General features: G+C 70.5%; 57 protein-coding genes (2 of these 57 cut by a window edge). 24 read left to right on the top strand and 33 right to left on the bottom strand.

All coding sequences use genetic code 11. The features are described 5' to 3' along the window. The 3 genes in view from AB0436_RS26930 to AB0436_RS26920 are tightly spaced (at most 23 nt apart) and all read right to left on the bottom strand, a layout consistent with a single transcriptional unit that may run on beyond the window. Positions 1–621: the 5' portion of a TetR family transcriptional regulator gene (locus AB0436_RS26930; protein WP_366470523.1), read on the bottom strand. Its footprint begins 6 nt before the window's first position; the window shows 621 of its 627 coding nt (coding positions 1–621); it begins with the start codon at positions 619–621; its stop codon lies beyond the left edge, outside the window. Further along, positions 618–1436: a sugar phosphate isomerase/epimerase gene (locus tag AB0436_RS26925; protein WP_366470522.1), complete on the bottom strand. Its 819-nt coding sequence runs from the start codon at positions 1434–1436 to the stop codon at positions 618–620. The genes AB0436_RS26930 and AB0436_RS26925 overlap by 4 nt, the downstream gene beginning before the upstream one ends. Before the next feature lie 23 nt (positions 1437–1459). Then, the gene (locus AB0436_RS26920; protein ID WP_366470521.1) at positions 1460–2392 is read right to left on the bottom strand and encodes a Ppx/GppA phosphatase family protein; all 933 of its coding nucleotides are present in this window, start codon (positions 2390–2392) and stop codon (positions 1460–1462) included. Between the two features lie 77 nt (positions 2393–2469). Between AB0436_RS26920 and AB0436_RS26915 the strand changes: the two genes are divergently transcribed. Beyond that, positions 2470–3270, top strand: a complete 801-nt coding sequence (locus AB0436_RS26915) for a hypothetical protein (RefSeq protein WP_366470520.1) — start codon at positions 2470–2472, stop codon at positions 3268–3270. A 28-nt stretch (positions 3271–3298) separates the two neighbouring features. On the opposite strand, the gene AB0436_RS26910 is transcribed toward AB0436_RS26915, so the two are convergent. Next, positions 3299–5080 (bottom strand): hypothetical protein, encoded by a 1782-nt coding sequence (locus tag AB0436_RS26910; protein ID WP_366470519.1) that lies wholly within the window; start codon positions 5078–5080, stop codon positions 3299–3301. A 171-nt stretch (positions 5081–5251) separates the two neighbouring features. Here AB0436_RS26910 and radA point away from each other — a divergent pair, with 171 nt between their 5' ends. Next, the gene (radA, locus tag AB0436_RS26905; protein ID WP_366470518.1) at positions 5252–6652 is read left to right on the top strand and encodes a DNA repair protein RadA; all 1401 of its coding nucleotides are present in this window, start codon (positions 5252–5254) and stop codon (positions 6650–6652) included. 58 nt (positions 6653–6710) lie between these two features. Then, positions 6711–7835: a DNA integrity scanning diadenylate cyclase DisA gene (disA, locus tag AB0436_RS26900; RefSeq protein WP_366470517.1), complete on the top strand. Its 1125-nt coding sequence runs from the start codon at positions 6711–6713 to the stop codon at positions 7833–7835. A gap of 104 nt (positions 7836–7939) precedes the next feature. Here disA and AB0436_RS26895 read toward each other — a convergent pair whose 3' ends face one another. Further along, a complete protein-coding gene (locus AB0436_RS26895) occupies positions 7940–8785 on the bottom strand; it encodes a hypothetical protein (protein WP_366470542.1) in 846 nt (281 codons plus the stop codon). Between the two features lie 174 nt (positions 8786–8959). Here AB0436_RS26895 and AB0436_RS26890 point away from each other — a divergent pair, with 174 nt between their 5' ends. The 6 genes from AB0436_RS26890 to cseC all read left to right on the top strand — a co-directional run bounded on the left by AB0436_RS26890 (position 8960) and on the right by cseC (position 13967). Continuing rightward, positions 8960–9568 (top strand): phosphatase PAP2 family protein, encoded by a 609-nt coding sequence (locus AB0436_RS26890; RefSeq protein ID WP_366470516.1) that lies wholly within the window; start codon positions 8960–8962, stop codon positions 9566–9568. Positions 9569–9584: 16 nt separating this feature from the next. Then, positions 9585–10499 carry an A/G-specific adenine glycosylase gene (locus tag AB0436_RS26885; protein ID WP_366470515.1) on the top strand — a complete coding sequence of 305 codons (915 nt, stop codon included), beginning with the start codon at positions 9585–9587 and terminating at the stop codon, positions 10497–10499. A 189-nt stretch (positions 10500–10688) separates the two neighbouring features. Continuing rightward, positions 10689–11243, top strand: a complete 555-nt coding sequence (locus AB0436_RS26880) for a SigE family RNA polymerase sigma factor (protein WP_366470514.1) — start codon at positions 10689–10691, stop codon at positions 11241–11243. After that, a complete protein-coding gene (locus AB0436_RS26875) occupies positions 11231–11944 on the top strand; it encodes a hypothetical protein (RefSeq protein WP_366470513.1) in 714 nt (237 codons plus the stop codon). Before AB0436_RS26880 ends, AB0436_RS26875 begins: the two co-directional genes overlap by 13 nt. A gap of 26 nt (positions 11945–11970) precedes the next feature. Continuing rightward, on the top strand, positions 11971–12666 hold the full coding sequence (gene cseB / locus AB0436_RS26870) for a two-component system response regulator CseB (RefSeq protein WP_366470512.1): 696 nt from the start codon (positions 11971–11973) through the stop codon (positions 12664–12666). Next, entirely contained in the window at positions 12663–13967 is a 1305-nt protein-coding gene (cseC, locus tag AB0436_RS26865) for a two-component system sensor histidine kinase CseC (RefSeq protein ID WP_366470511.1), read from the top strand. The genes cseB and cseC overlap by 4 nt, the downstream gene beginning before the upstream one ends. A gap of 102 nt (positions 13968–14069) precedes the next feature. On the opposite strand, the gene AB0436_RS26860 is transcribed toward cseC, so the two are convergent. Then, positions 14070–15641 carry an MDR family MFS transporter gene (locus tag AB0436_RS26860; RefSeq protein ID WP_366470510.1) on the bottom strand — a complete coding sequence of 524 codons (1572 nt, stop codon included), beginning with the start codon at positions 15639–15641 and terminating at the stop codon, positions 14070–14072. Between the two features lie 132 nt (positions 15642–15773). Between AB0436_RS26860 and AB0436_RS26855 the strand changes: the two genes are divergently transcribed. Next, complete coding sequence (locus tag AB0436_RS26855) at positions 15774–16355, top strand: helix-turn-helix domain-containing protein (protein WP_366470509.1); 582 nt, start codon at positions 15774–15776, stop codon at positions 16353–16355. Here the strand turns inward: AB0436_RS26855 and AB0436_RS26850 are convergent. From AB0436_RS26850 to AB0436_RS26840, 3 genes are all read right to left on the bottom strand, one after another. Continuing rightward, complete coding sequence (locus tag AB0436_RS26850; protein WP_366470508.1) at positions 16345–17025, bottom strand: M23 family metallopeptidase; 681 nt, start codon at positions 17023–17025, stop codon at positions 16345–16347. The two genes, AB0436_RS26855 and AB0436_RS26850, sit on opposite strands and share 11 nt — an antisense overlap. Before the next feature lie 296 nt (positions 17026–17321). Beyond that, positions 17322–17732: a hypothetical protein gene (locus AB0436_RS26845; protein WP_366470507.1), complete on the bottom strand. Its 411-nt coding sequence runs from the start codon at positions 17730–17732 to the stop codon at positions 17322–17324. Positions 17733–17899: 167 nt separating this feature from the next. Then, a complete protein-coding gene (locus tag AB0436_RS26840) occupies positions 17900–20425 on the bottom strand; it encodes an ATP-dependent Clp protease ATP-binding subunit (RefSeq protein WP_366470506.1) in 2526 nt (841 codons plus the stop codon). 451 nt (positions 20426–20876) lie between these two features. On the opposite strand from AB0436_RS26840, the gene AB0436_RS26835 reads away from it, so the two are divergent. Continuing rightward, positions 20877–21458 carry an SCO3374 family protein gene (locus AB0436_RS26835; protein ID WP_366470505.1) on the top strand — a complete coding sequence of 194 codons (582 nt, stop codon included), beginning with the start codon at positions 20877–20879 and terminating at the stop codon, positions 21456–21458. Here the strand turns inward: AB0436_RS26835 and AB0436_RS26830 are convergent. The 10 genes from AB0436_RS26830 to AB0436_RS26785 form a co-directional block, all read right to left on the bottom strand. Continuing rightward, on the bottom strand, positions 21437–21772 hold the full coding sequence (locus tag AB0436_RS26830; RefSeq protein ID WP_365858407.1) for an Lsr2 family protein: 336 nt from the start codon (positions 21770–21772) through the stop codon (positions 21437–21439). The two genes, AB0436_RS26835 and AB0436_RS26830, sit on opposite strands and share 22 nt — an antisense overlap. A 144-nt stretch (positions 21773–21916) precedes the next feature. After that, positions 21917–22429 (bottom strand): amino-acid N-acetyltransferase, encoded by a 513-nt coding sequence (locus AB0436_RS26825; RefSeq protein ID WP_366470504.1) that lies wholly within the window; start codon positions 22427–22429, stop codon positions 21917–21919. Between the two features lie 10 nt (positions 22430–22439). Continuing rightward, the gene (locus AB0436_RS26820) at positions 22440–22838 is read right to left on the bottom strand and encodes a BlaI/MecI/CopY family transcriptional regulator (RefSeq protein ID WP_366470503.1); all 399 of its coding nucleotides are present in this window, start codon (positions 22836–22838) and stop codon (positions 22440–22442) included. 127 nt (positions 22839–22965) lie between these two features. Continuing rightward, a complete protein-coding gene (locus tag AB0436_RS26815) occupies positions 22966–23145 on the bottom strand; it encodes a hypothetical protein (RefSeq protein ID WP_366470502.1) in 180 nt (59 codons plus the stop codon). Positions 23146–23158: 13 nt separating this feature from the next. Further along, the gene (locus AB0436_RS26810; RefSeq protein WP_366470541.1) at positions 23159–23725 is read right to left on the bottom strand and encodes a hypothetical protein; all 567 of its coding nucleotides are present in this window, start codon (positions 23723–23725) and stop codon (positions 23159–23161) included. A 123-nt stretch (positions 23726–23848) separates the two neighbouring features. After that, positions 23849–24646, bottom strand: a complete 798-nt coding sequence (locus AB0436_RS26805) for a type III pantothenate kinase (protein WP_366470501.1) — start codon at positions 24644–24646, stop codon at positions 23849–23851. 3 nt (positions 24647–24649) lie between these two features. Continuing rightward, positions 24650–25678 (bottom strand): carboxylating nicotinate-nucleotide diphosphorylase, encoded by a 1029-nt coding sequence (gene nadC, locus AB0436_RS26800; protein ID WP_366470500.1) that lies wholly within the window; start codon positions 25676–25678, stop codon positions 24650–24652. A gap of 2 nt (positions 25679–25680) precedes the next feature. Then, complete coding sequence (locus AB0436_RS26795; RefSeq protein ID WP_366470499.1) at positions 25681–27444, bottom strand: L-aspartate oxidase; 1764 nt, start codon at positions 27442–27444, stop codon at positions 25681–25683. Continuing rightward, positions 27441–28316 (bottom strand): pantoate--beta-alanine ligase, encoded by an 876-nt coding sequence (panC, locus tag AB0436_RS26790; RefSeq protein ID WP_366470498.1) that lies wholly within the window; start codon positions 28314–28316, stop codon positions 27441–27443. Before panC ends, AB0436_RS26795 begins: the two co-directional genes overlap by 4 nt. Next, on the bottom strand, positions 28313–29212 hold the full coding sequence (locus AB0436_RS26785; protein WP_366470497.1) for a DUF2520 domain-containing protein: 900 nt from the start codon (positions 29210–29212) through the stop codon (positions 28313–28315). The genes panC and AB0436_RS26785 overlap by 4 nt, the downstream gene beginning before the upstream one ends. A 117-nt stretch (positions 29213–29329) precedes the next feature. Between AB0436_RS26785 and AB0436_RS26780 the strand changes: the two genes are divergently transcribed. Then, the gene (locus AB0436_RS26780) at positions 29330–30538 is read left to right on the top strand and encodes a beta-eliminating lyase-related protein (RefSeq protein ID WP_366470496.1); all 1209 of its coding nucleotides are present in this window, start codon (positions 29330–29332) and stop codon (positions 30536–30538) included. A gap of 106 nt (positions 30539–30644) precedes the next feature. On the opposite strand, the gene AB0436_RS26775 is transcribed toward AB0436_RS26780, so the two are convergent. Then, positions 30645–31760 carry a DUF5937 family protein gene (locus AB0436_RS26775; RefSeq protein ID WP_366470540.1) on the bottom strand — a complete coding sequence of 372 codons (1116 nt, stop codon included), beginning with the start codon at positions 31758–31760 and terminating at the stop codon, positions 30645–30647. 105 nt (positions 31761–31865) lie between these two features. Here AB0436_RS26775 and AB0436_RS26770 point away from each other — a divergent pair, with 105 nt between their 5' ends. After that, positions 31866–32084, top strand: a complete 219-nt coding sequence (locus tag AB0436_RS26770; protein ID WP_366470495.1) for a hypothetical protein — start codon at positions 31866–31868, stop codon at positions 32082–32084. Positions 32085–32130: 46 nt separating this feature from the next. On the opposite strand, the gene AB0436_RS26765 is transcribed toward AB0436_RS26770, so the two are convergent. Both AB0436_RS26765 and AB0436_RS26760 read right to left on the bottom strand, forming a co-directional pair. After that, positions 32131–32808 (bottom strand): response regulator transcription factor, encoded by a 678-nt coding sequence (locus AB0436_RS26765; protein WP_366470494.1) that lies wholly within the window; start codon positions 32806–32808, stop codon positions 32131–32133. A gap of 55 nt (positions 32809–32863) precedes the next feature. Further along, positions 32864–34063 (bottom strand): sensor histidine kinase, encoded by a 1200-nt coding sequence (locus AB0436_RS26760; protein ID WP_366470493.1) that lies wholly within the window; start codon positions 34061–34063, stop codon positions 32864–32866. Positions 34064–34159: 96 nt separating this feature from the next. Here AB0436_RS26760 and AB0436_RS26755 point away from each other — a divergent pair, with 96 nt between their 5' ends. Continuing rightward, entirely contained in the window at positions 34160–35137 is a 978-nt protein-coding gene (locus AB0436_RS26755) for an SAM-dependent methyltransferase (RefSeq protein WP_366470492.1), read from the top strand. Then, entirely contained in the window at positions 35134–36276 is a 1143-nt protein-coding gene (locus AB0436_RS26750) for an NADH-quinone oxidoreductase subunit D (RefSeq protein WP_366470491.1), read from the top strand. Before AB0436_RS26755 ends, AB0436_RS26750 begins: the two co-directional genes overlap by 4 nt. 17 nt (positions 36277–36293) lie before the next feature. On the opposite strand, the gene AB0436_RS26745 is transcribed toward AB0436_RS26750, so the two are convergent. After that, entirely contained in the window at positions 36294–37430 is a 1137-nt protein-coding gene (locus AB0436_RS26745; RefSeq protein WP_366470490.1) for a hypothetical protein, read from the bottom strand. A 163-nt stretch (positions 37431–37593) separates the two neighbouring features. Beyond that, positions 37594–38706: an alpha/beta hydrolase-fold protein gene (locus AB0436_RS26740; RefSeq protein WP_366470489.1), complete on the bottom strand. Its 1113-nt coding sequence runs from the start codon at positions 38704–38706 to the stop codon at positions 37594–37596. A gap of 194 nt (positions 38707–38900) precedes the next feature. Here AB0436_RS26740 and AB0436_RS26735 point away from each other — a divergent pair, with 194 nt between their 5' ends. The 6 genes from AB0436_RS26735 to AB0436_RS26710 all read left to right on the top strand — a co-directional run bounded on the left by AB0436_RS26735 (position 38901) and on the right by AB0436_RS26710 (position 43824). Further along, complete coding sequence (locus AB0436_RS26735) at positions 38901–40733, top strand: phosphatidylglycerol lysyltransferase domain-containing protein (RefSeq protein ID WP_366470488.1); 1833 nt, start codon at positions 38901–38903, stop codon at positions 40731–40733. A gap of 71 nt (positions 40734–40804) precedes the next feature. After that, on the top strand, positions 40805–41665 hold the full coding sequence (gene folP / locus AB0436_RS26730) for a dihydropteroate synthase (protein ID WP_366470487.1): 861 nt from the start codon (positions 40805–40807) through the stop codon (positions 41663–41665). Next, entirely contained in the window at positions 41662–42117 is a 456-nt protein-coding gene (locus AB0436_RS26725) for a nuclear transport factor 2 family protein (protein ID WP_366470486.1), read from the top strand. Before folP ends, AB0436_RS26725 begins: the two co-directional genes overlap by 4 nt. A gap of 191 nt (positions 42118–42308) precedes the next feature. Beyond that, positions 42309–42668 carry a dihydroneopterin aldolase gene (folB, locus tag AB0436_RS26720; protein WP_366470485.1) on the top strand — a complete coding sequence of 120 codons (360 nt, stop codon included), beginning with the start codon at positions 42309–42311 and terminating at the stop codon, positions 42666–42668. Then, positions 42665–43276 (top strand): 2-amino-4-hydroxy-6-hydroxymethyldihydropteridine diphosphokinase, encoded by a 612-nt coding sequence (gene folK / locus AB0436_RS26715; protein ID WP_366470484.1) that lies wholly within the window; start codon positions 42665–42667, stop codon positions 43274–43276. Before folB ends, folK begins: the two co-directional genes overlap by 4 nt. Before the next feature lie 62 nt (positions 43277–43338). Beyond that, positions 43339–43824 (top strand): DUF3180 domain-containing protein, encoded by a 486-nt coding sequence (locus AB0436_RS26710; RefSeq protein WP_366470483.1) that lies wholly within the window; start codon positions 43339–43341, stop codon positions 43822–43824. Here AB0436_RS26710 and AB0436_RS26705 read toward each other — a convergent pair whose 3' ends face one another. Genes AB0436_RS26705 through AB0436_RS26695 form a run of 3 tightly spaced genes read right to left on the bottom strand, consistent with a single transcriptional unit; the run spans position 43825 to position 46633 of the window. Further along, positions 43825–44436, bottom strand: a complete 612-nt coding sequence (locus tag AB0436_RS26705) for a hypothetical protein (RefSeq protein ID WP_366470482.1) — start codon at positions 44434–44436, stop codon at positions 43825–43827. Next, positions 44433–45947, bottom strand: a complete 1515-nt coding sequence (locus AB0436_RS26700) for a HAMP domain-containing sensor histidine kinase (RefSeq protein ID WP_366470481.1) — start codon at positions 45945–45947, stop codon at positions 44433–44435. The genes AB0436_RS26705 and AB0436_RS26700 overlap by 4 nt, the downstream gene beginning before the upstream one ends. Beyond that, positions 45944–46633 carry a response regulator transcription factor gene (locus AB0436_RS26695; protein ID WP_366470480.1) on the bottom strand — a complete coding sequence of 230 codons (690 nt, stop codon included), beginning with the start codon at positions 46631–46633 and terminating at the stop codon, positions 45944–45946. Before AB0436_RS26695 ends, AB0436_RS26700 begins: the two co-directional genes overlap by 4 nt. A 157-nt stretch (positions 46634–46790) precedes the next feature. On the opposite strand from AB0436_RS26695, the gene AB0436_RS26690 reads away from it, so the two are divergent. After that, a complete protein-coding gene (locus tag AB0436_RS26690; RefSeq protein ID WP_366470479.1) occupies positions 46791–47654 on the top strand; it encodes a DUF3152 domain-containing protein in 864 nt (287 codons plus the stop codon). 50 nt (positions 47655–47704) lie between these two features. On the opposite strand, the gene folE is transcribed toward AB0436_RS26690, so the two are convergent. From folE to dacB, 6 genes are all read right to left on the bottom strand, one after another. Continuing rightward, positions 47705–48310 carry a GTP cyclohydrolase I FolE gene (gene folE / locus AB0436_RS26685; protein ID WP_366470478.1) on the bottom strand — a complete coding sequence of 202 codons (606 nt, stop codon included), beginning with the start codon at positions 48308–48310 and terminating at the stop codon, positions 47705–47707. A 183-nt stretch (positions 48311–48493) separates the two neighbouring features. Further along, positions 48494–50530, bottom strand: a complete 2037-nt coding sequence (gene ftsH, locus AB0436_RS26680) for an ATP-dependent zinc metalloprotease FtsH (RefSeq protein ID WP_366470477.1) — start codon at positions 50528–50530, stop codon at positions 48494–48496. 219 nt (positions 50531–50749) lie between these two features. Beyond that, a complete protein-coding gene (gene hpt, locus AB0436_RS26675) occupies positions 50750–51289 on the bottom strand; it encodes a hypoxanthine phosphoribosyltransferase (protein ID WP_366470539.1) in 540 nt (179 codons plus the stop codon). 82 nt (positions 51290–51371) lie between these two features. Further along, positions 51372–52454 (bottom strand): tRNA lysidine(34) synthetase TilS, encoded by a 1083-nt coding sequence (gene tilS, locus AB0436_RS26670; protein WP_366470476.1) that lies wholly within the window; start codon positions 52452–52454, stop codon positions 51372–51374. A 171-nt stretch (positions 52455–52625) separates the two neighbouring features. Next, positions 52626–53762, bottom strand: coding sequence for a zinc-dependent metalloprotease (locus AB0436_RS26665; RefSeq protein ID WP_366470475.1), 1137 nt, complete (start codon positions 53760–53762; stop codon positions 52626–52628). A gap of 50 nt (positions 53763–53812) precedes the next feature. Next, complete coding sequence (dacB, locus tag AB0436_RS26660) at positions 53813–55213, bottom strand: D-alanyl-D-alanine carboxypeptidase/D-alanyl-D-alanine-endopeptidase (protein ID WP_366470474.1); 1401 nt, start codon at positions 55211–55213, stop codon at positions 53813–53815. A 144-nt stretch (positions 55214–55357) separates the two neighbouring features. Here dacB and AB0436_RS26655 point away from each other — a divergent pair, with 144 nt between their 5' ends. Further along, positions 55358–55852: an inorganic diphosphatase gene (locus AB0436_RS26655; protein WP_365858465.1), complete on the top strand. Its 495-nt coding sequence runs from the start codon at positions 55358–55360 to the stop codon at positions 55850–55852. 177 nt (positions 55853–56029) lie between these two features. Beyond that, positions 56030–56108, top strand: partial view of a threonine/serine exporter family protein gene (locus AB0436_RS26650; protein WP_366470473.1) — the 5' end (the start) only. It continues 1586 nt past the right edge of the window; the window shows 79 of its 1665 coding nt (coding positions 1–79); its start codon is at positions 56030–56032; the stop codon falls past the right edge of the window.

Here is a 56108-nt window from a genome sequence, read left to right as displayed (position 1 = left end):
CGGTTCCGTCAGGTAGCGCTGCAACGTGGGCGCCACCATCGCCACGATCTCCTCCACCTCCGCCGTGGCCAACGGCTCCATCTCGAGCACATACCTCAGCATCGCGATCCCGATCATGTGCGAAGCCGCCAGCTCCGCCCGGAGCCGCGGGTTCGGGACATCCAGGTCCGCCGCGACGCGTTCCAGCACCCGCTGCAGCACGAAGCCACGCAGCACCTTGGCCGCCGCATCGTGCGTCAGCGCCGAGCGGACGATCGCAAGCAGCGGGGATCGGGACTCCGGGTTCTCCCAGACGCCGAGGAAGTAGCGGGCCAGGCGTTCGCCGATGCCGTCGGGGCCGGGGCCGAGCAGGGCGGGGACCAGCTGGGCGGGCTCCATGGTCACGTCGATGGCGGCCTCGAACACCTCGTCCTTGGTGCCGAAGTAGTGATGCACGAGTGCCGCGTCCACCCCGGCGGCCTTGGCGATACCGCGGACGGAGGTCTTGTCGTAGCCGCGTTCCGAGAACTCCGTACGGGCCGACTCCAGGATGCGTTCGCGTGCCCCGGGGCCCTCGGCGGCCGGGTCGCGGGGCGGGCGGCCTCTGCGACGGCGGGGCGGGGCCGGGGCGGGGTCGGTCATGGGCGGTGGACCCGGGTGGCGAGGTGGAGGCGGGCGAAGGCGAGCGCCTCCGCGAGGTCGGCTTCGCGTTCGGCGGCGGACATCGCGCGGCGGGTGTTGACCTCGATGACGACATGGCCGTCGAAGCCGCCGGCCGCGAGCCCCTCGAGCAGTTCGGCGCAGGGCTGGGTGCCGCGGCCGGGCACCAGGTGTTCGTCCTTGCCGGAGCCGCGGCCGTCGGCGAGGTGGACATGGGCCAGCCGGGATCCCATCCGGTCGATCATCGCCAGCGCGTCGGTGCGGGCGGTCGCGGTGTGCGAGAGGTCGACCGTGAAGTGGCGGTAGTCGTCGTCGGTGACGTCCCAGCTGGGGGCGTACGCCAGCATCTCGCGGTCGCGGTAGCGCCAGGGGTACATATTCTCGACCGCGAAACGCACGTCGGTCTCTTCGGCCATCCGCCAGATCCCGTGCACGAAGTCACCGGCGTAGTTCCGTTGCCAACGGAAGGGCGGGTGCACGACCACCGTGGAGGCGCCGAGTTTCTCCGCGGCGGCGCGGGCCCGCTGGAGTTTGACCCACGGGTCGGTCGACCACACCCGCTGGGTGATCAGCAGACAGGGGGCGTGCACCGCGAGGATCGGCACCTGGTGGTAATCGGACAGTCCGCGCAGGGCTTCGATGTCCTGGCTGACGGGATCCGTCCACACCATCACCTCGACCCCGTCATAGCCGAGGCGCGCGGCGATCTCGAAGGCCGTCGCCGTCGACTCCGGGTACACGGACGCCGTGGACAGTGCGACCTTCGCATCCGGGATGCGCACCACTGGTTCTGCCACGGGAGACAGCGTACGGGGCACGGCTACCGGGCAGGGAGATGGTCGAGGCGGCGCAGGATGACGCCCTCGCGCAGTGCCCAGGGGCAGACTTCCAGCTCCTCGACGCCGAAGAGATCCATCGCACCCTCCGCGACCAGCGCTCCTGCCAGCAGTTGCGGTGCGCGTTCCTCGGAGACCCCGGGCAGTCCGGCCCGCTCGGCCGCCGTCATCGCACCGAGCTTCGGGACCCACTCCTCCAGTGACCTACGACTCAGTCCGCGGGGCACATACGGGCCTTCGCCGGAGCGTGCCGCGCCCGCGATCCTGCAGAGCTGCTTGAAGGTCTTCGAGGTGGCCACCACGTGATCGGGTTTGCCGAACCGGGTGAACTCCCCGACGGTACGGGCGATCTCCGCGCGGACATGGCGGCGCAGCGCCCTGATGTCCTGCGGATCGGGCGGGTCGCCGGGCAGCCAGGCGTTGGTGAGCCGGCCCGCGCCGAGCGGCAGCGACACCGCGGCGTCCGGCTGCTCGTCGATGCCGTACGCGATTTCCAGTGAGCCGCCGCCGATGTCGAGCAGCAGGACCCTTCCCGCCGACCAGCCGAACCAGCGGCGGGCCGCCAGGAAGGTCAGCCGGGCCTCGTCCTCGCCGGAGAGCACCTGGAGGTCGACGCCGGTCTCGTCGCGGACCCGGGTCAGCACCTGGTCGGCATTGCTGGCCTCGCGCACGGCGGAGGTCGCGAAGGGCAGGACGTTCTCGGCGCCCTTGTCCTCGGCGGCCTGCAGTGCTTCGTTGATGGTGGCGACCAGCCGGTCGATGCCCTCGGCGCCGATCGCGCCCTGATCGTCGAGCAGTTCGGCGAGGCGCAGTGCGGCCTTGTGCGAGTGGGCGGGCAGCGGGCGGGCGCCGGGGTGGGCGTCGACCACCAGCAGGTGCACCGTGTTCGAACCCACGTCGAGGACTCCGAGTCTCATACGCGGAACGCTACTGCGAATGGGCGCGTGGGTGGTCGTCCGGCCGATCCGGGGGTCCACGCCCGTACGCTGGAGCTGTGCCAAAGACGAAAAAGGCGAAGCCGGGCAAACCCGCGAAGCAGCCGAAGCCGCAGAGCGACGAGCAGGCTCTGGACTTCGCCCGTGCCTGGGTCGAGTTCCCGGACCCGGCCGACGACGAACAGATCTTCCGCTGCGACCTGACCTGGCTCACCTCCCGGTGGAGCTGCATCTTCGGCAGCGGCTGCCAGGGGATCCAGGCGGGGCGAGCCGACGACGGCTGCTGCACGCTGGGGGCGCACTTCTCCGACGAGGACGACGAGCAGCGGGTGGCCGGTCAGGTGGCGCGTCTCACGCCGGACCTCTGGCAGTTCCACGATGTCGGCACGGACTCGGGCTGGGTGCAGGTCGACGAGGACGACGAGCGGCAGACCCGGCGCTGGGACGGTTCGTGCATCTTCCAGAACCGACCCGGGTTCGCCGGTGGCGCCGGGTGCGCGCTGCACATCCTGGCCCTCAAGGAGGGCAAGGAACCGCTGGAGACCAAGCCCGATGTCTGCTGGCAGCTGCCGGTGCGCCGGACGTACGACTGGATCGAGCGGCCGGACGACTCGCGGGTGCTGCAGATCTCGATCGGCGAGTACGACCGGCGTGGCTGGGGCCCCGGCGGACACGACTTGCACTGGTGGTGCACCTCGGCGACGTCCGCGCACGGGGCCGGGGAGCCGGTCTATGTGTCGTACCGGCCGGAGTTGACCGAGCTGATGGGCAAGGCGGCCTACGACCGTCTGGTCGAGCTGTGCGAGGCGCGGCTCGCCTCGCTGCTGCCGATGGCTCCGCATCCGGCGGATCCGGCCTGACCGTACGACCCGGTGCACGTCGTGGCAGTCATCCGGTGGGCAAGGGGGTCGTCTCCGAGGAGGGCGGCGATGTCGGCTGATCCGACGGCGGTGTCGGCGGGGGCGTGGGGTCCGACGGGGGCGGTGTCGTCGGGTCGCTCGGGGTCGGGTCACCCGGCGTCGGGTCACCGGGGGGCGATGTCGGGCCGTTGGTCGGCGGCTGATCCGTCGGCGTCGGAGGGTGGTGGTGGCCGTGGCCCCCGTGGCCGCCCTTTCTGTCGTGGTGGCCGTATCCCTGCAGCGAGACGACGGCGCCCGCGGGGTTGATGCCGATCCGGGCCGACCAGGCGCCCTCCGGTTCGTTGCGGTGGTCGACATAGACGTGGAGGGTCACCGACCGGCCGGGCTGCAGGGTTCCGGTCGTACTGCTGAGGTGCACCCAGGGGGCGGTCCGCCAGGCGGACCAGGTGACCGGCCGGTCTCCCCCCGACGTCAGGGTGATCGTGGTCCGCCCGCCGGACGAACGGGCTTCGACGGTGAGCGAACCCGCGGCGATCGGTTCGCCCGCGGGTGACTTCTTCGCGCCGGTGCTCGGGCTGATGACCTCGACGGACACGTCGGGTGACGAACTGCTGCCGCCGGTGAAGGGCGTGCGGTCGGTGCGGGCGTTGCCCGCGTTCTCGTAGTGGTCGTACGCGCCGGTGTGCCCGCTGCCCGGTCCTTCGGCCTCGTTGGTGGTGACCGAGCCGCCGTGTCCCTCGCCGGTGGCGGGGGCGTGACGGTAGGCGGCCCAGAGGGCAAGCACCGGCGCCGCGACGACCGTGGCCACCACCGTCGTCGTCACCGCCCGGGCCCGCAGCCGGTCGCGGCGCGCGGCGCGGTCCTTGGGGTCCAGCGGAAAGCCGTCGCGGCCGAAGCGGGGGGCGCTGCCGCGCGGGGCGTGCAGCATCGCGGTGTACGTGGCGGATCGTTCCGCCGCGACCAGCGGCAGCGCCGCGGGGGTGGCGGGGGTGACGTGGGATCCCGGCCAGGGAGCTGCCGCGCCGGCGCGTTCGGCGACCTTGCGGCAGCGCGGGCAGTCGTCGACATGCCGGACCAGTTCACGGCGGAGCGCGCTGGAGAGCAGCATCCGGCGGTCACCGGTGAGGCGGGCGGCGCCGGGGCAGTTCCCGGTCTCCACTACGGCGAGCGCGGCCCTGGTCCGCTCCACCTCGCAGGCTGCCGCGGCCAGCAGGGTGCGGGCCGCCGCGAGCTCCATGCCGAGCACCGCGGCGACTTCACGCGGGCTGAGCTGATGCCGTACCGCCAGCTCCAGCGCTTCGCGCTGCTCGGGGGTGGTGCCTGCGGCCTCCGGCCAGGCCAGGGTGGCGAGGTCCCGGCGCTGTCGCTCGGTGGCCGCGCCGGGTGGGGGCTGGGCGGGCGAGCCGGGCTGGGGTGAGGAGCCGGGCTGGGCCGGGGCGGGTTCTGCGGGGGCGGGTTTTGCGGGGGCGCGGCCGGTGTGGGCGCCCGGGCGCAGCCGCTTCTGCTCGGCGAGCTTGCGCAGACAGGCCCAGCGGGCGAGTGCGTACAGCCAGGCCCGGCGTCCCGATGCGTCGGAGGGACAACGGCTGAACTGCCGCTCGGAGACAGCCAGCACATTGCCGAGGACCGCGGTCGCCGCCTCGTGGTCGCAGAGGACCGAAAGACAGTAGGTGAACAGTCCGTCCAGATATGCCTCATACCGGGCCGGTGGCCGCTGCTCCGCCGGACGGGACAGGTGCCGCTGTGCCCGGTGCGCGCCGGTGGTGTGCGTGGGGGTGTGCGTGGGGTTCTCCAGCCTGCTGCTCGTCACCTGGCGACGGTAGGCCGGGAGCAGCCACCTCCTAGCACGTCTCCAAGGCATTTAATCCTTACGGGTGAACGTATCCCTCGAAAGGGGACAGGAATCCGAAATTCCGCGGATGGCGCAGCAGATGCCGCAGCAGTCGGCCGGGCTGTCGGACCCGGCCGTTACGGTGGCGTCATGGCCACCCGTGCGAAGACCGTCAAAGACCGGCCGTCCTACCGCTGCACCGAGTGCGGCTGGACGACCGCCAAGTGGCTGGGCCGCTGCCCCGAGTGCCAGACCTGGGGCACCGTCGAGGAGTTCGGTGGTGCACCCGCGGTGCGGACGACCGCGGCAGGCCGGGTCAGCGCCGCGGCCCTGCCCATCGGCCAGGTCGACAGCCGGACGGCGACCGCCCGCCCGACCGGCGTCGACGAGCTGGACCGGGTGCTCGGCGGTGGTCTGGTGCCCGGCGCGGTGGTGCTGCTGGCCGGCGAGCCCGGGGTCGGCAAGTCGACCCTGCTGCTCGATGTCGCGGCCAAGGCCGCGGGCGATAGCCACCGCACCCTCTATGTGACGGCCGAGGAGTCCGCCAGCCAGGTCAGACTCCGCGCCGACCGGATCCACGCGATCAACGACCATCTGTTCCTGGCCGCCGAGACCGACCTCTCCGCGGTGCTCGGCCACCTCGACGCCGTCAAGCCCTCCCTGCTGGTCCTGGACTCCGTACAGACCGTCGCGTCGCCCGAACTCGACGGTGCGCCGGGTGGCATGGCGCAGGTGCGCGAGGTGGCCGGTGCGCTGATCCGGGCCTCCAAGGAGCGCGGGATGTCCACCCTGCTGGTCGGCCATGTGACCAAGGACGGGGCCATCGCGGGCCCCCGGCTGCTGGAACACCTGGTGGATGTCGTGCTGTCCTTCGAGGGCGACCGGCACGCCCGGCTGAGACTCGTCCGCGGCGTCAAGAACCGGTACGGCGCGACCGACGAGGTCGGCTGCTTCGAGCTGCACGACGAGGGCATCACCGGCCTCGCCGACCCGAGCGGACTGTTCCTGACCCGCCGTGACGAACCGGTTCCGGGCACCTGCCTCACGGTCACCCTGGAGGGCAAGCGCCCGCTGGTCGCCGAGGTCCAGGCGCTCACCGTCGACTCGCAGATCCCCTCCCCCCGGCGCACCACATCCGGTCTGGAGACCTCGCGGGTCTCGATGATGCTCGCCGTGCTGGAACAGCGCGGCCGGATCAGCGCGCTCGGCAAGCGCGACATCTACACCGCGACCGTGGGCGGGGTGAAGCTCACCGAACCGGCCGCCGACCTGGCCGTCGCGCTGGCACTGGCGTCCGCGGCGAGCGATGTGCCGCTGCCGAAGAATCTGGTCGCGATCGGCGAAGTGGGGCTGGCCGGCGAGGTCCGGCGGGTCACCGGAGTGCAGCGCAGACTGGCCGAGGCGCACCGGCTGGGCTTCACGCATGCCCTCGTCCCGACCGATCCGGGGAAGGTCCCGGCCGGTATGAACGTCATCGAGGTCGGCGACATGGGAGACGCGCTACGGGTCCTTCCGCGCCGGTCGAGGACCCAGGCACCTCGGGAGGAGTAACGGCGCCGGTAGACTTTTGCCCTGGTCTCGCCTGTCCGTACCAAGCCCGAGGAGTGCAGTGGCAGCCAATGACCGAGCGGCACCCGGGAAGTCCGGCGGGAGCTCCTCCGGAAATGAAGCGCTGATGCGCGCCACGCTGAGCGCCGTCGCGCCCGGCACGGCGCTGCGCGACGGCCTCGAGCGCGTCCTGCGGGGCAACACCGGCGGGCTGATCGTGCTCGGCATGGACAAGACCGTCGAGTCGATGTGCACCGGCGGTTTCGTGATGGATGTGGAGTTCGCCGCCACCCGCCTGCGGGAGCTGTGCAAGCTCGACGGCGCACTCATCCTGGACAAGGACATCGGCAAGATCCTGCGGGCCGGAGTCCAGCTGGTCCCCGATGCGTCCATCCCCACGGAGGAGACGGGCACCCGGCACCGCACCGCGGACCGGGTCTCCAAGCAGTGCGGTTTCCCGGTGGTCTCCGTCTCGCAGTCGATGCATCTGATCGCGCTCTATGTCGACGGGGAGCGCCGGGTCCTCGAGGAGTCGGCGGCGATCCTGTCCCGTGCGAACCAGGCCCTCGCCACCCTGGAGCGCTACAAGCTCCGCCTCGACGAGGTGGCCGGCACGCTCTCCGCGCTCGAGATCGAGGACCTGGTGACGGTCCGCGATGTCACCGCGGTGGCGCAGCGCCTGGAAATGGTGCGGCGGATCGCCACGGAGATCGCCGAGTACGTGGTGGAGCTGGGAACCGACGGTCGTCTTCTCTCCCTCCAGCTCGACGAGTTGATCGCCGGGGTCGAGCCCGAGCGGGAGCTGGTGGTCCGTGACTACGTACCGGAACCGACGGCGAAGCGGTCACGCACGGTTGCCGAGGCGCTGGTCGACCTCAACACGCTGAGCCACACCGAACTTCTCGAACTGCCAGTGGTGGCCCGGGCGTTGGGTTACAGCGGCTCTCCCGAGACTCTTGATTCGGCGGTGTCGCCGCGGGGGTACCGGCTGCTGGCGAAGGTGCCGCGACTGCCCGGGGCGATCATCGAGCGGCTCGTCGAGCACTTCGGGGGGCTGCAGAAGTTGCTCGCTGCGAGCGTGGATGATCTGCAGACGGTGGATGGGGTGGGGGAGGCCAGGGCCCGGAGCGTGCGGGAGGGGCTTTCGCGGTTGGCGGAGTCATCGATTCTGGAACGGTACGTCTAGGGGCTGGGGGTTCGCGTACCTGCCGGGGCTCCGCCTCGGGCCCCTCGGTTCGGGAAGGGGCGGGGGGGAGGGGAAAAGGCCCGCCGCAGGCGCTACCGCAGGCGTCAGTCCTTGGCCAGGACGATGGACGTCTGCTTCACGGGCAGACCCGGCACCTTGACCTCCACCAGATACGTCCCGGCCCCCGCCGCCTTCGTGGCGGCCCCGCACGTGGGCGATGACGTCCTCCGGTCCCACACCACCGGATGCGTGACGGACGTGTTCGCCGGGATCTGGAAGAGCTGGGCCGACCCGTCCTTGGGGCAGTCCTTCGATGACCAGACCGCCTTGTCGCTGTCGGCGGAGGTGATGGTCACCACGGTCCCCTTCGGGCCGAAGTCCACCTTGCAGCCGGTCGCAGCGGTGTTCTTGACGATCAGGTCGAACTTGGGCTTCTCGCCCGGCGCGTAACTGTTCTTGGTGTTGCGCAGGGTCAACTGGAGGGACCCGGCGGTGCAGTCGGGAAGAGCGGACCCGGCACTGACCCGCTGCCCGGCATCCGCGCCCGTGCCCCCGGCGCCCGAACCGGCGGTGCCACCGGCCGCGTTGCCCGCGGTGGACGTACCACCGGTGTCCGTACCGGTGTCGCTGCCCGAGCCGTCCCCGGTGCCGTCCGATCCGCCGGCACCGTCCGAACCGCCGGAGTCAGCGGATCCGCCCGAGCCGCCGGACGCGCTCGATGTGTCGCGGCCGCCGGGGGCCTGGCTGATCGCGGGGCCCGAGCCGGAGGGACCCGGAGTGATCGACGACGCGGGGCCGGAGCCCTTGGATCCGGAACTGCCGTGTTTTCCGCCACCACCCGAGGTGACGATCCACACCACCAGCAGGGCGAGCAGCGCAACCAGGCTCGCCGCTACTGCCCTCCGACGCCAGTAGATGGAGGAGGGAAGCGGCCCGACCGGATTGCGCATAGATCCCACGGCGCAAACTGTACGAGAGATCAGAGCCAACTCAGGCCCCACCCGCCGCCGTCCGTACAACTTTTACGGATCATCATTCCGGAACGGGGCTCACCGTCGCGTGGCGAGCGTCATCGGTGACCGCCCGTGGCGCCTGTAGCGGGATGACTCATACTGACCGTCACCATGGACAGTTCTTCCGCGCTCTACCGAAACATCGTCGAATTCGCCCACTCCACCCCCGGCTGGCTGCAACAGCTGATGGAGCTCTGGACGGAAGTGGGGCTGCTGCTCTTCGGCGTCCTGTTCGTCGTGGTGTGGTGGCGGGCACGTACGGCCTCGTCCCAGGCAATGGCGCTGGCGCTGATCGCCCCGCTGGGGACGGCCGTCGCGTACGTCATCAGTGAAGTGCTGAAGTCGGTGATCCACGAGGAACGTCCCTGCCGGGCGGTGTCCGGCGCGATGCCGCCGCTCATCGACTGTCCGGCGCACGGCGACTGGTCGTTCCCCAGTAACCACTCGATCATCGCGGCGGCGGCCGCCGTCGGTCTGGCGATCGCGGTGATGCGGCTGGTCTGGCTCACCGTGCCGGTAGCGCTGCTGATGGCGTTCTCCCGGGTGTTCGTGGGGGTGCACTATCCGCATGACGTGCTCGTGGGCCTGATTCTGGGCGCGCTGATCGCGCTGCTGGTCATCGAGGCGCTGACCCGGCCGATGCGGGGGCTGGTGGAAAAGGTCCGGGCCGGTGACGTGCGCGTGGCGGCCTGGTTCGCCGGGCCTGGGACCGCGAGCTGAGAGTATCGGTGGTGCCATGACTTCAACGACTGAGAACTCATACATCGACTCCGCCACCGCGACCGCACTGCACTCCCCCGTCATCAGCTGGTTCGCCGACCACGCCCGCGATCTGCCCTGGCGCCGCCCGGAGGCGGGTGCCTGGGGGGTGATGGTCAGCGAGTTCATGCTGCAGCAGACCCCGGTCACCCGGGTACTCCCGGTGTACGAACAGTGGCTGGCCCGCTGGCCCCGCCCCGCCGACCTGGCCGCCGAGGCCCCCGGGGAGGCCGTCCGTGCCTGGGGCCGGCTCGGTTATCCGCGCCGTGCACTACGGCTGCACGGCGCGGCGCAGGCCATAACGGAGCGGCACGGCGGTGATGTGCCGACCGACCACGCGCAGCTGATCTCGCTGCCCGGGATCGGTGAGTACACGGCGGCCGCCGTCGCCTCCTTCGCGCACGGGCAGCGGTATGCCGTTCTGGACACCAACGTCCGGCGGGTCTTCGCCCGTACGATCAGCGGCGTCGAGTACCCGCCGAACGCCACCACCGCCGCCGAGCGCAGGCTCGCCCGTGCGCTGCTGCCCGACGACGCCGCCACGGCGGCCCGCTGGGCCGCCGCCTCGATGGAGCTGGGCGCGCTGGTCTGCACGGCGAAGAGCCCGGACTGCGCGCGCTGTCCCGTCGCCGGGCAGTGCGCCTGGCGGCTCGCCGGCAAGCCCGCCCATGCGGGGCCGGTGCGGCGCGGCCAGACCTACGCCGGCACGGACCGTCAGGTGCGCGGCAAGCTGCTCGCCGTGCTGCGGGAGGCGGTGGAGCCGGTGCCCCAGGGCGATCTCGACGCGGTGTGGCACGAGCCGGTGCAGCGGGCCAGGGCGCTGGACGGTCTGGTGGCCGACGGTCTCGTCGAGCCGTTGGCGGACGGGATGTACCGGCTTCCGCTCGGCTGACCCCCGGATCAGCGACCACCCTGTCCGATATACCCCGTTCATACGCCTCCGTCGCCGTCGTTACACAACCGATGGACAGCCGTGCATCGGCCGACGGCTGGCGCGCACAGCTCCGTGACAACGCCTCCGTAGCTTCATGGACAGACCACGGAACAGCGTGAACAACGGGGATGACGGAGGCGGTTGGGTATGGCGCACGGTGAGGTGCTCGAATTCGAGGAGTACGTACGCACCAGGCAGGACGCTCTGCTGCGCAGTGCGCGCCGGCTGGTACCCGACCCCGTCGACGCACAGGACCTGCTGCAGACCGCCCTGGCCCGCACCTACCGCCGCTGGGAGGGCATCGCCGACAAGAGCCTGGCCGACGCCTACCTTCGCCGGGTCATGATCAACACGCGTACCGAGTGGTGGCGCGCCCGCAAGCTGGAGGAGGTGCCCACCGAGCAGCTCCCCGACGCGTCCGTCGAGGACGGTACCGAGCAGCACGCCGACCGGGCGCTGCTGATGGACATCCTCAAGGTTCTCGCGCCCAAGCAGCGCAGTGTGGTCGTACTGCGACACTGGGAGCAGATGAGCACCGAGGAGACCGCCGCGGCGCTCGGGATGTCGGCCGGTACGGTGAAGAGCACGCTGCACCGGGCGCTGGCACGGCTCCGGCAGGAGCTGGAGAGCCGCGAGATCGACGCCGGGGCGTTGATCCGTGGGGAACGTGAAGAGATGGGGCGGGAGCGGTGCGCGGCCTGAAGAACAGCGCGGGCAGGGATACGAACAGCGGTCGGCGCCGCTTCGGCGGCGGCACACTGGCGGCGGGTACCACGGCGATGGCCGGGCTCGCCGCCATCGGGCTGTTCGTCGCCGGCTGCGACACCGGCGGCACGGGACCGCGGGACGAGGGCGCGGCCCGCTCACTGCCCGCCGTCGGTACGAACGTCCCCAGCCCGGACTCCGGCACCTCCCCGGTCACCGAGCCGGGCGGTCGGGTGAACGCTCCGCAACTGCTCAAGCGGGACCCGAAGGTCAGCGCGACGGTCAAGCGCGATCTGAAGCCGTGTTCCGGACACGATTACCCGGTCGACGTCTCGTACGGGCATCTCACCGGCAACGACGCCCCCGACGTCGTGGTGAACGTGATGACCTGCCAGGACGCGGTGGGCGTGGCGACGTATGTCTACCGCGAGCAGAACAACACGTACAAGAACGTCTTCACCGCCGAGGCGGCCCCGGTCTATTCCGAGATCGACCGGGGCGATCTCGTCGTCACCAAGCAGCAGTACGAGAAGGGCGACTCGGTGTCCTACGCCTCCAGTGAGGACGTGATCACGTACCACTGGTCGAACAACAAGTTCACCGAGAGCGACTCCGTGCACACCGACTTCAGCAAGGCGGTCGGGGACAGCGACGGCGCCTCGGACGTCGCCCCGACGGCCGCACCCCCGAGCAACTGAGCCCGAGCAACCGAGAGAGCAGCCGGATGGCCGAGACACATGTCCTCTTCGTCGAGGACGACGACGTGATCCGCGAGGCGACCCAGCTCGCACTGGAGCGGGACGGTTTCCGCGTCACCGCGGTGCCCGACGGGCTGTCCGGTCTGGAGGCGTTCCGTACGAACCAGCCGGACATCGCGCTGCTCGACGTGATGCTGCCGGGCCTGGACGGGGTTTCCCTGTGCCGCCGGATCCGGGACGAGTCGACCGTCCCGGTGATCATGCTCTCGGCGCGGGCCGATTCGATCGACGTCGTGCTGGGTCTGGAGGCCGGGGCCGACGACTACGTGACCAAGCCGTTCGACGGTGCGGTGCTGGTGGCCCGGATCCGTGCGGTGCTGCGCCGCTTCGGGCACGCGGGCGGCGCCTCCGCCGGCGGCGGCGAGCCGACGGAGCGCGGGATACTCGCCTTCGGCGACATCGAGGTCGACACGGAGGGCATGGAGGTGCACCGCGGCGGCGAGCACGTGGCGCTGACTCCGACGGAGATGCGGCTGCTGCTGGAGTTCTCGACGGCGCCGGGCACGGTGCTCTCCCGTGACAAGCTCCTCGAACGGGTCTGGGACTACGGCTGGGGCGGTGACACCCGGGTGGTGGACGTCCATGTGCAGCGGCTGCGCGCCAAGATCGGCCAGGACAGGATCGAAACGGTCCGCGGCTTCGGTTACAAGCTCAAGGCATGAAACGTCTCGCCCTGCGCACCGGGGTCCGCTGGAAGATCAGCATCGCGATCGCCGCGGTCGGCGCGCTGATCGCGCTCGCGCTGAGCCTGGTCGTGCACAACTCGGCGCGCGTCTCGATGCTGGACAACGCCCGGGACACCCAGGTCACGCGACTGGGCTACGCGCTCCGGTTCTTCGACGCGAAGAAGCAGCAGCCACAGTTCGGCTCCAAGATCAACGACCCGGCGCTGCCCAGGGAGCTGCGCCGCCGGGCCGCGCGGAACCGGATCTCCACCCTGGTCGTCGAGCACGGCAGTGAGGTGCCCGACGTCTGGGCGGCCGCTCCGCTGCCCAACGGCGACGTGTTGTCCCTGCACAGCCGTTACACCAGCAGCGCCTCCGTGATGGAGGACCTTGACCGGGCGCTGATCATCGGCTCGGTCTCGGTGGTGCTCGGCGGCAGCGCGCTGGGGGTGCTGATCGGCGGCCAGCTCTCACGGCGGCTGCGCAAGGCTGCGGCGGCCGCCACCAAGGTCGCCCAGGGAGAAACCGATGTCCGGGTCAGGGAGGCCATCGGGGGTGTGGTGCGCGACGAGACCGACGAGCTGGCCCGTGCGGTCGACGCGATGACCGACACCCTGCAGGAACGCGTCGAGGCCGAGCGGCGGGTCACCGCGGACATCGCGCACGAGCTGCGCACGCCGGTGACCGGCCTGCTCACGGCGGCCGAACTGCTGCCCCCCGGCCGTCCCACCGAGCTGGTACGCAACCGGGCACAGGCACTGCGGACTCTGGTCGAGGACGTACTGGAGGTGGCCCGGCTGGACAGTGCGTCGGAGCGGGCCGAGCTGCAGGAGATCGCGCTGGGCGAGTTCGTCGCCCGGCGGGTGACGATCATGGCCCCGGACGCGCAGGTGCGGGTGGTGCACGAGTCCTGGGTCAACACCGACCCGCGGCGCCTGGAGCGAATCATCGGGAATCTGCTGGGCAATGCCGCGAAGCACGGTGGCGCCCCGGTGGAGGTCACCGTCGAGGGCCGGGTGGTACGGGTACGCGACCACGGTCCCGGCTTCCCCGACGCACTGCTCCGTGAGGGCCCCAGCCGTTTCCGTACCGGCAGCAGCGACCGGGCGGGCGTCGGCCACGGCCTGGGTCTGACCATCGCCACCGGTCAGGCACGGGTTCTCGGCGCCCGGCTGACCTTCCGCAACGCGGCTCCCGAGGGGGCCAGGGAGACCGGCGGGGCCATCGCGGTCCTCTGGCTCCCGGAGCACGCCCCCACCAACACGGGCAGCTACCCGGCGCTGACCCGGCCGTCGTAGGCGGGCAGCCGGTACCCACGGGACGAGCCCCCCGGCAACCTGATGCCGGGGGGCTCGTACGCGTCCAGGGCCTTGATGCGCCCGGAAGGAGGGACCGACGGATCAGACGGTCTCGACCGTCTTCACCTCGTCCTGCGCCGAGGAGGTCGGTGCGCTCCCGCCCCGCAGCGCCACCTCCTTGACGAAGACCGCGGCCACGATGACGGCGAGTCCGGCCACCGCTCCCAGCAGGAACCCGCCGTGCGTGCCGGCGGCCACCGCGTACTGGTAGGCGTCCCTGACCTTCTCCGGCAGCCTGGCCAGGCTCGCCGCGTCCAGCTGCGCCGAGGGCAGCGAGACGCCCTTGCCCATCCGCTGGGCCATCTCGTCCTGCACCTTGCTGGTGAAGAGCGCACCCATGATCGAAACACCGAAGGAGGAGCCGAGGGTACGGAAGAGGGTCGTGGACGAGGAGGCGACGCCCATGTCCTTCATCTCGACGCTGTTCTGGGCGACCAGCATGGTGATCTGCATCAGGAAGCCCATACCGGCGCCGACCACGGCCATGTACACGCCGGTCATCAGCCGCGACGTGTCGACGTCCATCGTCGAGAGCAGGTAGAGGCCGACGGACATCAGTACGCCGCCCATGATCGGGAAGATCTTGTACTTGCCGGTGGTGGTGGTGACCCGGCCGGCGACCAGCGAGACGGCCATCATCGCCAGCAGCATGGGCATGAGCAGCAGACCGGAGTTGGTCGCGGAAGCGCCCTGCACCGACTGCTGGAACAGCGGCAGGAAGAGCATCGCGCCGAACATCACGAAGCCGGTCAGGAAGCCGATGATCGACATCAGCGTGAAGTTCCGGCTGCGGAAGATGTGCAGCGGCACGATGGGCTCGGCCGCCTTGGTCTCCCAGAAGACGAAACCGATCAGCGCGGCGACGCCGACGAAGATCAGCTCCATGACGATCGCCGATGTCCAGTCGTACTGCGTGCCGCCCCAGGTGGTGACCAGGACGATCGAGATGATGCCCACGGTGAGCAGCGCGGCGCCCAGATAGTCGATCCGGCCACGCGCCCGCTTCTTCGGCAGGTGCAGCACGGTGGTGACCATGGCGAGCGCGACCGCGCCCAGCGGCAGGTTGATGTAGAAGGTCCAGCGCCAGCCGAGGTGGTCGGTGATGGCGCCGCCGACCAGCGGCCCGCCGATCATCGCGACCGCCATGACGCCGGCCATCATGCCCTGGTACTTGCCGCGCTCACGCGGCGGGATCAGGTCGCCGATGATCGCCATGACACCGACCATCAGACCGCCCGCGCCCAGACCCTGGATGGCGCGGAAGCCGATCAGCTGGCCCATGTCCTGCGCCATACCGCTCAGCGCCGAGCCGATCAGGAAGATCACGATGGAGGCGAGGAAGGCGCCCTTGCGCCCGTACATGTCCCCCACCTTGCCCCAGATCGGGGTCGAGGCCGCGGTCGCCAGCGTGTACGCGGTCACCACCCAGGACAGATGTTCCAGTCCGCCGAGCTCGCCGACGATGGTCGGCATCGCGGTATTGACGATCATGTTGTCGAGCATCGCGAGCAGCATCGCGATCATCAGCGCGAACAGCACCACCCGGACACTGCGTGGCTGTGGCTCGGCTTTCGCCCCCGCCGTGGCCTGCGCCACTTCTCCGGTCTCCGACACGTTCCCCACACTCCCCTTGCACTTACCCGGCGCCCACCCTGTACTTACTTGACGCCCGGCTAGTTGACTACACTGAAGAAAGGTAGGCTGTAACTAGCCGGGCGTCAAGTAAGTTTCTCTCGGGAGAGCACCATGGGCACCAGAGGCAACACCCGTCAGCGCATCCAGGATGTGGCGCTGGAGCTCTTCGTCGAGCAGGGATACGAGAAGACGTCCCTGCGCGAGATCGCGGAACGGCTCGAGGTCACGAAGGCGGCGCTGTACTACCACTTCAAGACCAAGGAAGACATCCTGATCAGCCTCTTCCATGACCTCTCGGCGCCGATCGACGAGGTGATCGCCTGGGGGCAGACGCAGCCCCGCACCCTGGAGACGAAGAAGGAAGTCCTGCGCCGCTACAGCGACGCGCTCACCGGCTCCGAGCCGCTCTTCCGCTTCATGCAGGAGAACCAGGGGACGGTGCGCGAGCTGAGCGTCGGGGAGAATTTCAAGGACCGGATGCTGCTCCTGCTCGACCTGGTCAGGGCCCCCGACGCGTCGATGGCCGACCAGGTCCGCTGCTTCTCCGCGCTGTTCACCATGCATGCGGGGAACTTCGCCCTGAGAGACGTCGAAGGCGACCCCGGAGAGAAGCGCAAGGCTGTTCTCGAGGTCGCCACCGAGCTGATGACTCAGGCCCATCTGGACGCGGTCAGGGATTCCGTCACAGGGTGACGTGGTGCGCCTTCAGGAAGGGCATCGGGTTGTAGCCGGAACCGTAGTTCGGCGTGGTGCGGATCTCGAAGTGCAGGTGCGGCCCGGTCACGTTCCCGGTGGCGCCCGACTTCGCGATGACCTGACCGGTCTTCACCGTCTGGCCGATGTGCACGTCGATCTCCGAGAGGTGCGCGTACTGCGAGTACGTGTGGCCGTTGTGCTCGATCACGATCGCGTTGCCGTACGCGGGACCGTCACCGCCGCCGTTGGGACCGGCCTTCACGACGGTGCCCTTGTGCACGGCCTTCACCGCGGTACCGGTGCCGCAGATGAAGTCCTGGCCCGAGTGCTTGTGGGACCACATGTGGCCGGCCTCGCCGAACGGCTCGCCGATCACTATGTGGTCGAGCGGCGCGACCCAGGCGTTGGCGGCCTTCGCGGCCTTCGCCTTGGCTGCCGCGGCGGCCTTCGCCGCGTGGTCGGCGGCCTTGCCCTGGGCGCTGGCCTGCTTGCTCACTGCGCTTGCGACGGACGAGGTCCCCGCTACAACGGAGGCCTGGTGTGCGTCGGCAGCAACCGCAACCCCGGCGCCCATCGCGACCGAGACTCCGAACCCGGCGGTCAGAACCGCGGCGCGAGTACGAAGCGGGAAGCGGCGGGACAGGCGGGACGTGGTGTGCTTCTGCATACGTGCAACAACTCCGGACATAAGAGGACCCAGCCGCACAGGCCGGGCTGACCACACATTGGTAACCCGGTCGGCACCTAACCCCCAAAACGCCCATCTACGACATTGCGTCGTAGGAATGCCTGGGGAAATACGCCTCTTGGCAGAGTTCGAAACCATCCGAACCGATCTGTCCGGATGTGTTTAGCCGCAGTTGAAAGCTATGAAGCAGCGGCAAACGGGGGGATTACCCCCATAGGGCCCAAAGTCCCGGGCATCCCCGTGCGGAAGGCCCTGCGCAGGGCGGAGCCGGAACCCTATGCCCGGTAGTAGGCCGCAAAACGCATGTGGGCCTTGTCACCGGCGAGGGTCCTTCGCCTGTCCGTTTCGGGACGTACGGCCCCCGGGTGCGGCACGGCCGGAGCAGGCACGCGCAGCGCCATTCCCGCGGAGCCGGCGCCCCCTTTCCCCGAGCGGATGCTCGGTCGGCACGGCAGCGGACGGGGGGCGCGCATCGCACTGTCTTCGCCGACGGCGCCGAGGCGTTCTTCGCTCTCCAGCGGCCGGGCGACGCGCTCTCCGCGGCCTATGTGCGGCACATGGCCGACCGCTGCGCCGGTGCCACCGCCCGCGCCGCCACCGCCATGGGAGACCTGCTGGTCACCCTGAACCTCGCCCCCGAGCCGGCGAAGATCGACATCCCCGCCGTGGTCGTGCACGGCACGCACGACGTCTCGGCCCCGCTGCACCTCATCGGGCGCCGCACCGCCGCTCTGCTACCGGAAACTCTTCGCCACCCCGGTAAAGGCCGCGGGCACGCAGAAGGGCGGCCCCGGACCGGTGAGAACCGGTTCCGGGGCCGCCCTTCTGATCAGTGCTGCTCAGCCTTCGGCTGTCAGGCTTCCTTCGACAGGTTCGGGCCTGCGCCGCCCGCGGCCTGCTCGATCGGCGGGAGGTCCGGCAGTGCCGACTTCTCCTCACCGCGGAAGGTGAAGGCCTTGGCCTCGCCCTCGCCCTCGGTGCCGACGACCACGATGTGACCGGGGCGCAGCTCACCGAAGAGGATCTTCTCGGAGAGGATGTCCTCGATCTCGCGCTGGATCGTCCGGCGCAGCGGCCGGGCGCCCATGACCGGGTCGTAGCCCTTCTTGGCGAGCAGCGACTTGGCATCCGCGCTGAGCTCGATGCCCATGTCACGGTCCTTGAGCCGCTCGTCCACCTTGTTGAGCATGAGGTCGACGATCTGGATGATGTCTTCCTCGGTCAGCTGGTGGAAGACCACCGTGTCGTCGACACGGTTCAGGAACTCCGGGCGGAAGTGCTGCTTCAGCTCGTCGTTGACCTTGGCCTTCATCCGGTCGTAACCGGTCTTGACGTCGCCCTGGGCGGCGAAGCCCAGGTTGAAGCCCTTGGAGATGTCCCGGGTCCCGAGGTTGGTCGTCATGATGATGACCGTGTTCTTGAAGTCCACCACCCGGCCCTGGGAGTCGGTCAGCCGACCGTCCTCCAGAATCTGCAGCAGGGAATTGAAGATATCGGGGTGGGCCTTCTCCACCTCGTCGAAGAGAACGACGGAGAACGGCTTCCGGCGCACCTTCTCGGTGAGCTGGCCGCCCTCTTCGTAACCCACGTAACCGGGGGGAGAACCGAAGAGACGGGAAACCGTGTGCTTCTCGCTGAACTCCGACATGTCGAGAGCGATCAGCGCGTCCTCGTCGCCGAAGAGGAATTCGGCGAGCGTCTTGGAGAGCTCGGTCTTACCGACACCGGACGGGCCGGCGAAGATGAACGAGCCACCGGGGCGCTTCGGGTCCTTGAGGCCGGCCCGCGTACGGCGGATGGCCTGCGAGAGGGCCTTGATGGCGTCCTTCTGGCCGATGACGCGCTTGTGCAGCTCGTCCTCCATGCGGAGCAGCCGGGAGGACTCCTCCTCGGTGAGCTTGAAGACCGGGATGCCCGTGGCCGTGGCCAGCACCTCGGCGATCAGCTCGCCGTCGACCTCGGCGACGACATCCATGTCACCGGCCTTCCACTCCTTCTCCCGCTTGGCCTTCGCCGCCAGCAGCTGCTTCTCCTTGTCGCGGAGCGAAGCTGCCTTCTCGAAGTCCTGGGAGTCGATGGCCGACTCCTTGTCGCGGCGGACGTTCGCGATCTTCTCGTCGAACTCGCGGAGGTCCGGCGGCGCGGTCATCCGGCGGATGCGCATCCGGGAACCGGCCTCGTCGATCAGGTCGATCGCCTTGTCCGGCAGGAAGCGGTCCGAGATGTACCGGTCCGCCAGGGTGGCGGCCTGCACCAGGGCCTCGTCCGTGATGGAGACACGGTGGTGGGCCTCGTAGCGGTCCCGCAGGCCCTTGAGGATCTCGATGGTGTGCGGGAGCGAAGGCTCCGCCACCTGGATCGGCTGGAAGCGGCGCTCGAGGGCCGCGTCCTTCTCGAGGTGCTTGCGGTACTCGTCGAGCGTGGTGGCGCCGATGGTCTGGAGCTCACCCCGGGCGAGCATCGGCTTCAGGATGGAAGCCGCATCAATCGCGCCCTCGGCGGCGCCCGCACCCACCAGGGTGTGGAGCTCGTCGATGAACAGGATGATGTCGCCGCGGGTGCGGATCTCCTTGAGCACCTTCTTCAGCCGCTCCTCGAAGTCACCGCGGTAGCGGGAACCTGCGACGAGCGCGCCGAGGTCGAGGGTGTAGAGGTGCTTGTCCTTGAGGGTCTCGGGCACCTCGCCCTTGACGATGGCCTGCGCCAGTCCTTCGACGACCGCCGTCTTTCCGACGCCGGGCTCGCCGATGAGGACCGGGTTGTTCTTGGTACGGCGCGACAGCACCTGCATGACCCGCTCGATCTCCTTCTCGCGCCCGATGACCGGGTCGAGTTTGGATTCGCGGGCCGCCTGGGTGAGGTTGCGGCCGAACTGGTCCAGGACGAGCGAGGTCGAGGGGGTGCCCTCGGCCGGGCCGCCGGCGGCGGCCGTCTCCTTGCCCTGGTAACCGGAGAGCAGCTGGATGACCTGCTGCCGCACCCGGTTCAGATCGGCGCCCAGCTTCACCAGGACCTGGGCTGCGACGCCCTCGCCCTCGCGGATCAGGCCGAGCAGGATGTGCTCCGTACCGATGTAGTTGTGGCCGAGCTGAAGAGCCTCGCGGAGCGACAGCTCCAGGACCTTCTTGGCACGAGGGGTGAAGGGGATGTGGCCTGACGGGGCCTGCTGCCCCTGGCCGATGATCTCCTCCACCTGCTGGCGGACCGCCTCGAGCGAAATCCCGAGGCTCTCCAGGGCCTTAGCGGCGACACCCTCACCCTCGTGGATAAGGCCCAGGAGGATGTGCTCGGTGCCGATGTAGTTGTGGTTGAGCATCCGGGCTTCTTCCTGAGCCAGGACGACAACCCGCCGCGCGCGGTCGGTGAACCTCTCGAACATCGTTAATCGCTCCTCAGAGCGGTCGGGCAGTAAAGGGTCGGTCCCCTCACTATCCTTCCGCATGCTAGTCCCGCAGGACGGGACAGCTCATTCCAACTGCCGACATCCGTCCGGATCACCCCCGCGTCGACGGGGAGGCCTTCGGCCCGAACAGCCGACAACTGCTCCAACCCGATGGTGCGAGACGATGTTCCCGCAGGCCAAGCAGATACCCCTCTCTCCAGTACGCCGATGGCGAACGTGAGACCGCTCGGGCCGCGTCTCGCCCCTCCCCACTAGGTATGTCTTACCCGCAAGCACCGACAATCCATGCGGCGCGCGCGGTTTCCCTCAGCTACGGGCGAACACCATCGCGCCTCTGAACGCATCCGTGCGCCCCTTGTGCATCAACGGAACGCAATCATACGGAGACGGTACGTAACCAACCGGGGAACGGGGAGTTGCTCAGGTCATGGCCTTCACCGTTCCGTCCCCACGGCTGCCGCTCGACGGCACCGTCCAGTGGTACGAGACCGGGCTCGGCTGGGCCACGGCGATCGGGCCGCCGCTGCAGTTGCTGACCGGATCCCGGTTCGACGTCCTCGAGCTGCCCGCCGATGCCGGTCTCGCGCTGCTGCGGCGGGTGCCCCGCACCGGTCCCGTGGCGCTCACCGGGCGCCGGATGCAGCTGCTGGTGGCGGCGGGCGGCGCGGAGGAGCTGCCCGGGCTGCTCGACTGGTTGGAGTGGGGCGGGATCGCACTCGATCTGACCGCCATCGGTGCGCACGGCAGGATCGACGCCCCGGCGCCTCCCGGTCCGGGCGGCGCGCAGGGGGCCGCCTGCTGGCTGCGGCCCCCTGAACCGGGACGAGAGGTGGAGCCCGACCTGCCCGTGTTCAGCGGGGTCGGGCAGCGCGGTGGCGCTCCCGATCTGGTGCGGCTGGTGGACGTGGCGGCGACGGAATGCCACCGGGCCCGGATGGTGCGGAGGGCAGCGGCTTTCCGGGGGGCGCCCCCCGGAAGGCAACGAAATCAGCCGTTGGCCTTCTCGTAAGCCTCACGAATGTCCGCCGGCACCCGGCCTCGGTCATTCACGTTGTAGCCGTTCTCCTTGGCCCACTTGCGGATCTCGGCAGTGTCCTTGTTGCCGCCGACCGCGATACGGGCCTTGCCGCGGCCGCCCGCCGCCCGGCCACCGGTGCGCCGGCCGTTCTTGGCGTACGGCTCCAGCAGACCGCGGAGCTTGTCCGCGTTCGCGGTGGTGAGGTCGATCTCGTAAGTCTTGCCGTCCAGAGCGAACGTCACGGTCTCGTCCGCCTCGCCGCCGTCGAGGTCATCGACAAGAAGGACCTGAACCTTCTGTGCCACCGGATTTCCTTTCATCGAAAATGCAGTACGCCGAAAGGAAACCGCTTTTCCCCGGAAAACACAAACCCCCGACAGAGGTTCAGGGACGCAAGAACGCGGGAAACATGCGCGATTCGGACATAGGGTTCCGGTCGCTTGCCACGATCACAGGTGCAGAAGCATCCGGCTGTTGCCCAAGGTGTTCGGCTTCACTCGTTCGAGACCGAGGAACTCGGCGACTCCCTCGTCATAGGAACGCAGCAGCTCGCTGTAGACATCTCCGTCGACCGGCGTCTCACCGATCTCGGTGAAGCCGTGCTTCGCGAAGAAGTCGACTTCGAAGGTCAAGCAGAATACCCGGCGCACACCGATCCAACGCGCGGTCTGCAACAACTTGTCAAGAACTTGGTGTCCGACGCCGGATCCCTTGAACGCCGCGTCCACCGCGAGCGTGCGTACTTCGGCGAGGTCTTCCCACATCACATGGAGCGCGCCGCATCCCACCACCCTGGCGTCCTCGTCGCGTTCGGCGACCCAGAACTCCTGGATGTCCTCGTAAAGCGTCACGGTTGCTTTGTCGAGCAGGATCCGCTCGCGTGCGTAGGCGTCGAGGAGACGGCGCACGGAGGGCACATCGCTGGTCCTGGCGCGGCGGACGGTGAGGGCTTTTGCTGGCATACCGGGGACGCTATCGCCCCGCCTCCAGGTCCCGGTCATCGCGGTCCGCATCGCCCTGAACGATGCGCAAAGCGTCACGGAGCGCATCGCGCTGCTCGGGCGACATCATGCCGAAGAATGCGACAAGTGCCGCGGCCGAGTTGTCACTTGTCGACCAGGCTTCGTTCATCAGTGCGGCCGAGTAGGCGGCGCGGGTGGAGACCGCCCTATATCGATAGGCGCGCCCTTCCACTTCCCTGCGCACCCAGCCCTTCTGATGGAGATTGTCCAATACCGTCATGACGGTGGTGTAGGCGATGGAACGCTCCTGCTTGAGGTCTTCCAGGACTTCCCGGACGGTGACCGGGCGGTTCCACTCCCAGACGCGTGTCATGACGGCGTCTTCCAGGTCTCCCAATTGACGGGGCACACCAGCACCATAGTCGAGATGTCCCGAAAGGAAGACTATTAACACAGAATAAGGGCGTACGGCTTGAAATAAGCCGTACGCCCTTCCCTTGCTGCCACCGGAGCGCCTGCCGCCGGAACGCCCGCCGTCAGGCGCTGCTGCCGTGCGGTGTCTGGCTCGCGGCCTCGGCGCGGGCCAGCACCTCGTCCACCGCCGCGTCTTCCTTGGCCTTGTTCGGACCGCCCTGGGACTTCACGATCGTCCGGACGAGGATGGTGAAGAAGACAGCCATCACCACGGGGGGCACAAGCGCGGAAACATAGTCCATACGGACAGAATAGCTACCCCGCCACCGCATGCCGCTCCGGGGGCGGCACCGGCTTCCGGCGCGGCGGAAACACTTCGGACGGCTTGGGCGCCGGTTGCGGCGGCGCCGGATTTCCGCCCGGTGACGGCTTTCGCGGGCCCGCGGGGTCGTTGGCCTTACGGCTGCCGGGCAGCGCGAGCAGGCGGGGCCGTCGGCGGGGCCCGACGACCTGTCCGGCCAGCCGGGCGCGCAACGCCTGCTCGGCCAGCGCCCGGCAGCGGCGCAGCAGCGCGTCGCCGGTCGCCGTGGTGCGCAGGGTGCGCAGCGCGGCCAGGTCTTCGGTGCGGGGCTCGTAGCCGGCCGCCAGGGCGTCCTGGAGCAGCTCGGTGTAGCCGGCGGCCGCACCGGGCAGGGCGTCGCGGTAGCGGGCGAGGTCGGCGAGGAGGAAGGCGCGCAGCCGCTCCGCCTCCCTGATGGCCTCGTCCACGGATTCAGCCAGACGCAGACAGTCCTGGACGTCCTCTTCGGCGACGGGGGTCGGGTTGAGGGCGATGGCGAGGGCGCGTCGGAGCACACGCAGCTCATCCGCGCTGAACGCCATGCCGCCTCGGGATCCATAGGGCGTGGGCATGCGATGACGATACGTACTAAAGGGGCAATATCGTCTTAATGCACCGGCTGCGGCGCGGCGAGAACGCGTTCCGCGGCCCCGCAGCCGGCTGCCTCACATCCGCGCGATGTTCCGCTCGTACACCAGGCGCAGCCCGATCAGCGTCAGCCAGGGCTCGTGCTCGTCGATGACCGAGGACTCGTTGAGCACCATCGGGGCGAGGCCGCCGGTGGCGATGACCGTGACGTCCTCGGGGTCCTCGGCGAGCTCGCGGGCCATCCGGGTCACCACCCCGTCGACCTGTCCGGCGAATCCGTAGATGATGCCGGACTGCATGGCCTCCACGGTGTTCTTGCCGATCACGCTGCGCGGGCGGGCCAGCTCGATCTTGCGGAGCTGGGCACCCTTCACACCGAGGGCCTCGACCGAGATCTCGATGCCCGGGGCGATGACGCCGCCGGTGTACTCGCCGCGTGCGGAGACGGCGTCGAAGGTGGTGGCGGTGCCGAAGTCGACGACGACCGCGGGGCCGCCGTACAGCTCGACGGCGGCGACCGCGTTGATGATGCGGTCCGCGCCGACCTCCTTCGGGTTGTCCATCAGGATCGGCACCCCGGTCTTGATGCCCGGTTCGACGAGCACGGCGGGGACATCGCCGTAGTACCGGCGGGTCACCTCGCGCAGCTCGTGCAGCACGGAGGGGACGGTGGAGCAGATGGAGATGCCCTCGATACCGTCCCCCAGTTCGTCACCGAGCAACGGATGGGTCCCCATCAGTCCCTGCAGCAGCACGGCCAGCTCGTCGGCGGTGCGGCGGGCGTCCGTGGAGATCCGCCAGTGCTCCACGATGTCCTCGCCGTCGAACAGGCCGAGGACCGTGTGGGTGTTGCCGACGTCGATGGTGAGCAGCATGGATTACTTCGCCTCGCGCAGGTCGAGTCCGATGTCGAGCACCGGCGCGGAGTGCGTGAGCGCGCCGACCGCGAGGTAGTCGACGCCGGTGTCGGCGTAGGCGCGCGCGGTGTCCAGGGTGAGCCGGCCGGAGGACTCCAGCATGGCCCGGCCGGCGACCAGCGCCACCGCTTCGGCGGTCTGCTCGGGGGTGAAGTTGTCCAGCAGGATCAGGTCGGCGCCCGCTTCGAGGACCTCGGTGACCTGGGCGAGCGTGTCCACCTCGACCTCGATCGCCAGATCGGGCGTGCCCATCTCCCGGAGCGTGGTGCGGACCAGCCTGAACGCTTCGGCCACCCCGCCTGCGGCGACCACGTGGTTGTCCTTGACCAGAGCGGCGTCGGAGAGGGACATCCGGTGGTTGACCCCGCCGCCGCAGCGGACCGCGTACTTCTCCAGGGCGCGCAGCCCCGGTGTGGTCTTGCGGGTGTCGCGCACCTTGGCCCCGGTGCCCTCGAGCGCGTCGGCCCAGGCGCGGGTGGCCGTCGCGATGCCGGAAAGACGGCACAGCAGGTTGAGTGCGCTGCGCTCGGCGGTGAGCAGATCGCGGGTGCGGGTGGTGACCGAGAGCAGCTTCTCACCGGCGGCGACCCGCGCGCCGTCCTCGACATGGCGCTCGACCTCGAAGGTCTCGGTGGCGACGATCGAGAGGACCGCTTCGGCGATGCGCAGGCCGGCGACGGTGCCGGCCTCCCGCGCGGTGAAGTCGGCGGTGGCCGCCGCCTGCGCGGGCACGGTCGCCACGCTCGTCACGTCCACGCCGTGGTCGAGGTCCTCGGCGAGCGCCAGGTGTGCGATGTCCTCGACCAGTACGGGGTCGAGGCCGGATGCGGCGAGCAGCTGCGCGAGATCGGGGTCGAGACCGCACTCCATCGCGTCGTCGGCGGACGACGACTCCGCGCCGCAGCCGCAGCCGTCGCCGCAGCCGCCGGGGCTTTCGTCGCCGGCCGGCTCGGGGCCCGTGTGAAGGAGAGGGAGGTCGGGGGTGGTCACGGTCACTGCTCCTGGTGAGGCTGAGGGAGGGTCGGGGGAAAATTCGCACTGTGCGTGGTGTGCAGGTCCGGCGAGCGGTCGGGGCGCAGCCGCACGATGAGGTGGCGCCGCCAGTCGGTGTCGTCGCGGTCGGCGTGGTCCTCACGCCAGTGGCAGCCGCGGGTCTCCTCGCGGCGCAGCGCGGCGGCCACCAGGACGCGGGCGACGCAGAGCAGGTTGGTGGTCTCCCAGGCCTCGACCCCGGGCTCGGCGGGCTTGACCTCGGGCTCCGCCGTACCGGCCCGGCTGTCGGCGTGCCGGCGGATGACGTCCAGCTGCGCGGCGGCCTCGGTGAGGCTGTCGGCCGACCGCAGCACGCCGGCGCCCGCCGTCATGATCCGCTGGATACGGATCCGGGTCTCCGGCGCGAGCAGCGGCAGCACGACCTGCTGCGGACGGCCGGCGGTCGCGGGCGCTGGGGCGGTCGCGGCTGCGGTCGCCGGCACCGCCGCAGCGGCCGTTCCGTGGTGCGCCCCGGAGGTGCGGGCGATGTCGTCGGCGATGCGTTCCGCGAAGACCAGGCCCTCCAGGAGGGAGTTGGACGCCAGCCGGTTGGCGCCGTGCACCCCGGTGCAGGCGACCTCACCGCACGCGTACAGTCCGGGGACCGAGGTGCGGCCGTGCAGATCGGTGCGGACGCCGCCCGAGGCGTAGTGCGCGGCCGGCGCCACTGGGATGGGCCGGGTCACCGGGTCGATGCCGTGGCTCCGGCAGGCGGCGAGGATCGTCGGGAAACGGGTCTCCCACATCTGCGCGCCGAAGTGCCTGGCGTCGAGATACATGTGCTCGGTGCCGTGCTCCTGCATCCGGCGGGTGATGGCCTTGGCGACGATGTCGCGCGGGGCCAGCTCGGCCAGCTCGTGCTGCCCGACCATGAAGCGCACGCCGTCCGCGTCGACGAGGTGAGCACCCTCGCCGCGTACGGCTTCGGAGACCAGCGGCTGCTGGCCTTCGGCGTCCGCGCCGAGGAAGAGCACCGTGGGGTGGAACTGGACGAATTCGAGGTCCGAGATCTCGGCGCCCGCCCGCAGCGCGAGGGCCACTCCGTCACCGGTGGAGACCGCCGGGTTGGTGGTCGCCGAGAAGACCTGGCCCATGCCGCCGGTGGCCAGCACGACAGCCGGTGCCCGGACCGCGCCGACCCCGTCGTGCTGCCCCTCCCCCATGACGTGCAGGGTGACGCCGGCCGTGCGTCCCTCGGCGTCGGTGAGGAGGTCGAGCACCAGGGCGTTCTCCACGGTGTGCAGGGCCGCCGCGCGCACCGCGTCGACCAGTGCACGGGAGATCTCCGCGCCGGTGGCGTCGCCGCCCGCGTGGGCGATACGACGCCGGTGGTGGCCGCCCTCGCGGGTGAGCGCGATGGAGCCGGATTCGTCCGTGTCGAAGTGCGCGCCGGTCGCGATGAGCCGGCGTACCGCGTCGGGGCCCTCGGTGACCAGGGCGCGTACCGCGCGCTCGTCGCAGAGTCCGGCCCCCGCGACCAGCGTGTCGTCGAGATGCTGCTCGGGTGTGTCGCCCTCGCCGAGCGCTGCGGCGATGCCGCCCTGGGCCCAGCGGGTCGATCCGTCGTCGAGGCGGGCCTTGGTGACGACCACGGTGCGCAGCCCGGCGGCGGTGCAGCGCAGCGCGGCGGTGAGGCCGGCGACGCCGGAGCCGACGATCACCACGTCGGCGTCGACGGCCCAACCGGGGGCGGGGGCGTGCAGGCGTATTCCGGTTCCGGTCACTGGGGTCCCCCGAGGGTCAGCGGGATGTTGTCGATCAGCCGCACCGCGCCGACCTTGGCGGCCACCGCGAGGATCGCTTCGCCGGTGAAGTCGTCGGCGGCGTCGGTGAAGTCGGACGGGTCGATCAGTGCGAGATAGTCGGGCGAGAGCGGTGAGCCGTCGAGCACCGCCAGCGCCGCGGCACGCACGGCCGCGGGGGTGGCGGGCCGGGCAGCGCGCCCCGCGGAGAGGGCGCGCGAGAGGGTCAGCGCGGCGGCCCGGTCCTCGGTGGACAGGAACCGGTTACGGCTGGACAGCGCCAGACCGTCCGGTTCGCGGACCGTCGGTACGCCGACGATCTCGACCGGGAAGTTCAGGTCGCGCACCATCCGCCGGACCAGGGCGAGCTGCTGGGCGTCCTTCTGCCCGTACAGCGCGAGATCCGGGCGGGTCAGGTGCAGCAGCTTCGCGACGACGGTGAGCATGCCGTCGAAGTGCCCGGGGCGCGCCGCGCCTTCGTAGCGCTCCCCCATGGGTCCCGCGGTGATGCGGACCTGCGGCTCTTCCCCTCGCTTCGCTGGGGAGGCCCCACTGCCCGGGTAGACCTCGTCGACTGTCGGAGCGAAGACCGCGTCCGCGCCGGCCAGTTCGGCGACCGCGAGGTCGGACTCCAGGGTGCGCGGGTACCGGTCGAGGTCTTCACCCGCGCCGAACTGGAGCGGGTTGACGAAGACCGTGACGACGACCTGGCCGCCGTCACCCGCCCGTTCCCGCGCCGTACGGATCAGGGTCGCGTGGCCGTCGTGCAGGGCGCCCATCGTCATGACGACGGCGCGTCTGCCGGTGCGGGGCAGAGCGTTCAGCTCGGCGGCGGTGTGCAGCAGGGTGGTCATCGGGGTTCTCCGTCCGCGAGGACGCCCAGCAGGTCCTCGGCCAGCTCGGCCTTGAGCAGGCCGTGCGCCAGGGCCCGGTCCGCGGTCGTGCGAGCCATCGCCAGGTATCCGGGGACGGCATGCGGGGCGTGTTTGCGCAGCTCCTCGACGTGCACGGCGACGGTGCCCGCGTCGCCGCGGGCGACCGGCCCGGTCAGCGCTGCGTCACCCGATCTGAGGGCGTTGTCGAGGGCCGCGCCCAGCAGCGGCCCGAGCATCCGGTCGGGGGCCGCGACGCCCGCCGTGCGCAGCAGCTCCATCGACTGGGCCACCAGTGTGACCAGGTGGTTCGCGCCCAGGGCGAGCGCCGCGTGGTAGAGCGGGCGGGACTCCTCGGCGATCCACTCGGGTTCACCGCCCATCTCGATGACCAGCGCCTCGGCGGCGAGCCGCAGCTCTTCGGGCGCGGTCACCCCGAAGGAGCAGCCGGCCAGCCGCTGGACGTCCACCGATGTGCCGGTGAAGGTCATCGCGGGATGCAGTGCGAGCGGCAGGGCGCCGGCGCGCAGCGCGGGGTCGAGCACCTTGGTGCCGAAGCGGCCCGAGGTGTGCACCAGCAACTGCCCGGGCCGCACCGCGCCGGTCTCGGCGAGGCCTTCGACGAGCGCCGGCAGGGCGTCGTCGGGGACGGTCAGCAGTACGAGCTCGGCGCGCGCCAGCACCTCGGCGGGGGTGACCAGCGGCACATCGGGCAGCAGTACGGCGGCCCGGCGCACGGAGGCGTCGGACACCCCGGAAGCGGCGACCGGGTGGTGCCCGGCGAGCTGCAGCGAAGCGGCGAGCGCGGGGCCCACCCGGCCCGCGCCGACAACGCCGACGGTGAGCCGCGCGGGGCGGTTTTCTACGGGTGCGTTCACGTGGGACGGCCTTCCGTTCCAGTCCGCGAGGGGTACCGGACGTTTTCACCGTCATGCTACGCCCAGCGATCGGGGGACCGGTCGGACTGTCCACAGGCTGTGCGTGATGATCGGACGATGGCGATGGCATATGAAGCGACGAAGAATCCTGACGACAGCGGGAACGAGCCGGGCGAAGGGGAACGGATCGAAGGGAGCGCACCGGACGCGGGGCGGCGCCGGGCGGCCGCGCTGCGGCAGGCCGAGCGGGTACTGTCCCGCCCCGCCGCGATCGCCACGCTCGGCGACCAGCTGGCAGCGCTGGCCGCGGACGCCGGCTCGGTCCACGACCTGACCGAGCAGGTCGACATCTACGGCGACGGTGTCGTCGCCGAGCTCGAGCGACGGGTGGCCTCGCTGCTCGGTTTCCCCGCCGCCGCCTTCTTCCCCACCGGCACCATGGCCCAGCAGGTCGCGGCGCGGTGCTGGGCCGGGCGCACCGGCAACCGCACGGTGGCGCTGCACCCGCTGGCCCATCCCGAGCTGCACGAGCGGGGCGCCTTCGGGACGGTGAGCGGACTGCGCACCGTCCATCCGACGTCCGAGCGCCGCCTGCCCACCGCCGACGAGGTGCGCGACTTCGAAGAGCCGTTCGGCACCCTGATGCTGGAGCTGCCGCTGCGCGACGCCGGGTTCGTCCTGCCCACCTGGGACGAGCTGACCGCAGTCGTCGACGCGGCCAGGGAACGTGACGCGGTGGTGCACTTCGACGGCGCGCGGCTCTGGGAGTGCACTCCTCATTTCGGCCGCCCGCTGGCGGAGATCGCCTCCCTCGCGGACAGCGTCTACGTCTCCTTCTACAAGTCGCTGGACGGCCTGTCCGGCGCGGTGCTAGCCGGCCCCGCCACCCTCGTCGACGAGGCCCGGACCTGGCGGCACCGGTACGGGGGGCAGGTCTTCCAGCAGTACCCGGCCGCGCTCTCCGCACTGCTCGGCCTGGAGCGCGAGCTGCCCCGGCTCCCGTCCTACGTCGCTCACGCGAAGGTCGTCGCCGCCGGGCTGACGGAGGGCTTCCGGGCGGCCCGCGTGCCGTGGTTCCGGGTCAATCCGGAGGTGCCGCACACCCACCAGTTCCAGGTATGGCTGCCGTACGGGGCGGATGTCCTGTCGGAGGCGGCGGTCACTCAGGCGGAGGAGACAGGCGTGGGGCTTTTCCATCGGTTCCACTCGTCGGGCGAGGTGCCGGGGGTCTCGGTCACGGAGGTCACCGTGGCGGCGCCGGGGTTGTCCTGGACCGCGGCGGACGTGGTGGAAGCGGTGGCGGAATTCGTACGGCGGGTGGGGTGACCCCGGCAGTCGGAACGGCCCGCGCCCCGGCGGTGAGGCGCTCCGCCGCAGTCCGGAAGCGCTCGAGCTGCTGCTGCGCGTCGCGGGCCGACGGCCGGGGGCTCGGTCACCTCAGCACCCCCTCCAGGAAGTCACTGCCGAGCCGGGCCACCACGGTGAGGTCCAGCTGGTGCAGCACATACCGCCCGCGGCGCCTGGTGGTGAGCAGGCCGGCCCGCTTCAGCACGGCCAGATGGCGGGAGACCTCCGGGGCGGATATGCCGTAGGTGTCGGCCAGTTCGCCGGTGGTCTGCGCGGAGCGGGCCAGGCTCCGGCACAGCCGCAGCCGCATCGGATGGGCGAGTGCTTCCAGCCGCAGCTTCAGCAGCTCGACGGAGGCCGGTGACGGCAGGTCGGGGGCGGCGACCGGATACTGGATCACCGGGCGCCAGTCCGGGCGGTGCAGCACCAGCAGGTGCGGCCAGCCGAAGCTGGACGGGACGAAGGTGAGCCCGTCCCCGGCAGGTGAGCCCGTCGCCGTCGTGCTGCCGTCGGCCAGCTTGTCGACCCGGATACGGGTGCCCGAACCGTCCAGCGAGAGCGCGGCGGAGACCTCCGCCATCGCATCGCCGAGGCCCTTGTGCCGCAGGATCTCGCTCTTGTGCCGGGCGTCGGCGGCCAGCTGGACCCGCACCCGCCGCCAGGTGTCTCCGAAGAACGCCTGGTCGCAGTCCTCGAAGAGGCGCCGGATCCAGGCCCGCACGGTGACCGGGTCGTTCAGCAGCCGCTCGGTGAAGTCGTACTGCTTGGGCCCGCGCGCTGCCGCGAGATCCATCGCCCGGGCACGCGTCGCGGTGTCGACGAGCGGGGACGGGCCGCCCCTGTCGTAGGCGACGGAGCAGGTGAACTCGAGGGCCAGCGCGACGAATTCGGCGTCCGGCAGCAGATCGAGCAGATCCAGGTCCTCGGCGAGCGTCGTTCCGGGGCCGGTGCCGCCGCCACGGCGCACACCCGCGAACGGCATGAAGATGTCGGAGAAGGTGCTGAGCCAGAGGAAGTCCGCCTCGTGGAGCCGATCCGCCAGGTCCGGCTTGAGCGAGGCGGCCGTCGCCGTCGCCCAGCCGTGCAGCCCCGGGTGGTGCCCCGGCTCGCCCAGCACGTGCAGCGCGTTGCCCAGTTCGGCCAGCGGCGACAGCGCGAAGCCGATCCGCTCCGGCGGCAGGCCGGTGATGTCGATGTGCACGCTCATGGCCCCATGGTGCCCGCCGCCACCGACAATGCGGCCGCCGATTGACGGCCCTCGTCAAACGACGCGCCACCGGGCGGGCGCGGTGCGCAGAGTGAGCTCATGAACGCGAACCGGCAGCACATGATCGATGTCTACCGCTCGGCTCAGCGCGGGGAGATCGCCCCGCCGATGCCCGGGCTCCACGACTGGGACGCGGTACGGGAGATACGGGATCACCACCGCGCCACCCGCCGGCGGCGGCCGGGGCCGCTGCGCAGGGCGCTGACGCGGATCCTCGCCGCGGCCCGGGGCGGTTCCGCCGCCCGCCCCTGCGCCTGACCTCGGCCTCCCCGTACCTTCTCCGTGGCTGCTCCGTCGTAGCGTCTCAGTGCGATCCGGAGCCGCCGGCCCGCACCAGGCCGGTCTCGTAGGCCATGACCACCACCTGGACCCGGTCCCGCAGCTCGAGTTTGGTGAGGATGCGGCCGACATGGGTCTTCACGGTGGCCTCGGACAGCACCAGATGGGCCGCGATCTCGCCGTTCGACATGCCGTGCGCGACCAGCAGCATGACCTCACGCTCGCGTTCGGTGAGCCGTTCGATCTCCTTGTGCTCCGGGTCGACGACCGTGCTCGGCAGCATCGGCGAGAAACGGTCGAGCAGTCGCCGGGTCGTGGACGGGGCGACCACCGCGTCGCCGCTGTGCACCGAGCGGATCGCACCGAGCAGTTCGCCCGGCGGCACGTCCTTGAGCATGAAGCCGCTGGCGCCGGCCTTCAGCCCGGAGAAGGCGTACTCGTCCAGGTCGAAGGTGGTCAGGATCAGCACCTTGGGGGCCGCCGGCCGCGCGCAGATCTGCCGGGTCGCCTCGACGCCGTCGAGTCGCGGCATGCGTACGTCCATCAGCACCACATCGACCGCCGTCGCCCGGAGGATGTCGATGGCCTCCGCACCGTCGCCCGCCTCGGCGACGACCTCCATGTCCGGCTGGGCGGCGAGCACCATCCGGAAACCGGTGCGCAGCAGCACCTGGTCGTCGACGAGCATCACGCGGATCGCCATCGTGTACCTGTTCCTTTCTGATGATCGGACCGTTGGGCCGGGCAGCCCGCACAGGCTAGTGGGCGGGCTTGAGCGGGAGCAGTGCGCTGATCCGGAACCCGCCACCGGGTCTGGGCCCCGCGTCGAGCGTCCCGCCGACCATCCCGATGCGCTCCCGCATCCCGATCAGGCCGTGTCCCTGGCCGTCCGCGCCGCCGTCCTCGTACAGCTCGTGGGCGGCGCCCCGGCCGTCGTCCTCGACGAGCAGCCCGAGACCGTCGTCGAAATAGACCAGCCGCACGCTGGCACCCACGTCCGGACCGCCGTGCTTGCGGGAGTTGGTCAGGGCTTCCTGCACGATGCGGTACGCGGTGAGCTCGACGCCACTGGGCAGCGGGCGCGGCGTCCCCTCGACCTGGAAGTCCACCGCCAGGCCCGCCGTCCTGACGTGCTCGACCAGCTCCTTGATCTGCTCCACATCGGGCTGCGGCACGTACTCGCCGCTCTCCCGCGCGTCACCGGTCCGCAGCACGCCCAGCAGTCTGCGCATCTCGGCCAGCGCCTGCCGGCCGGTGGACGAGATGGTCTCCAGCGCCTGTTTGGCCTGGTCGGGCGCCGCGTCCAGCACGTAGGCTGCGCCGTCCGCCTGCACCACCATCACCGAGACGTTGTGGGCGACGACGTCGTGCAGTTCCCTGGCGATCCGGGCCCGCTCCCCCGCGACCGCCACCTTGGCCTGGGCCTCGCGCTCCTTCTCCAGCCGGGCCGCCCGCTCCTCCAGCTGCGCGAGATAGGCGCGGCGGGTACGCATCGAGTCGCCGAGCACCCAGGCAAGAATGAACGGCACGGTCAGCACCACCGCCAGGAACACCTCCTGCGGCCGGCTCTGGGTCCCCTCGGACGGCCAGCGCACCTGCGCCAGCGTGCCCGCGCACACCGCGCCGGCCAGGGCGAGCCGGGAGGCCCAGCGCTTCCCGTCGGCGGCGCAGGTGTAGATCAGCACCAGCATGGCGAAGTCGGCAGGCGACGGTTTCACGTCGAGGGCCAGCTGCACCACGCCCATCAGCGCGACGAGCACCAGCATCCGCTCCGGCGCACGCCGGCGCAGCGCGACCGCGGTGCACAGGCCGATGAGGACGGGGATGCCCGCGATGTGCTCGGACCCGCCGACGGGCCCAGCCGCGTACTGCACGCCGGAGACCCCGAGGAGGAAGACGGCCCAGAAGCTGTCGACCCAGGTCGGGTGTCTGCGGATGAAGGCGTAGAGGCGCTGCACGTAACCCAGCGTAGGGAAGGAGAACAGGTGCCTGGGTCAACCGAAGGGCCGATCCGGTCACCCGGTGCCTACTCCCCAAGGTGGAGACTTGCCCCCGTGACTGATGAGTGGCGCGGGTGGCGTGAGGCGGCGGAGGCCGCGCTGTACGGGGCGGGCGGCTTCTATCTGCGCCCGGAGGGGCCGGCCGGACACTTCCGTACCTCGGTGCACGCCTCCCCGCTCTTCGCCTCCGCGGTCGCCCGGCTGCTGACCGGTCTCTCCCTCCCGGAACCGACCCTGGTCGACCTGGGGGCGGGCCGCGGCGAGCTGCTGACCGGGGTACTGGCCGCGCTCCCCGCGTCCTTCCCGGTACGGGCGTACGCCGTCGAGCGGGCGGCCCGTCCGGCCGGCCTGGACGAGCGGATCGTCTGGTGCGCGGCGCCGCCGGCCGGGGTGCGGGGGCTGCTCTTCGCCAACGAGTGGCTGGACAACGTGCCGGTGGACGTCGCGGAAGTGGATGAGGCGGGTACCGCGCGCTACGTCCAGGTACGGACCTCGGACGGCGCGGAACGCCTGGCCGAGCCGGTGACCGGGGCGGACGCGGCCTGGCTCGACCGCTGGTGGCCACTGCGCGGGCCCGGTCTCCGAGCGGAGATCGGCCGCCCGCGCGACGAGGCGTGGGCGGCGGCCGTCGGCACACTCGACGTCGGTCTGGCGGTCGCCGCCGACTACAGCCACACGCACGGCTCGCGCCCGCCCTTCGGCACGCTCACCGGGTTCCGGGGCGGCCGGGAGGTGCGGCCGGTGCCGGACGGCAGCTGTGACATCACCGCGCATGTGGCGCTGGACGCCTGCGCGCTGCCGGGTGCGGAGCTGCTGACGCAGCGGGACGCCCTGCGCCGCCTCGGTGTCAGCGGCGCCCGCCCACCGCTGACCCTGGCGTCCTCGGACCCGGCAGCCTACGTCCGCGCCCTGTCGGCGGCGGGTGAGGCGGCGGAGCTGCTGGGCCGGGGCGGGCTGGGGGACTTCGGATGGCTGCTCCAGCGGGTGGGGGCCCGATGCTTGCCGGCCCGGTCAGGGATACTGGCCGTATGACGGAGACCACGGTCGGCATCGGCGGTGCCGCGGAGACCACCGACATGGTGCTCAACATCGGCCCCCAGCACCCCTCGACGCACGGCGTGCTCCGCCTGCGCCTGGTCCTGGACGGCGAACGCGTCCAGCACGCCGAACCGGTCATCGGCTACATGCACCGCGGCGCCGAGAAACTCTTCGAGGCCCGCGACTACCGCCAGATCATCATGCTGGCCAACCGCCACGACTGGCTCTCCGCCTTCTCCAACGAGCTGGGCGTCGTGATGGCTGTCGAGCGCATGCTCGGTATGGAGGTGCCCGAGCGGGCCGTCTGGACGCGTACGCTGCTCGCCGAGCTGAACCGGGTGCTCAACCACCTGATGTTCCTCGGCTCGTACCCCCTCGAACTCGGCGGCATCACCCCGGTGTTCCATGCCTTCCGCGAGCGGGAGGAGATCCAGACGGTGATGGAGGAGGTGTCCGGCGGCCGGATGCACTACATGTTCAACCGGGTCGGCGGCCTCAAGGAGGACCTCCCGGCGGGCTGGCTCGGCCGGGCGCGGGACGCCGTGGCCGATGTCCGTTCGCGGATGGACGTGTACGACGACCTGGTCCTCGGCAACGAGATCTTCCGCGGCCGTACCCGCGGCGTGGGCGTCCTCTCCCGGGAGGCGGTGCACGCGTACGGCGTCAGCGGGCCCATCGCCCGCGGCTCGGGCGTCGACTTCGATCTGCGCCGCGACGAGCCGTACCTCGCGTACGGCGAGCTGCAGGACACCCTCGAGGTGGTCACCCGTACGGAGGGCGACTGCCTGGCCCGCTTCGAGGTGCTGCTCGGGCAGACGCACAATGCGCTCGACCTGGCCGACGCCTGCCTCGACCGACTGGCCGGGCTGCCTCCAGGGCCGATCAACCAGCGGCTGCCGAAAGTGCTCAAGGCCCCCGAGGGCCACACGTACGCCTGGACCGAGAATCCGCTCGGGATCAACGGTTACTACCTGGTGTCCAAGGGCGAGAAGACGCCGTACCGGTTGAAGCTCCGCTCGGCGTCGTTCAACAACATCCAGGCGCTGACCGAGCTGCTGCCGGGCACGCTGGTCGCCGACATGGTGGCGATCCTGGGGTCGCTCTTCTTCGTCGTCGGCGACATCGACAAGTAGCGCGAGCGGCCCGCGGGTCAGGAGATCGCGCTGCGCAGTCCCGCCACGTCGATCTGTTCCGTCTCGTCGTGCGCGGTGAGGTCGATGACCTCTCCGGCCTCGTGCGCGGCGGCGTTCGTCCGGGCCGCCTCGGCCTCCGCCTCGAGCGCGGCCGCGGCCTTGTGCGCCTCGATCGCCTCCGCACCCACCACGTCCGCGAGATCCTCGTGCTGCACGGACTCCAGCTGTGCGGGCTCCAGCCGGGCACGTACGGGTGCGGCGGCCGCCTTCTGCATGCCGAAGAAGTCGAACCGGCCTTCCGGTCGGCGCGCCCTGGCCTGCTGTGCGGTGTACGGGACGACGGCCGTCGCCGGGACGTTGCGCGGTACGGGGAGGGCGGACGACGGGCGGGTGTGCTCGCCGACGGCCGCCTCGGGCTTCCCCGGCTTTCCCTCCGGCTCCGCCGCCTCCTGGGGTGCCTGCGGCTGGTTCCGGTGGTCCTGGTTCCGGTCGGCCTGCTGCTGGGCGTTCTTCCGGTCGGCCTGCTTCTGCCGCGCCTGCTTCAGCTGCTCCAGCTTTTCCTGCTGCTGCTGCCGCTCCCGCTGTTCACGCTGGAAGGCGGCGTTGCGGGGCAGTGCGTCGAGAGCCTGCGCGGCCCTCGCGTACACGGACGGCGTCAGCCGGGAGCTCGCCGCCGGCAACGCGGCCCGCGGCGGGGCGGCCGCCTCTATGGCGAGCAGCCTACGGCCCTCGAGGGCGCTGGCCCGCTCGGTCTCGGCGGTGGCGTACCGCCGCAGCAGTCCGGCGTGCTCACCGCGCAGCGCGGCCAGTTCGATCCGCTTGGACCGGAGCTTCGACTCCAGCTTGGCGCGCAGCGCGCGCGACTCCTCGAGGTCGCCCTCCAGTTCGGCCAGTTGTTCCTCGGCCTTCCACTCGTCGCTCGTCCGAGCACGGATCAGGTCGGCGACCCGCCGCCCGGCGACCCGGTCCCAGCTGCGCATCAGCACCGCACCGGCGACAGCGGTCGCCGCGGCCGCCGCGACCAGGCAACGGAGCACCACGGGATCCGCGAACAGCCAGGCGCCGACGGCAAGAAGAAGCGACACACCGGCTACGGCCGAGGGCTGCAGAACCCGGTGCAGGGGTGGGGAATGGCGGTGGCGTCCACGTGGCATGGCGTGAAATTTACCGTGCGTGCGACCTGAATGGATGACCGCAGCGGGATTTGTTCCCCAGCGGTTACCTGCATTCCCGGACGCCGGTCGATGCGGATCTCTTCGTTGGTAAGCGGATGGCAAGCGGATCTCTCCGTCGCTGAGGAATGCGGCCGACGGATCGTCACCGGCCGGTGAGCCGGTTGCTCAGCCAGACCAGGCTCGCCGGTATCTCCCGGCGCCAGGTGTTGAAGTTGTGCCCACCGCTCTTCAGCGTGATCGACGACGCCCGGGTGGGCGCCCGTACCGTGTCCAGGAACTGCTGGGTGGAGCGGTAGTTCTTCTCGCCGTGCCGACTCGTGGTGACCAGCAGCGAGGTCCGCGGCGCGGGCCCGTGCGCCAGGCTCCACAACAGATCGGCGTGGTGCCTCCCCCGTACGCTGCCGTGGAACAGACCACCGGTCGTCGGGTCCTCGGCCGCCCGATAGTAGGCGGAGAGGCCCACCGCCGCGCCGTACACGTCCGGATGGTGGATGGCCAGCTTCAGCGCGCAGTAGCCGCCCGTCGAATCCCCGATGAAACCCAGGCTCCGGGGGCCGGTACCGAGCCGGTAGGAGGACCGCAGTGCGGTCGGCACGTCATCGGCGAAGAACGTCTCCGTCTGCGGCCCGCCCGGTACGTCCACGCATTCGGTGTCCCGTGGCGGGGCAACGGTCGGGCGCAGCATCACCAGCACCATGGGGCGCATCCGGCCGGCCCTCACCTGGTCGTAGACGGTTTTGGGGTAACGCAGTCCTTTGACCAGGTTCTCCGCGGTGCCTGGATATCCGGTGAGCACCACAGCTGCCGGAAAAGTTCGCCTGGCGTACGCCGGCCGGAAGTACTCCGGCGGTAGATAGACGTAGGCCGAACTGGCTATTTCGGATTTCTGTCCGCGGATCACGATCTGCTGGATCCGGCCGCCGACCTCGGGGCGTGCACCGCCGGGCACATCCATCCGCCGCTCCGCCACCACCCGCACGTCCTTGCCGCCCGCCGCGTGGTCGACGACCACCCCCGGCGCCTGTTCCCGGCCGAAGAGATCGGCCCAGGAGGCGTAGAACAGAAATGAGTTGTTGGCCATCAGCCCCACGGTGACGAACACCGCCACCTGGGTGGCGAGCAGCAGGCCGATCCGGCCGGTTATCGCGGGCCCGCTGCGCCGGGCGAGGCGCGGCCAGAGCCAGATGGTCGCGACGAAGGAGGCGACGGCCAGCGCGGCTGCCAGCGCCAGGACCTTGTGACTGGTGAGACCCATGGTTTGCCGAGCTTTCTGCCGTGAGATTTTCCCTGGGGCGGATGAACCCGCCTCCCCGAAGCGTCGTCCTAGTGGGCACAAAATGTCCGGATGCTACGCCGAATGCGGCGTCGGACGGACGAAGACGTGTCGACGAAGACGTGTTGACGCGAGACCTGTTCACGCAAAAACGTGTTGTGGAGCCGTAGGAAGCGATGTCTGTGCCGGTAGATGGGGATAAGTCACGAATGGTTCCTGATCGTGTCCGGCGGATCTTCCGCGGGCCCCGCCCCGAGTCGGTGCCCACGCTGATCGGTACGGCCTGCACGGTGGTCGGCCTGCTCGACGCCGCAGGCGGCGTCTTCCCCCGCTTCCGGCACAGCAGGATGCACGCCGTCGCCGAGGTGCTCCCCGGCACGCTCGGCCCGTTCACCGCGGCTCTCGCGCTCTGCTCGGGCCTGATGCTCCTGCTGCTGGCGCACGGCCTCAAACGGCGTAAACGCAGGGCCTGGCGGGCCGCCGTCGTGCTGCTGCCGGTGGCCGCCGTGACGCAGTTCGTCTACCGCCATTCGGTCGTCGGGATGCTCATCTCCGTGGTGCTGCTGGTGCTGCTGGTGCGTCACCGCGGCGAGTTCGCCGCGCTTCCCGATCCGCGCAGCCGCTGGCGGGCACTGGCGAACTTCGTTCTGCTCAGCGCCGGTTCGCTGGGGCTCGGCCTGGTCATCGTCAGCGTCCACCCGGGGCGGGTCGTCGGCAGCCCGAGCATCGTCGACCGGCTTCAGCATGTGCTGTTCGGGCTCGTCGGCTTCGAGGGGCCGGTGGAGTACGCGGGCGACACATCCTGGACCGTCGGCTATTCGCTCGGCTCGCTGGGACTGCTCACCGCGGTCAGCACCATCTATCTGGCCTTCCGTCCGGAACACCCGGCGGCGCAGCTCACCGACGAGGACGAGAAGCAGCTGCGCGCCCTTTTGACGAAACACGGCGACCGCGACTCGCTCGGCCACTTCGCGCTGCGCCGTGACAAGGGCGTCGTCTTCTCCCCCAGCGCCAAGGCCGCCGTCTGCTACCGGGTGGTCTCCGGGGTGATGCTCGCCAGCGGCGATCCCATCGGCGATGTGGAGGCGTGGCCCGGCGCCATCGAGCGCTTCATGGATGAGGCCAAGGCGCACTCCTGGACACCCGCCGTCATGGGCTGCAGCGAGACCGGCGGCGAGGTCTGGACCCGGGAGACCGGCCTCGACGCCATCGAGCTCGGCGACGAGGCGGTGGTGGATGTGGCGGATTTCTCCCTGGCCGGGCGGGCCATGCGCAACGTGCGCCAGATGGTGAAGCGCATCGAGCGAAGTGGTTACGAAACCCGGGTCCGGCGCGTCCGTGATGTCGGAGAGACCGAACTGGAGCGGATCAGAGCGGCCGCGGCGGCCTGGCGCGGCACCGACACCGAGCGCGGCTTCTCGATGGCGCTCGGCCGGATCGGGGACCCCGGTGACGGCGACTGCGTGATCGCCACCGCGCACAAGTCCGATGATCCCGACTCACCCTTCGGCGACCTGAAAGCGATCATCCACTTCGTCCCGTGGGGCGCCGACGGCATGTCCCTGGAGCTCATGCGCCGCGACCGCGCCGCCGACCCGGGCATGAACGAACTCCTCATCGTCGCGTCCCTGCAGACGGCGCCCCAGCTCGGCATCGAGCGGGTGTCGCTCAACTTCGCGATGTTCCGCTCGGCGCTGGCCCGCGGTGAGAAGCTCGGCGCGGGCCCGGTGCTGCGGGGGTGGCGGGCGCTGCTGGTCTTCCTCTCCCGCTGGTTCCAGATCGAGTCCCTCTACAAGTTCAACGCGAAGTTCCGGCCCCGGTGGGAACCGCGGTTCGTGGTCTTCCGCAACACCAGCGACCTGCCGCGGATCGGTCTCGCCGCGATGCAGGCGGAGGGGTTCGTGAATCTGGGGCTGCCGTGGCCGCTACCACTGCGGCGGCGGGCGGCGGCGGCGCGGCCCTGTACGCATCTGACCGGCAGCCGGGAGAGCGACGCACGGGCGGTGTGAGGAGCGGGCTTCGCGGCACGGGCGCCCTCCGGTGGCATTTCTGGCCCGGTCCACGGGCCTAGGCTGGAGCCATGAGTACGTTGGACGGCCGAGGCCACGTCGCAGGGCTCCCCGGGTGGGACCGCTGCGCGGTCATGGGCGTCGTGAATGTGACGCCCGACTCCTTCTCCGACGGTGGTCGCTGGTTCGACACCACCGCCGCCATCAAGCACGGCCTCGACCTTGTCGCAGCGGGCGCGGACCTGGTCGACGTGGGCGGTGAGTCCACCCGCCCCGGCGCCAGCCGGGTGGACGCGGACGAAGAGCTCCGCCGCGTCCAGCCCGTCGTACGGGGACTCGTCTCCGAAGGCGTCACCGTTTCCGTCGACACCATGCGTGCCACCGTCGCCGAGCAGGCGGTGGCGGCCGGCGCGAAGCTGGTCAACGACGTCAGCGGCGGCCTCGCCGACCCCGCCATGCTGCCGGCGGTCGCCGCCGCCGGGGCGCCCTTCGTGGTGATGCACTGGCGCGGCTTCAGCGATTCGATGGCCACGCGTGCGGTGTACCGGGACGTGGTCGCCGAGGTCGTCGCCGAACTGCGCGACCGGGTGGCGGCCGCCGTGGCGGGCGGCATCGCGCCGGACCGGATCGTGGTCGACCCCGGTCTCGGCTTCGCCAAGGAGGCCGAGCACGATCTGGCCCTCGTGGCGCACCTGCGCGAGCTCCGTGCGCTGGGCCATCCGCTGCTGGTCGCCGCCTCCCGTAAACGCTTTCTGGGCCGGGTGCTCGCAAGGGAGGGTGCGGGACCACCGCCGGCCCGCGAACGGGACGCCGCCACCGCGGCGATCTCCGCGCTCGCCGCCTACGAGGGCGCCTGGGCGGTCCGCGTCCACGAAGTGCGCGCGACGGCCGACGCGGTCCGGGTGGCCCGGGCCGTCGAGGGGGCCGCATGACGGCGAGCACCGAGATCGAAGAGATCGAGCTCGCCAACACGGCCTTCTACGAAACGATGGAACGGGGCGACTTCGACGAGCTGTCCGCGCTGTGGCTGGAGGACGAGATCTCCTGCGTCCACCCCGGCTGGCCGGTGCTCTCGGGGCGCGGTGAAGTGCTCAGGTCGTACGCGCTGATCATGGCGAACACCGAGTACATCCAGTTCTTCCTGACCGATGTGAAGGTCAACGTGCTGGCCGACACCGCCGTGGTCACCTGCACCGAGAACATCCTCAGCGGCGGCCCCGCCGAGGAGAGCGGCGAACTGGGTCCGCTGGTCGGGCAGCTCGTGGTCGCCACCAACGTCTTCCGCAGGACACCCGACGGCTGGAAACTCTGGTTGCATCACGGATCGCCGGTGCTCGCCGAGTCAGGCGAGGAAGGCGACGACGACGAGGAAACACCCGCCTGAGTGGGGACCTGCCCCGACAGGGTTCGGACCTGGGAGGTGCGGGTAGGGGCGATTACCACCCGCCCCGAAACCTGTCCATAGCCCCCATCGGCGGGCGTTGTCAGCACCCGCAGGTAGATTCGAATGAGGGAGCCGTACCGACCGCACTCGGCGCCGGCCTGCCCTTCCGACGAACAGCAGGAGTGATTCGCGTGGATCGTGTCGCGCTGCGCGGCCTCAAGGCCCGTGGGCACCATGGCGTCTTCCCCCGGGAACGCGAGGAAGGCCAGACCTTCATCGTGGATCTGGTGCTCGGCCTGGACACCCGCCCGGCGGCGGCGGACGACGACCTGACGAAGACCGTGCACTACGGCGTGGTCGCGGAGGATGTCGTCGACGTCGTCAAGGGCGAGCCGGTCGACCTGATCGAGACGCTCGCCGAACGGATCGCTCAGCAGTGCCTCAAGCACCAAGGAGTCGAGGAGGTCGAGGTGGTCGTGCACAAGCCGGATGCCCCGATCACCGTGCCCTTCGACGACGTGACCATCACCATCACCCGGAGCCGAGTATGACCGTGTTTTCCAGTGGGGCGCAGAGCGACCCGACCGTGCAGCCGGTGCCCGCCTCCGTCGTCGCGCAGGTGGACGCGGCGGATGTGACGCTGTCCAACCCGAAACACGCCGTGATCTCCCTGGGCGCCAACCTGGGCAATCGCCTGGAGACCCTGCAGGGGGCGATCGACGCCCTGGAGGACACCCCCGGACTGCGGGTCAAGGCGGTGTCCCCGGTCTACGAGACGGAACCCTGGGGCGTGGACCCCGGCTCGCAGCCCTCGTACTTCAACGCCGTGGTCCTGGTGAAGACCACCCTGCCGCCGTCCTCCCTGCTGGAGCGCGGCCAGGCCATCGAAGAGGCCTTCGACCGGGTCCGCGAGGAACACTGGGGGCCGCGGACCATCGACGTGGACATCCTGGCGTACGCCGATGTGATCTCCGACGATCCGCTGCTCACCCTGCCGCACCCGCGCGCCCACCAGCGGGCCTTCGTGCTGGTGCCGTGGCACGACGTGGACCCGCACGCCGAACTGCCCGGCCGCGGCCGGGTCGCCGAGCTGCTCACCGCCGTCGGCAAGGAGGGCGTGCTGCCACGTGCCGATCTGGAACTCTGCCTGCCGGACTAGTCGTTAGCCTGAGGGACGGAGGCGACGGTCGGTCCAGCGGTCTAGGGGAAGAGCAGAGTTACGTGAAACAACTACGGCTGGGAGTGCTGGCCGGTCTGTTCGTCGTCGCCGGGGTGCTGTCCTGGGCGGGTGCCCGGCTCTGGGGCTCGGTCGGCAGCCTGCCCGGCGTGCCGTTGGCCGCCCCCATCGTGCTGGCGGTGATCGCGGTGGTCCTGCTCGCCACCGCGCTCGCGCTGCGCGCCCGGCTGCGCGCCCAGCGCGAGCGGCGCCCCGGCGCGAGGGGCGTGGACCCGCTGATGGCCGCCCGCGCGGTGGTCTTCGGCCAGGCCAGCGCGCTGGTCGCCTCGCTGGTCTGCGGGATGTACGGCGGCACCGGGGTCTACCTGCTCGGTTACCTGGACGATCCGGCCCGCCGTGACCAGGCGATCTACGCGGGGTTCTCGGTGCTTGCGGGGATCGCGGTGGTCGCCGCGGCCTTCTTCCTGGAACGCGTCTGCAAGCTCCCCGACGACGAGGACAAGAACGACGGCCGCAGCGTGGCGGCGTAACTACGCAGCCCCGGAGCCCGTGGTGGCGACCGGCCGGGCAACGCCGGACGGGCAGCCGTCATCCTGCCGGATCGCCGTCCACCCGGGGCTGACCACGCGTACGGACAGGCGTAGCTGCACCGGCTCACTCACCCCTGGCGCCCGCTGGGCCCGTTCCTGCTGCTGGGCCCGTTCCTGCTGTTCTGTGTGGGCCGCCCGGGAAATGGTGCACACCAGCTGCTCCATGGCGAGCTCGTCGAGCCGGTCGACGGCGGTCCGGAACCGGACGACGACGGTGCCGTTCGCGTCCGTCGCGGACACAGTCGGCGCCGTGCCCGGCAGCCGGGTGGTGAGCCTTCCCGCTTCTGCCGCTGTGGGCCCGGCGAACAGCAGGCGGACGGCGGTGGCCACGTCCGTGGGACGAGTGCTCTGCCGGGGCGCCGCCACCAGATCGCTCGCGCTCGGGCCGTTCGCGTCCCGGCTGTCCGCGTTCAGGAGGTAGACGACCAGTTCGGGCGGCATCCCCGTCGCGGGCGCACCGGACTGGATCACCCCGGACGGTGGAACCCCGCAGCCCGCCAGCCACAGCAGGGCCCCGCACAGTCCGGCGCACGCCGGCCGGAGCCGCCTCATGACGGCTCCCCGTCGGCGTCGGGAGCCTGGGATCGCCGGCGCAGCGGCAGTGCCACGGAGAAGACCGAGCCGCCGCCCCCGGGCTGGTTGCGTGCGTGGATCCGGCCGCCGTGCAGGGAGACGTTCTCCGCGGTGATCGCCAGGCCCAGGCCGCTGCTCTCACTGCGGGCCCGGGTGGTGTCCGCCTTGTAGAAACGGTCGAAGATGTGCGGCAGCGCCGCCCGCGGTATGCCCGGCCCGCTGTCGGCCACCTCGATAACGGCCCACCCCTCTTCGTCCGCTCCGGCTCCGGTCTCCGTGCTGAGCTGCAGCGACACCGGCGGGGCACCGTGCCGAAGGGCGTTACCGACGAGATTGGCCACCACGATGTCCAGTCGGCGCGGGTCCACCGCGTTGCGTGGGCCGCCCTGGCCCGGCAACCGCAGGTCCACCCGGTCGAGCCAGCCACGGGCGGCGAGAGTGTGCCGTATCGAATCGGCCATGTCGATCTCGTCCAGCTGCAGTTGTGCGGCGCCGGCGTCGAAGCGGGAGATCTCCATCAGGTCCTCCACCAGCCGGCTCAGCCGCATGGTCTCTTCGCTGATGAGCCCCACGGCGTCCGCCGTCTCGCCCTCCAGGTGCACCACTTCGTCGTCCAGCACACCGGTGACCGCGGTCATCGCGGCCAGCGGCGTGCGCAGCTCATGGGACACATCCGCGACAAAACGCCGCGCCTGCGCCTCCAGGACCCGCAGTTGGGTCACCGACCGCTCCAGCGCGGCGGCCGTCTCGTTGAAGGAGCGGGAGAGATCGGCCAGTTCGTCGGAGCCGTTGACGGCGAGCCGGACGTCGAGGTGCCCCTCGGCCATCCGGCGGGTCGCCCGGCGCAGCGCGCGGACCGGCCGCAGCACTCCCCTGGCGGCGAGCAGCGCCAGCACGACGGCCAGGCCCAGCGCCGACCAGGCGGCGTGCTCGATGGCCGCGATCATCGCCCGCACATACGCCAGTTCCGTCTCCTGCGGGACCGCCAGGTACACCGTGAGACCGGAAAGGGTCGGCGGTGTGCCTTCGCTCACGTGGTAGACGACCGGCAGGCCCACCATGAGAAAGGGATGGCCTCCGCGCGTCACGCGCTGGAAGACGGCGGCCGGCTGCGTCCGCACCGACCGGCTGAGTTCGGCGGTCAGCGCGCCGAAGCGGTCCTGCGAGCCGGAGAACACCCGCAGTCCGCCGTAGGTGGCCATGACCCGCCACTGCCCGGCGGGATCGGCCCGTGCCACCTCGTTCACCAGAACCTTCAGATCCTGCTCGGTCGGCACCGAAGGCAGTCCTGGGGCCAGGCCGCCCACGGTGTCGCGGAACTGTCTGATGACGGTGTCCTGACTCTGCGTCAGCACACCGGTGCGGGCCTCCCGGAAGGCAAGAGCCCCGGTGCTCAGGGCGCTGACCACGGCCACCAGCGCGAAGGCCACCACGAGCCGCAACCGCAGTCCGCTCAGGACGGGCCGGGCTTTCGCCAGGACCGCCCTCACGAGGAACGGAAGCAGTAGCCGAAGCCTCGCACCGTCTGGACGTAACCCGGGTCACCGCCCAGTTCGCCGAGCTTGCCGCGCAGCCGTTTGACGCAGGCGTCCACCAGCCGGATGTCGCCGTGGTAGCTGTGTTCCCAGACCGCCTCCAGCAGTTGCTGACGGCTCAGCACCTGCCCGGGAGCGGCGGACAGCGTCAGCAGCAGCCGCAGTTCCGAGGGGGCGAGAGCGACCGGCATGCCGTGCAAGGACACCACCAGCCCTGCCCGGTCGATGGTCAGCGAGCCATGGGTTTCCACTCGGGGCCGCAACGCATCGGAGGCCGGAGCGTCGAGCCTGCGCAGCAGGGCCCGTATGCGGGCGTCGAGCACCCGGGCCTGCACCGGCTTGACGACGTAGTCGTCGGCGCCGGCTTCCAGCCCGACGACCACATCCACATCATCGCCCCGGGCGGTCACGATGATGATCGGCACCTGGTCGCGTTCGCGTATGCGCCGACAGACGTCCAGTCCCGGGATGCCCGGCAGCATGAGGTCGAGCACCACGACGTCCGGACGGAAGGCGCGCAGGTTTTCCAGCCCCTCTTCGCCGGTGCCGGCGGCGAAGACGTCGTGCCCCTGATGCCGCAGGGCAAGCTGGACGCCCTTGCGCACCGCAGGGTCGTCTTCGACGAGCAGGACGCGGGACATGCGATAAGTATGCCTATTGCCGGATCAGGGACGGCCTCGCAGGAGCGGTCCACGGGGAGCTGTTACAGAAGGATCACACGGCCCCCCGTCCGCTCGTTGCGGTTTCGTGATCTTCCGGGCCAGAAGCCATCATGTGCGCAGCTCAGCCTGGGATGCCATGGCACGAAGAAGCAGGTCGCGGTCCCGCTCACGTCGGGTAGCACGCACCACCCGAAGACGCCGGAGGTACCTGGTCGGTGCCGTAGCCCTCATCGGCCTGGCCAGCACGGCGTTCGTCGCGGCGCGAGGGGGCGGGAACGACAGCGGCGCGGCCGGTCCGGGCACGGCCTCCTCGCGAGCGGTGGCGTCCCCGACGCCGTCCGCACCGTCCGCTTCTCCGCGGTCCGCACCGTCGTCTCCGGCCCCGTCGGCGTCCGCCGGCGGCAAAAGCAAGAGCAAAGGCAAAGCCAGGGACTGGTCGGAGCCCGGAAACGGGCGCTTCGTGACCGCCGCGGCAGCCGGGAAATCCGTCGGCAAAGGGACGGTCAGACGCTACAAGGTGCAGGTCGAGGAGGGCGCGGACGTCTCCGCCGGCGAAGCGGCACGCGAGATCGAACACATCCTCGCCGACCCACGCGGCTGGACCGCGGACGGTCATGACGCCTTCCAGCTGGTGGCCGACGGTCCGTACGACTTCGAGGTGAAGATCGCCAGCCCGGCGACCGTGGACAAGATCTGCGGGGCCGCCGACCTGGACACCCACGGCGAGGTCAACTGCGACGTCGGCGATCAGGTGCTCGTCAACCTGAAGCGCTGGGACACCGGCTCACCGGAGTTCACCGGGCCGGTCCGGGAGTACCGCGCCCTGATCATCAACCATGAGGTGGGCCACCGCATCGGGCACGGCCACGAGGCCTGCCCGGGTCCGGGCAAGCCCGCACCGGCGATGATGCAGCAGATCTACGGACTGCACGGATGCGTGGCGAACGCCTGGCCCTATGACTCCCACGGCACCTACCTCGGTGGTCCACAGGTGCCCTGACCGGCGCGCGAACGCGCCTCCGCCGCCAACCCCCAGGGAACACGCCGAGGTCAGTGCGCCATGATCAGGCTCATCGCCTCGGCCCGCGTGGCCGGGTCCCGGAGCTGTCCGCGAACCGCCGAGGTGATGGTCTTCGCGCCGGGCTTGCGTACCCCGCGCATGGTCATGCACATGTGCTCGCACTCGATGACGACGATCACGCCGCGCGGTTCCAGTATCTGCATCAGCGATTCGGCCACCTGCGTGGTCAGCCGCTCCTGGACCTGCGGACGGCGCGCATACACGTCGACCAGCCGGGCCAGCTTGGACAACCCGGTGATCTTCCCGTCCGCGGACGGGATGTAGCCGACGTGCGCGACACCGGTGAACGGGACGAGATGGTGCTCGCAGTGCGACTGCACCTCGATGTCCTTCACCAGCACCATCTCGTCGTGTCCGAGATCGAACGTCGTGGTCAGGACGTCCTCGGGGCGCTGCCGCAGTCCGGCGAAGATCTCCTTGTAGGCCCGCGCCACCCGGGACGGCGTCTCCAGCAGACCTTCCCGGTCCGGGTCCTCCCCGACCGCGATGAGGAGCTCGCGCACCGCGTTCTCGGCCCGCTTCTCGTCGAACTCGCGGACCTCGTGCTCGCCGTCCAGCGTGATCGGGTCGGTCATCAGTGCCTCGCTCCGTAAGTTCTTCTCGGCGACATGACAGTGCCGCAGAAACCAGGGCCGCGGAAAAGCCGGGCCGCAGAACATGCCGCACAGGAAAAATGCCGCGTCCCCCAGGCTAGAACCTGGGGGACGCGGCTTACATTCCGGGGCTACCGGGACGGATCGCTCACGAGCAGCGCTCGGTCAGCTCTCCGGCCGGTCCTCGGGGACCGCCTCGATGGCGTTGCTGTCCGGGGTCGCGCCGTTCCCCGATGCGACCGCGCCGACCGCGCCGTTGGTGAGCGCGAGCTCACGCGGCGAGAGGACCGGCGGCCTGGTGGACGGCGTACGCCGGGTGGAGCCGGTCCACGCGGGGCGGGCCGGGCGCTTCACGATGCCGGAGAAGATCTCGGCGATCTGCTCCTTGCTCAGCGTCTCCTTCTCGAGGAGCTGGAGGACCAGGTTGTCGAGAACGTCGCGGTTCTCGACGAGGATCTCCCAGGCCTCGTTGTGCGCGGTCTCGATGAGCTTCTTGACCTCTTCGTCGACCAGCGCGGCGACCTCTTCCGAGTAGTCGCGCTGATGGCCCATCTCGCGGCCCAGGAAGGGCTCGGAGTTGTCGCCGCCGAACTTGATCGCGCCGAGACGCTCGGTCATGCCGTACTGCGTGACCATCGCGCGAGCGGTGGTCGTGGCCTTCTCGATGTCGTTCGCCGCGCCGGTGGTCGGGTCGTGGAAGACGAGTTCCTCGGCCGCGCGCCCGCCCAGCATGTAAGCCAGCTGGTCGAGCATTTCATTGCGCGTGGTCGAGTACTTGTCCTCGTCGGGGAGCACCATGGTGTAACCCAGGGCCCGGCCTCGGGACAGGATCGTGATCTTGTGGACCGGGTCCGAGTTGGGAGATGCCGCCGCGACCAGGGCGTGTCCGCCCTCGTGGTACGCGGTGATCTTCTTTTCCTTGTCGGACATGATCCGGGTCCGCTTCTGCGGCCCTGCCACGACCCGGTCGATCGCTTCGTCCAGCGCGGCGTTGTCGACGAGCTTCTGATTGCCACGTGCGGTGAGCAGCGCGGCTTCGTTCAGCACGTTCGCCAGGTCGGCACCGGTGAAGCCGGGCGTACGACGGGCCACCGCGCCCAGGTCGACGTCCTGAGCGACCGGCTTGCCCTTCTGGTGGACCTTGAGGATCTCCAGACGCCCCTGCATGTCCGGACGGTCGACCGCGATCTGCCGGTCGAAGCGGCCGGGACGCAGCAGCGCCGGGTCGAGGATGTCCGGCCGGTTCGTGGCGGCGATCAGGATGACGCCACCCTTCACGTCGAAGCCGTCCATCTCGACGAGCAGCTGGTTCAGCGTCTGCTCGCGCTCGTCGTGGCCACCGCCGAGGCCCGCACCACGGTGCCGGCCGACGGCGTCGATCTCGTCGACGAAGACGATCGCCGGGGCGTTCGCCTTGGCCTGCTCGAAGAGGTCACGCACTCGGGAGGCACCGACACCGACGAACATCTCGACGAAGTCGGAACCGGAGATCGAGTAGAACGGAACGCCCGCCTCGCCCGCGACGGCGCGAGCGAGCAGCGTCTTGCCGGTACCCGGCGGGCCGTACAGCAGGACACCCTTGGGGATCTTGGCGCCGACGGCCTGGAACTTCGCCGGCTCCTGCAGGAACTCCTTGATCTCGTGGAGTTCCTCGACCGCCTCGTCGGACCCCGCCACATCGGCGAAGGTCGTCTTGGGCGTGTCCTTGGTGATCAGTTTGGCCTTGGACTTCCCGAACTGCATGACACGGGAGCCACCGCCCTGCATCTGGTTCATCAGGAAGAGGAAGACCACGACGATGAGCACGAAGGGCAGCAACGACAGCAGAATCCCGACGAACGGGTTCTGCTTCGACGGCGAGACCGTGTAGCCCTTCGCGATGTCGCCGCTGTCGACCTTGCTCTGCAGCTTGGCCGCGAGGGCGGTGCCCTGCGCATCGCCGATGTAGTTCGACTGGAACTTGCTGCCGGACTCGCCGGAGAGCTTCTGGCCGTTCTTCAGTTCGATCTTGATGACGTTTTCGTCACCAGTCGTGACCTTGGCCTGCTCGACCTGGTTCTTGTCGATCGCCTGGACGACCTTGGAGGTGTCCACTGACTTGTAGCCGCCCGACGAGCCGACGACCTGCATCAACACGACCACGGCGAGGACGGCCAGCACGATCCACATGACCGGCCCACGGAAGTATCGCTTCACGTCCATCCATACGGGGCGGAAATACGCCCCGTCCCTCCTGCCCGTAGGTAAATGCTGCTGTGAGTAAAGACTGTTCTTCGGACGGTACCCCAGCATTGTCGCCAGCGACCGCACAGGACCGCTGACGATCCTGCCTTCCCCTGCTCCAACGGCGGGAATCAGGTGAGGGTTCCCATTCGGCTGTGGGCTGAACCCCTGGGGCCGTCCGGCGGAGTCCGGTCGGCGTCAGCCGCCGTACACGTGCGGTGCCAGGGTGCCGACGAAGGGGAGATTGCGGTACTTCTCGGCGTAGTCGAGGCCGTAGCCGACGACGAACTCGTTCGGGATGTCGAAACCGACCCACTTCACGTCGAGCGCGACCTTCGCCGCGTCCGGCTTGCGGAGCAGGGTGCAGACCTCCAGTGACGCGGGCTCGCGGGAACCGAGGTTCGACAGCAGCCAGGAAAGGGTGAGGCCCGAGTCGATGATGTCCTCGACGATCAGGACGTGCTTGCCCTTGATGTCGGTGTCGAGGTCCTTGAGGATCCGGACGACACCCGAGGACTGCGTGCCCGCGCCGTACGAGGACACCGCCATCCAGTCCATCGTGACCGCCGAGGACAGTGCCCGGGCCAGGTCCGCCATCACCATCACGGCGCCCTTGAGCACGCCCACCAGCAGGACGTCCTTGCCCGCGTACTCCGCGTCGATCTTCGCGGCCAGTTCCACCAGCTTGGCGTCGATCTCTTCCTTGGTGATGAGCACCGACGCGAGGTCGGTGCCCATGTCCTTCTCGTTCACCCGGGCCACTTTCAGTTGCTTGTGCATCAGCTTCGGACCGACCGGCGCCTGGCGGGCGGTCTCCGGCTCAGCTCGGCTTCGGACTGCCTTGCCGGAGAACCAGTCTGCCACCCTGCCGTTGGGCCTCGACGCGGCCGGGGAGGTTGATGGCCCCCTGCCCGCGCCAACCGGTGATCAGCCGGTCGATCTCCTCGATGTGGCGGGCGAAGAGCGAGCCGGCCGGGGAGCCCGCCGCGATGGCCGAGCGCCGCAGCACCCGGCGGCGGACGGCGGGCGGCAGGGCCTGCAGCTTGGCGCACTCGAGCCGGCCCGCCTCGTCCTTGACGCTGCCCTCGGCCTGCGCGGCCCAGGCGTCCAGGGCGTCGGCGTCGTCGCGGGAGAGCCGCGCGGTGCGCGCCAGGGCCTCCACGACGCCCTTGCCGAGCGACTTCTCCAGCGCGGGCAGCCCCTCGTGGCGGAGCCGGGAGCGGGTGTACGTGGGGTCCGTGTTGTGCGGGTCGTCCCAGACCGGAATGTGCTGAATCAGACACGCCTTGCGCGCCGTCTGCCGGTCGAGCTGGAGGAAGGGGCGCCGGTAGCGCCCGGCCGCCCCCGAGACGGCCGCCATACCGGACAGCGAACGGATACCGGAGCCGCGGGCCAGACCGAGCAGGACGGTCTCCGCCTGGTCGTCGCGGGTGTGGCCGAGCAGGACCGCCGCGGCGCCGCGGCGCTCGGCCACCGCGTCCAGCGCCGCATACCGGGCGTCTCTGGCGGCTGCTTCCGGTCCGCCGGTCCGGCCGACGGTCACCGCGACGGCCTCGACCGGGTCGAGACCGAGGCCGGCCAGCCGGGTGACGACCTCGGCGGCGCGGAACTCCGAGCCGTCCTGGAGGCCGTGGTCGACGGTGACGCCGCCGGCGCGGACGTCGAGTTTGCGGGCCTCGAAGGCCAGAGCGGAGGCGAGAGCCATGGAGTCGGCGCCACCGGAGCACGCGACCAGCACCAGGGGCCGTCGCTGCTCGTACGGGGTACCGCCGGGGCCGGTGCCGCCGGTGGGGTGCGGGGGATGTGCGCTGCCCGCGAGGAGTGCGGAGTGTTCTTTCAGTACGTCGTGGAGTACGCGGCGAACCGCGAGGCGTATCGCCGCGACCGCAGGATGGGGACCCATGTCCGCTGCCCTTCGGTGGAGTTGGGGGGTGCATCGGGAGAGATGGTCGAGTCACACAGAGTGCATAGATGGTGACAGAACCGGGCCGTTACCCGAGCATTGCACGCCAACCCCAGGCCTACGGTCCCTCGGATGGGTGAATGGCGCGGCGTGGTTGTGCCGCAGGCCTGATCAAGATGGCGCATCCCCCTTACGGTGCACCCGGGCGATCCAGTCCCTGGGGGCGGCGATCTCGGCCTTCGTCGGAAGGGTGTTCGGGGAGGTCCAGACGCGGTTGAAGCCGTCCATGCCGACCTCGTCGACGACCGTCCGCACGAACCGCTCGCCATCGCGGTACTGCCGGAGCTTGGCGTCGAGCCCCAGCAGCTTGCGCAGCGCCTGGTCGAGGCGGCCCGCCCCACGTGCCCTGCGCTGCTGGAACTTCTCCCGGATTTCGTTCACCGAGGGCACGACCAGGGGGCCGACGCCGTCCATCACGTAGTCGGCGTGCCCTTCGAGCAGGGACATCACCGCGGTCAGTCGCCCCAGGATCTCCCGCTGGGTGGGGGTCTGGACGAGCTCGACCAGCGAGCCGCCGCTTTCGTTCTCCTCGCCCTCGGGGCGGCCGCCCGCGAGGGACTGAGCCGCCTCGCGCAGCCGCTCCAGGACGGTCATCGGGTCGATCTCGGTCTCGCTCAGGAAAGACTGGATTTCGCCCTCGAGGTGGTCCCGCAGCCAGGGCACGGCGGTGAACTGGGTGCGGTGCGTCTCCTCGTGCAGGCAGACCCAGAGCCGGAAGTCGTGCGGCTCGACGTCGAGTTCCCGCTCGACGTGCACGATGTTCGGCGCGACCAGCAGCAGCCGGCCGCCACCGGCCGCGGCGACCGGTAGATCGCGGCCCGGCGGGGCGAAGGTCTCGTACTGCCCGAGCACCCGGGAGGACAGGAACGACAGCAGCATGCCCAGCTCCACACCGGTCACCTTGCCGCCGACCGCGCCGAACACGGCGCCGCCCGGCGTGTTCCCGCGCCGCTCCTGCATCTTCTCCAGCAGCGGCTTGAGGATCTCGCGGAAGCCCGCCACATTGGCCTTCACCCAGCCGGGCCGGTCCACCACGAGGACCGGGGTGTCCGCGAGCTCGGTGTCCTGCGGGACCATCCGGGTGAACGCACGGACATGTTCCTCGGCGGACTTGGCGTGCCGGCGCAGCTCGGCGACCACCGCCCGGGCTTCTTCCCTGCTGACGTCCGGACCCTGCTTCGCGAAGCGGGTCGCGGTCGCCATGGCGAGGTTCCAGTCGACCATCTCGGCACCACCGATGCGCGTCATGCGTCAACCGTACGTGCTGCGATCCGTGGACGGTGAGGTGTCGGGAGCGGTCATCCCGAACAGCCGCAGGAGGCCACCGCGGTACCGAGCCGGTCGAGCGCCGACTCGGCAGCGCCGGGAGACGTCGTGCCCGATGCCATGAAGGCGAAGACGAGCAGCCTGCCCTGTGCGTCCACCACAGCGCCCGCCAGCGTGTTCACCCCGGTCAGCGTGCCGGTCTTGGCGTGCAGCAGGCCGGTGGCGGTGGAGCCGCCGGTGTAGCGCTGCTCCAGCGTGCCGCTGAAACCCGCGACGGGCAGGCCGGTGAGGACGGGGCGCAGCTCCGGGTGGTGCGGGTCGCCGGCCCGGAGCAGCAGGGAGGCCAGCAGCGACGCCGAGACCTTGTCCCGCCGGTCGAGACCGCTGCCGTCGGCGAAGCGGGCGGCGTCCAGCGGCAGTCCGAGCTTGCCGAGCTGCGCCTCGACCGCCCCGCCCGCGCCGTCGAAGCTCGCCGGTCGGCCGGTGGCCAGCGCGGTCTGCCGGGCGACGGCCTCCGCGAGGTCGTTGTCACTGTTGGTGAGGGCCCGTTCGACCAGGCCCGAAAGGGGCGCCGAGTACGTCCTGGCCACCGGTTTCGCGTGCGCCGGGGGCCTGCCGGGTGCCGGGGCGTGTGCCGTACCGATGGACCGGTGGGCGAGCAGCAGGGCGAAGGCCCGGGCCACGTCGCCCGCCGGATCGCCGCTGCGCGGGGCGGGCCCGTGGGCGGAGCTGTCCAGCCGTCCCTCGTTCATCATCAGCGCGGTGACCGGGGCGATGTTGTCGTTGGGGCCGATGGGGTGCTGCACCGGACCCGAGTAGAGCGAGGTGTCGTATCCGATGCTCACCGACGTGACGCCCCGGTCGTGCAGCACCCGGACGGTGTCGTCGGCGAGGGCGTCCAGCCGGGCCCGGTCGAGGGTCGGATCGCCGCCGCCGCGCAACGTGAGCTGCTTGCCGTCCGGGCTCGCCAGGACGGTGGTGGCGATCCGGTGGTCGGGGCCGAGCGCGGAGAGTCCGGCGATCATGGTGGCCAGCTTGACCGTGGAGGCCGGCGTCATGGGCCGGTCCGCCTTCACCGCGTAGAGCTGCTTTCCGGTGGCCGTGTCGATCACCACCCCGGTGTGGTCGGTGCCGAGCGCCGGATCGTCCATCAGCGGGCCGAGCGTCCTGGCGAGCCCCTTCCCGGTGGGCACCGCGACGCTGCCCAGCGCCGCGAGTACCGCCGGGGCACTGGGCGCGGGCGCGGGTCCGGTGGCCCGTGACGGCTGCCCGTGATCTGCGCCACCTGTACGGGCCCGGGCGGCTGCCCAGTCCCGCTCGGCCTTACGCTGACCTGAGTCCCAGGGCCCGGATGCCGCGATCAGTCCGGCCGCAAGCACCAGGCCGGTCACGGCAGAAACAGCCGACAGCTGCCATGTCGTCACCTTCGGCATCCGCACCTGGGAGCAGCCCCTTTCGCGATCACACGTCGTCTTGGGGGACACTTAACCACTGCGTTTCCCGCGAGCACGGCACCCGGCGGTCTCGGCAGGACGCAGCACCACTCGAAGTCAGTGTTGATCATGGAGGAGCCACCCGTGGAGTTCGACGTCACCATCGAGATTCCGAAGGGTTCGCGGAACAAGTACGAGGTGGACCACGAGACCGGCCGGATCCGCCTGGACCGTCGGCTCTTCACGTCCACCAGCTACCCCGCGGACTACGGATTCGTCGAGAACACCCTCGGCGAGGACGGCGACCCGCTGGACGCCCTGGTCCTGCTGGACGAGCCCACCTTCCCCGGCTGTGTCATCAAGTGCCGCGCCATCGGCATGTTCCGGATGACCGACGAGGCGGGCGGCGACGACAAGCTGCTGTGTGTGCCGGCCTCCGACCCCCGGGTGGAGCACCTGCGCGACATTCACCACGTGTCGGAGTTCGACCGTCTGGAGATCCAGCACTTCTTCGAGGTCTACAAGGACCTGGAGCCCGGCAAGTCCGTCGAAGGAGCCGACTGGGTCGGCCGCAGCGACGCCGAGGCCGAGGTCGAGGCGTCGTACAAGCGCCTGCAGGCACAGGGCGGCGGTCACTGATCCGGTCGTCGCGGCGCTGACGCGCCACGAACTGCCTGCTGCGGGCGGTGTATCCCTCACGGATGCACCGCCCGCAGTGCGTCCGCAGGAGCCCGGGCGTTTTCCGTGCTCATACTGGGCAGGCGGCTGGCGGGGCAGGCGGCAAACACAGTCACGGAAGAGGTCGGAGCACAGCGAGTGGTCGGTGAGTCGGACGGTCCCGAGGACCGCAAGCCGCAGTCGGACGAGGTACGGAGCGCCTTCCTGCCGCCGAGCG

The organism is Streptomyces sp. NPDC051322 (assembly GCF_040689485.1).
GTDB lineage: Bacteria > Actinomycetota > Actinomycetes > Streptomycetales > Streptomycetaceae > Streptomyces.
The sequence above is the reverse complement of the archived record's forward strand: the minus strand, read 5'-3'. Positions and strand labels throughout refer to the sequence as shown.

What these genes read in the sequence shown, in the direction of transcription:
- AB0436_RS26745 (WP_366470490.1), bottom strand. Translation starts at nt 37,430, where the DNA reads ATGCCACGTGGACGCCACCGCCATTCCCCACCCCTGCACCGGGTTCTG.
- AB0436_RS26770 (WP_366470495.1), top strand. Translation starts at nt 31,866, where the DNA reads ATGAACGCGAACCGGCAGCACATGATCGATGTCTACCGCTCGGCTCAG.
- AB0436_RS26890 (WP_366470516.1), top strand. Translation starts at nt 8,960, where the DNA reads ATGGACAGTTCTTCCGCGCTCTACCGAAACATCGTCGAATTCGCCCAC.
- folK (WP_366470484.1), top strand. Translation starts at nt 42,665, where the DNA reads ATGACCGTGTTTTCCAGTGGGGCGCAGAGCGACCCGACCGTGCAGCCG.
- AB0436_RS26740 (WP_366470489.1), bottom strand. Translation starts at nt 38,706, where the DNA reads ATGGGTCTCACCAGTCACAAGGTCCTGGCGCTGGCAGCCGCGCTGGCC.
- AB0436_RS26895 (WP_366470542.1), bottom strand. Translation starts at nt 8,785, where the DNA reads ATGCGCAATCCGGTCGGGCCGCTTCCCTCCTCCATCTACTGGCGTCGG.
- AB0436_RS26750 (WP_366470491.1), top strand. Translation starts at nt 35,134, where the DNA reads ATGACGGAGACCACGGTCGGCATCGGCGGTGCCGCGGAGACCACCGAC.
- AB0436_RS26835 (WP_366470505.1), top strand. Translation starts at nt 20,877, where the DNA reads ATGGCCTTCACCGTTCCGTCCCCACGGCTGCCGCTCGACGGCACCGTC.
- AB0436_RS26855 (WP_366470509.1), top strand. Translation starts at nt 15,774, where the DNA reads ATGGGCACCAGAGGCAACACCCGTCAGCGCATCCAGGATGTGGCGCTG.
- ftsH (WP_366470477.1), bottom strand. Translation starts at nt 50,530, where the DNA reads ATGGACGTGAAGCGATACTTCCGTGGGCCGGTCATGTGGATCGTGCTG.
- AB0436_RS26880 (WP_366470514.1), top strand. Translation starts at nt 10,689, where the DNA reads ATGGCGCACGGTGAGGTGCTCGAATTCGAGGAGTACGTACGCACCAGG.
- AB0436_RS26735 (WP_366470488.1), top strand. Translation starts at nt 38,901, where the DNA reads ATGTCTGTGCCGGTAGATGGGGATAAGTCACGAATGGTTCCTGATCGT.
- cseB (WP_366470512.1), top strand. Translation starts at nt 11,971, where the DNA reads ATGGCCGAGACACATGTCCTCTTCGTCGAGGACGACGACGTGATCCGC.
- tilS (WP_366470476.1), bottom strand. Translation starts at nt 52,454, where the DNA reads ATGGGTCCCCATCCTGCGGTCGCGGCGATACGCCTCGCGGTTCGCCGC.
- AB0436_RS26690 (WP_366470479.1), top strand. Translation starts at nt 46,791, where the DNA reads ATGGCACGAAGAAGCAGGTCGCGGTCCCGCTCACGTCGGGTAGCACGC.
- AB0436_RS26780 (WP_366470496.1), top strand. Translation starts at nt 29,330, where the DNA reads ATGGCGATGGCATATGAAGCGACGAAGAATCCTGACGACAGCGGGAAC.
- AB0436_RS26725 (WP_366470486.1), top strand. Translation starts at nt 41,662, where the DNA reads ATGACGGCGAGCACCGAGATCGAAGAGATCGAGCTCGCCAACACGGCC.
- AB0436_RS26850 (WP_366470508.1), bottom strand. Translation starts at nt 17,025, where the DNA reads ATGCAGAAGCACACCACGTCCCGCCTGTCCCGCCGCTTCCCGCTTCGT.
- panC (WP_366470498.1), bottom strand. Translation starts at nt 28,316, where the DNA reads ATGACCACCCTGCTGCACACCGCCGCCGAGCTGAACGCTCTGCCCCGC.
- AB0436_RS26840 (WP_366470506.1), bottom strand. Translation starts at nt 20,425, where the DNA reads ATGTTCGAGAGGTTCACCGACCGCGCGCGGCGGGTTGTCGTCCTGGCT.
- AB0436_RS26885 (WP_366470515.1), top strand. Translation starts at nt 9,585, where the DNA reads ATGACTTCAACGACTGAGAACTCATACATCGACTCCGCCACCGCGACC.
- AB0436_RS26825 (WP_366470504.1), bottom strand. Translation starts at nt 22,429, where the DNA reads ATGCCAGCAAAAGCCCTCACCGTCCGCCGCGCCAGGACCAGCGATGTG.
- folE (WP_366470478.1), bottom strand. Translation starts at nt 48,310, where the DNA reads ATGACCGACCCGATCACGCTGGACGGCGAGCACGAGGTCCGCGAGTTC.
- AB0436_RS26665 (WP_366470475.1), bottom strand. Translation starts at nt 53,762, where the DNA reads ATGACGCGCATCGGTGGTGCCGAGATGGTCGACTGGAACCTCGCCATG.
- radA (WP_366470518.1), top strand. Translation starts at nt 5,252, where the DNA reads ATGGCCACCCGTGCGAAGACCGTCAAAGACCGGCCGTCCTACCGCTGC.
- AB0436_RS26810 (WP_366470541.1), bottom strand. Translation starts at nt 23,725, where the DNA reads ATGGCGTTCAGCGCGGATGAGCTGCGTGTGCTCCGACGCGCCCTCGCC.
- AB0436_RS26695 (WP_366470480.1), bottom strand. Translation starts at nt 46,633, where the DNA reads ATGTCCCGCGTCCTGCTCGTCGAAGACGACCCTGCGGTGCGCAAGGGC.
- AB0436_RS26815 (WP_366470502.1), bottom strand. Translation starts at nt 23,145, where the DNA reads ATGGACTATGTTTCCGCGCTTGTGCCCCCCGTGGTGATGGCTGTCTTC.
- hpt (WP_366470539.1), bottom strand. Translation starts at nt 51,289, where the DNA reads ATGGGCACCGACCTCGCGTCGGTGCTCATCACCAAGGAAGAGATCGAC.
- cseC (WP_366470511.1), top strand. Translation starts at nt 12,663, where the DNA reads ATGAAACGTCTCGCCCTGCGCACCGGGGTCCGCTGGAAGATCAGCATC.
- AB0436_RS26705 (WP_366470482.1), bottom strand. Translation starts at nt 44,436, where the DNA reads ATGAGGCGGCTCCGGCCGGCGTGCGCCGGACTGTGCGGGGCCCTGCTG.
- folP (WP_366470487.1), top strand. Translation starts at nt 40,805, where the DNA reads ATGAGTACGTTGGACGGCCGAGGCCACGTCGCAGGGCTCCCCGGGTGG.
- AB0436_RS26920 (WP_366470521.1), bottom strand. Translation starts at nt 2,392, where the DNA reads ATGAGACTCGGAGTCCTCGACGTGGGTTCGAACACGGTGCACCTGCTG.
- AB0436_RS26765 (WP_366470494.1), bottom strand. Translation starts at nt 32,808, where the DNA reads ATGGCGATCCGCGTGATGCTCGTCGACGACCAGGTGCTGCTGCGCACC.
- dacB (WP_366470474.1), bottom strand. Translation starts at nt 55,213, where the DNA reads ATGCCGAAGGTGACGACATGGCAGCTGTCGGCTGTTTCTGCCGTGACC.
- AB0436_RS26805 (WP_366470501.1), bottom strand. Translation starts at nt 24,646, where the DNA reads ATGCTGCTCACCATCGACGTCGGCAACACCCACACGGTCCTCGGCCTG.